The organism is Flammeovirga aprica JL-4 (genome assembly GCF_012844305.1).
GTDB lineage: Bacteria > Bacteroidota > Bacteroidia > Cytophagales > Flammeovirgaceae > Flammeovirga > Flammeovirga aprica.
The window spans coordinates 1-57671 of sequence record NZ_JABANE010000018.1; the positions used below are offsets into that span (position 1 = coordinate 1).

The window sequence follows — 57671 nt, forward strand, 5'->3', positions numbered from 1 at the left end:
GTACTCTTTTTTGCAAGTCTTCCCATTACCCTTCAACTACTTTTGTATCATAAAATACTACGTTCAACGACGCTTTGGACCACAGCTGCGAATATCAATGATTTACAATACAGCTATCATACACAGCATAACAGAAGAGTAAGAATGATCGACCTGAAAGAAATTGACTTCTCAAATATAGGAGAGGAAATTATCTATCTAGAATTGGACGAGAATAAGGAACAAGATATAGAAAAAATTAAATTATAATTCGTTACAAAAACACATCAAGAACCACGTAGGGGTAGACCTATGTGTCTACCCGCTGTACCACAACAAGAACCACAATACAAATTATTAAAGTATTGTGGTTCTTGTTTATCTATATGACCATAAAAACCATATTTATCACCGATAAAAATCAATATGCTAATTATTTTATATGTACAGATTTTTGTGTTTCTGATTGTGGTACAGCGGGCAGACACATAGGTCTGCCCCTACGTAAAATCCCATTTTATACAACATCTGTACTCTTTTTTGCAAGCCTTCCCATTACCCTTCAACTACTTTTGTATCATAAAATAATCACAAATACTTATTTATGATGATACGATATTTATTTCTCATGGCTCTTCTTTTTCCATTTTATTCATGTGTATTCAATGAGGATAGTCTAGAAATAGATTTTTTAGCGATTAAAGAAGAATTGGAATTAACGCCACAGCAAGAAAAAGCGTTTCAAGTGGTTGTTAAAGAATATATTATTAAAAGGAGAAAGCTGATTTATAAAAGTGATTTAAAGGCAGATTCTGGAAATAGGCTACTGTTGAGTAAAGTGAAAAATTCATATAAAGATCAAGAAAAAGACCTCTATTTTATGATGGATGAACGCCAACAGCAAATCACACATCAATTTATAAAAAAGCATATGCCTGGACAATTCCATTATGCTGATGACATAAGGGAAGAACTATCTAAAACACTTTCTCTTGATTCCTATCAAAAAAGGCAATATAGATTAATTAATGCTACTTATGATAAAATTTATTCTAATATGAATACTTCAGATTATGATTATAGACAGCATGTTACTGCTCACTGGAATCAGTTGTATATCGCTCGTAAAAATGCAATACAAAGGGTCTTTTCTGAAGAACAGTTCAAACAATATGAAGAGATAGTACAACGAGTAAATTATGAGCGTTCATGATATATGCCGCTTTACATTAATTTATATACCCTTGTTGGGGTACCAAAACCTTTGAGTTTTACTTCACCAAGGTCTTCAATTGAATCAGATTCCCTTTTCTCTAAAGCTTCATAGATACTTTTAGAAATAAGGAACTGACTATTGAAATCTTTATTAAGGGATTCAATTCTAGCGGCAATAATTACATTTTTACCCGTGAGGGAATACGCTTTTCTTTCTTCGTTACCAATATTTCCAGCTACGATATTTCCAGCATGTAATCCAATACCAATTTTAATAGGGGGAATCTTTTCTTCTTCAATCAATGTATTAATGCATTCTAAAATACCATAACCCGCTTTAATAGCATTTTTCTCATGGTTTTTATATTTAATAGGAGCACCGAAAACGGCCATCAATCCATCTCCTAAAAGTTGTAATACAACCCCGTGTTTTTCACTAATAATCTTAATCAAAGCTCCAAAAACAATATTTTGGAATTTGGCAACTTCAGAGGGTTTTCTAGAGTCAGCAAATACAGTGAAATCACGAATATCTAAAAACATAATGGAAACATGGAACTGAGTGGTTTTAATTTCTTCATCATTTTCCATGATATGTTTGGCGACTTTATGCGAAATCTGCTGACCAAACAAAGATTTAATTTTACTCAATAAGTTCTCCGTTACCTTTTGCTCTTCTAACAATTCATACTCTAATTTCTTAGTTGTTTTTGCATAAAAATTAATTAAAAGAGAAATAATTAAGATCGTACTCACAGCATTGGTCATATAGGAGAAGTGTTGCATTTCCTCCGATAAAGGGTATATTCCTTCTTGAAAAAGGTAAGAAATCGAAACATAGACAACACATATAAGGGCCAAAAATCCAAATTGCAGGAAACGATGCCAATTGGGGTTAAAGAAACTAAGCCCTGCCAAATAAATTAACCAAAAATGGGCTCCAAAACCCCAGCCAATAAAATAAGTACAAGCTATCTGATGAAATAGCAACTCAATACATGCAAGTGAAAAAGCACTGTTTTCGCAGGCAGATGAATTTAAATACAGCGCCAAACCAAAAACAGGTACACTAAAGAAAATATTGAAGTAAACCAATTCTGGAATATCTAAATACCAAAACAAAAATAATGCGTTGATGTGCCCAAAGAAACCTAGCAAATAAGCTCCTTGGGTAATCTGACGAAACTTTTTGAGCTCTGATTTTGATTGAATATTCTTATTTTCCATTAAAAACGAAATAGTAAAAGAGGGTTATTGATGTTTGTTATTAAATATACAAATGATTTACGAGAAAGAGTTGTAAGAGGTACTAAACCACAGGTTTTAAAAGGAAAGGAATTAAAAAACAAGAATATAAAGATTTTTTAAGAACTGAATTTTGAAAACATTTCAATTCAATGATAACTTAGAGTTCAATAACCATTTTAATTATTTAACATGAACAATAAAGTCGCATCGGCTCTCTTACTAACGAGTGTTGTTGCTGTTACTGCTTGTCAACAGCAAATGGATTATAACTATCCGCAAACTAAAAAACAAGTCGTAGAAGATGAGTATTTCGGTACAAAAGTAGAAGATCCTTATCGCTGGCTTGAGGATGACAAATCGGAAGAAACTGCAAACTGGGTGAGTGCTGAAAATGAGGCAACACAAGCTTTCTTATCAAAAATTCCATTTAAAAAAGGGATACAAGAACGTCTGACTGAACTTTGGAATTATGAGAAAATCACCGCACCGAGAAAGCATGGTGACTGGTTGTATTTTTATAAAAATGATGGACTTCAAAATCAATATGTTCTTTATAGAAAAAAAGCTGGTGTAGCAATGGAAGAAGTATTTTTAGATCCCAATACTTTTTCTGAAGATGGGACCACTTCATTATCTTCCATACAGTTTACTCATGATGGAAAGTTGGCAGCCTATGCTACGTCTACGGGAGGATCAGATTGGAGAGATATTTATGTGATCGATACTGAAACAAAAAAGATTGTTGAAGAACCTGTTAAGAATGCGAAGTTTACCAATATTGCATGGAAAAAAAGTGAAGGGTTTTATTACAGTAAATATGATCAACCTAAAGATGGATCGCAACTATCGGGTATGACACAACATCATAAGTTGATGTTTCATCAATTAGGTACTGCTCAAGATAAAGATCAGCTTATTTTTGGTGGGGAAAAAACACCAAGAAGATATGTTGGCGCTTATGTTACAGATGATGAAAAGTACCTAGTAATTTCTGCTGCTGTGAATACCTCTGGTAATGAACTTTATATCCAAGATCTTTCACAAAAGAAGGCTGCAATTGTTACATTAGTTGATAATTTTGATAATAACCACAATATCATTTATTCTGATGCTGAAAACTTCTGGATTAAAACAAATTACAATGCTCCTAACGGTAGAGTAGTCATCACTCCAGTAACTTCACCTGAAAGATCTAATTGGAAAGATCTTATTCCTGAAACTGAGAATGTAATGTCTGTAACTACTTGTGGAAAAAGGATCTTCACTGAATATATGAAAGATGCAATCTCTCAGGTGTATCAATATGACTTACAAGGGAAGAAAGAAAGAGAAATAAAATTGCCGGGTGTAGGTACAGCTTCAGGTTTTTATGGTAAAGATGAAGACAAAACATTATTTTATTCTTTCACTTCTTATACAATGCCTTCTACTACTTTTGAGTATACAATTGAAAGTGGTGAGTCAAAAGAATATATCCGTCCAAATGTGAAGTTCAATCCGAATGATTATACTTCTGAGCAAGTTTTTTATACTTCAAAAGACGGTACAAAAGTGCCAATGATCATCACTTACAAAAAAGGTTTAGAAAAGAATGGTCAAAATCCAACGATCTTATACGGTTACGGCGGATTTAACATCAGCTTACAGCCTCGTTTTTCTATTGCTAATGTAGTTTGGTTAGAAAATGGAGGTGTTTACGCTGTTCCTAACCTTAGAGGCGGTGGAGAATACGGTGAAAAATGGCATACTGCAGGTACTAAGATGAACAAGCAGAATGTATTTGATGATTTTATTGCGGCAGCAGAATATTTAAAGAAAGAAGGATATACATCTACGGAAAAACTTGCCCTTCGCGGAGGATCAAATGGCGGTCTTCTAGTAGGTGCTACCATGACACAGCGTCCTGATTTAGCAGCAGTGGCTTTCCCTGCCGTTGGTGTATTAGATATGTTGCGTTACAATAAGTTTACTGCAGGTGCAGGATGGGCTTATGACTACGGTACAGCAGAAGATTCAAAAGAAATGTTCGAATATTTGAAAGGTTACTCCCCATACCATAATGTAAAACAGGGAGTTGCCTATCCTTCCACTTTGATCACAACAGCAGATCATGATGACCGTGTAGTTCCTGCTCATTCATTTAAGTTCGCTGCAGAATTACAAGCAAAAGATGCAGGTAAAAACCCTGTACTGATCAGAATTGCTACAAATGCAGGTCACGGTGCCGGTAAACCAACAAGTATGATCATTGAAGAGTTTGCTGACATCTTTGGTTTTGCATGGTACAATATGGATGTTACTCCAGCATTGGATCATAAAATTGATGCTAAAACCATGTAATGTTAACATTACTTCTTGAATAGGAATTCATTTCCAATAAGTACAAATTCAAAAATAAATCATAGTTAATTTTGAATTTGTACTTAAAGCCTGAAAGCTATCAGTTTTCAGGCTTTTTTTATTGCCCGAATTTTGAACCTTTTGGACAACAACTTGACCATTTTGGAAAACATAAGAATGCTGATTTCATCGATATTTGCCTCGGTTTTGGAATCAAAACTACCTTTACAGCTTAGTATTTTTGATTCAAGCTAAAACAATTAAATGAGACAGTGAGGGCCTTAGTTTCTAAGGTCTTCATTATTGTTTGAATAATATACATCTATGGTAATGATTATAAACTGGGAAATGTATTCATTTTTCAGTTTTTTTTTATCTAAAAAAATCCAAGAGAAAATTAAGTCCTTTGGGTTAATTGGTTGAGCTTACAAGCATAATTATACTGATCATTTATTCCGAATTTTGCATCAGATTTTGGAAGAAAGATAGTGATAAGTTTCATCTTTTAGTCCAAGCTAAATCAATTAAATTTATGAGAGTGATGGTCTTAGTTTCTAAGGCCTTCATTTTTATAAAAACTAAACCCTATTTATGAGAACTTTATTATTTTCATTGTTGTGCTTACTATTTAGCCAAAGTTTGATGGCACAAGAAACAAAATCACCTTTTACTTTCGGTGTGAAAGGCGGATTAAATACCACCGCTATTGCAGTAGCTGATCCTGCTGATGGAGGATTCCTCTTGGGCGGATTTGGTGGTTTTTATACTAATTACAAAATTAATGACCGTTGGGCATTACAAGCCGAAATTCAATACGGGCAACATGGTGTCTTTGGATTATTGGATATGTATGAATCCATGTATGCATCAGATCTTGATCCAGATTTAGATGATGATAAATTTTCTATTGAGATGGATGGTCGATTAAATATTAGAACAGAATATTTATCTATTCCTCTTGTTGCTCAATACGCTATGGGTAAGAAAAGAAACTGGGTGCTAGAAGGAGGATTTATTGTTGGAATCCTCACAAGGTCAAATCTTAATTATGATGGAACAGCTACCTACAGAGAATATTTAGATGGATCTGTTACTACCGAAGTAGATATCACAGAAGATATTAATGCATTAATCAGCGAAACAGAATTCAAACCTGTAGAAGTGAGTTTTACGATGGGATTGCAATACAAAGTTCCTAACTCTAATTTCCATGTTGGCGGTAGAACCATCTTAGGTTTAAGTAATATCAATGCTTCACCGATTGAAGAAAATTGGATGAGAAACTTGAATCTTCAATTAGGGGTTGGGTATACATTCTAATTCCTAAATAAACGAATCATTTCATCATCAACCCACTAAAGTCGTGGACTGATGATGAAGTTACTTAGATGTTGATTTAATTCACTACACACATATATATTTGCTTTAACGGAGGAGAAACACTGTATTTCTTCTTCGTTTTTTTATGAAAAATAAAATGTGATCCTATTGGGAGTTTAGCTGATCTTTTCGGGAGAGAAATAGGTATAGTAACAACCTACATTTGTATTGTTATTAAAAACTACTGTTGTTTTTAAAACGCATTACTCAAGTATTTATTTATGAATGTTAATAATGTAATGCTAATTAAAAAAATACGTCGATTGAATTAAACACAAAACTATCAACCTTATGTTACATCGATATTTGCTCCCTCTAGTATTGATATTTATGATATCTCCTTTAGCCTTCGGACAGCGTAGGCAAGGTTTATCACTACAAGGTGTTGTGGTAGATCAGGAGGACATTCCTATTCCTTTTTGTACTGTTGTAGTGAAGGGTTTAGATAAAGGTGGATATACTAAAGAAGATGGGAGTTTTGAAATCAAAAATATACATCAAAAAGAAGTCGAGTTAATCGTCAATCATATTGGGCATAAGACAGCCAATGTTAGTGTTCAGCTTTCTAGGAATAACCATGAAGGTATTATTATTCAATTGGAAGATGAGGGTGTGAAATTAGATGAAGTTGTAGTTTATGGAGAATCAGAAGCTACTAAAATGGAAAAAGAGGGGTATTCTTCTACTTCTATCTCAACAGAGAAATTTGAAATACAATCCGTAGAACTGAATGCCATTCTGGATCAAACCTCTGGTATTAATGTGCGAAATGAGGGAGGTTTGGGATCAAGAACACGATACAGTATCAATGGTTTAAGTGGTAATTCTGTAAGGTTTTTTATTGATGGAATACCAATGGAATACTACGGTGCTTCTTATTCTTTAAATTCCATTCCGGTTTCATTGATTGAAGAAATGCAGGTTTATAAAGGTGTTGTCCCTGTTAATTTAGGAGCAGATGCATTGGGTGGAGCTGTAAATATTAAAACCAAAAATCAAGGCCAAAACTCGCTTGGTTTTTCATATTCGTTGGGATCGTTTAATACACATCAAGTAGCATTGAATGGAAATTATAGAAATAAAAATAATGGTTTAACATTCAGAGGGTCTGTGTTTTATAATTACTCTGACAATAATTATAAAGTTTGGGGTGATGACGTTTATGTGGTAGATCCAAATACAGGACGTATCGATAGATCTATTGTAGCAGAGCGTTTTAATGACGGATTTGAATCGATGGGAACAAAGTTGGACTTTGGATTTACAGATGTAAAATGGGCAGATCAACTGATGATTAGCCTTCTGTATTCTGATATGTATAAAGAAGTTCAACATGGTGCGACAATGAATGTGCCTTTTGGTGAAAGATTTTATACACAAGGTAATGTTGTTCCAAGTATCCATTACAAGAAAAGTGATTTCCTTACTGAAGGTTTAGAGATTGATGTATTTACGTCCTTTGCTATGAACTCCAGAACTTTGGTCGATTCCACAACCAACAAATACAACTGGCATGGAGATATCTGGGCTCAAAACCCAAGTGGAGGTGAAGCAGGGACTCCTTTGCATTCAACAACGGATGAAGGAACATTAATCAACCGTTTTAATGCGAGTTACAGTATCAATGACCAAAATAGGTTTAATTTTAACGTAATTCATACTGAATATAAAAGGACAGCATTTAATAGAAAAGCACCAATAGGCCAAGACACTAGTAACAATTATACTAAGATGTCTAAAAACTTAATGGGATTGTCGTATTCGAATTCATCCTTTAATGACCGATTAAGATCCAATGTATTTGGTAAAGTATATAACTACAACGTCAATATGTTGGATCATGAGTACATTAACGGTGAATATTACCCTGTTTATCATTCAAATTCGGATAATAATTATGGATACGGCTTAGCAATAGGTTATGATATCACAAAAGATATTACGTTACAATTATCTTCTGAACAAGCGGTAAGACTACCAGAACCTGATGAGTTGTTCGGTAACTTCTCAGAGAATATCCATGCAGCCATTGACCTTAAACCTGAAGTGAGTAAGAATGTAAATCTAGGACTTCGATTTGGGGAATATTATTGGAATGAACATTCAATGACATTTTCTACAACATTATTCCATCGCTCAGTATCAAATATGATTCAGCAGAGCACTCAGGTAGTTGACGGTGTAGACATTTTTGTCAATGAAAACTTTGGTGAAATCACTTCAAAAGGGATTGATTTTCAAATTGATTACGACTATAAACGTCAGTTTGAGATCACACTGTCAGGTGCTTATAATGACACAAGGTATATGTCGCTTTATGATATCTATGGAAGGGAAAATATGTACTACGGATCTCGTTTGAAAAACGAACCTTTCCTTCAATTTAATTCCAGTGTAAGATATAGATTTAGTAGACAATGGATCAAAAAAGGGGAATTATCCATGTTTTGGAATATGCGTTATGTCTATGATTACTACAGACATTGGGAAAATATAGGTAGTGACAACAAGGATCTTATTCCAAGTCAGTGGATCAATGATTTAGGAGTTTCCTACAGATTACCAAACAACAAATTAGCACTGAGCCTTGATTTGAAGAATATGTTTAACACTCAGGTGTTTGACAACTTTGCTATCCAGCAACCAGGAAGAGGGGTTTATTTCAAAGTAAACTACTCGATATTTTAGAAACAACATCAACAGCCCATGATTTCAATCATGGGAGCTAAGAATAGAAAAATAGATACTAAAATTATAAATCATTAATTCATGTTTAAAATTAATACAACTAAAAGGTTAGCCATCGGAGCAATGGCAGTGTTAAGTACGTTTGCTTCTTGCTCGAAAGATGATCATCCTTATGAAGGCGATAGACCAATTGATAAAGATATTTTTCATGTAGCGGCAGATGTAACTGATCCAGACGAAAATGTTTCTGTTTTTATGCAACCCACTTCCAATATAACAGATACTACTTTGACGTTTATCAATAATGGTTATGAAATGGATGGTGAGCGTTCAGCTAGAGTATTAACCGCAGGTGGTAGAATCTATAATTTGAATTATGGAACTGGTCAAATTTATGAATTGGAACATAATGGAACTTCAAGTTATAATAAAGTGAGTGAGATTGATATCAGTCATTTGGTAGGTACTCACCCAAGGTATGCCGAAGTGAGTGATAATATGCTTTTGGCACATAATGTTGTTGAAACGTTTAATGAGGAGAATACGGAAGTTACTGTCACCTTACAAATTGTAAAGATCAGCATCCCAGGTTTGAACTTTAATGCAACTACAGATTTTGTAGAACATGACTTGGGAACTTATAAAATAGGTGATGCTTACATCAATAGAGTAGATGCTCCAGTAATCATGGGAAATAAACTCTTTTACGGAGCACAATACCGTTTGTTAGGACAACCTAACAATGGTGAACCTAGTACTGAACGTCCATCTGAAATGGCAACTTTAGTAGTAGATTACCCTAGTTTAGATGGTTTTAAAATCGTCACATCTGATGTATCAAGAGGAGATACTTACGGTTTTAGAGGGAAATCAATGTATGTTCATAATAATCATGTCTATCAGGTAAACATGACTACTGAAGGTTCGGACGCAGTTGTTGTGAGATTGAATAGAGAAGGAGAATATGATCAGGATTACGTCTTCAATATTGCCAATCAATTAGGAAGAACTGTTGGAACGGTTAACTGGCATCATGTAGGTAATGGTAAAGGCTACCTCGCAATTGATGATATCAGTATTGACCACAACAATTCTTATGATATAGCCTATATCGATGTAGAAAAACAAGATGTAGAAATACTATATGATGTACCAAAATCTGATATGTGGTTCTATCAATCAGGAGCTGTTCATGAAGGTAAATTCTACATGGCAGTCAGCCCAATCGGTTCAGATGCCTACATTTGGGAATTTAAAGGAAATCAAGCTCAAAAAGGAGCAAAACTAGACGGAGGAAACATTTACGTCCAAGGAATTTATAAATAAAAATGCTTCAAAAACTTGTGGTTTGTGCACCATAGTTAAAACTATGGGCAGGTGATATTGGACTCCACCAACACTAAAGTGTTGCTTTCGTTTGTAACCTTCAAGACTTCAGTCTTGATTAGGTTAAAGTATCACAAGCCCATGACTTCAGTCATGGTGCACGTCACAAAGACATTATAATTAACAATTCAAAAATCAATCAAAATGAAAAAGATACTTATTATACTTGCTACGATCACAGTACTATTCTCATGTACAGAAGAGAAAACTAAAAAGTCTGGAATGGACTTCGAAAAATTAAAATTAGAATTAAACCTAACCGTAGAACAGACTTTGAAATATGATGAAATTATTAAATATTTTGAAGAAGATAGATCATCCTTATTAAAGGATTTAGAAGCTACAGGGAATAATTCTAAGAAAGAGAAAAATAAGCTTTTGCAAATCTCTTATCAATACCAAGAGCACGTTTTAGAAAATATCTTGAATGAAGAGCAAAAAGTAATAGCTCACGAATTTATCAAAAGATATATGCCGGGCGTAGTCGATTATTCTGATGAATTGAAAGCAGAAGTGATCGAAACATTAGCGTTAGATTCAGGACAGGTAGAACAATATTTAGCAATCAATAATGCATTTGTCAAAGCTTTTCACGATGCACACGATAAGTTCCATGGAAACAGACAAACAGCCTCAATGTATTGGAATCAATTTAATGACTCTAGAAAATCTGCCCTAAAGAAATTATTTTCGGAGGAACAATACGCTCAATATATTGAACTGACAATGAAGGAAAGTTATAGAGGTCAATTCTCATCAAAATAATGAAACTCTCTAAATCTCTACTTCGAAAAAAGAGAAAAAACGAATCACTGTTAAAGTACTTTATGTCCTTGTCACATTTGTGGCTTGGACTACTTTCCAGTGTCGTTTTGATCGTAGTCTGCTTAACAGGTGCAGTGTTTGCATTCAAAAGTCAAATCACTGAATTATTGAATTATGATGTTGTTTTTAATAAAGATCGAAATGCAAGAGAATGGGTGAGTCCTGATGATATCAATAATAATTTCATAAGTAAAGGACTTGAAATTATTTCAATAAACTATCCTGCTGATTTTAAAAGAAATATTTTAGTTTCGTATCAAAATTCATCTCTTAATCAAAAAGGGAGTGTTTACATCCATCCATCAAATGGAGAGGTTGTAGGAAAACAATATGTATCTACAGCTTCTTTTTTTCAAACAGTAAAAGCCTTACATAAAAACCTCTTGTTAGGTGAAGTTGGAAAACACATCGTTGGGGTTTCTGTTCTCATTTTTGTTTTTTTATTATTGTCGGGAATCATTTTGTGGTTTCCAAAAAATAAGAAACAACTAAAGAATAGTTTGAAGGTAAAGTGGTCAGCAAAATTACCAAGAATCATTTATGACCTTCATAAGGTAATTGGGTTCTATTTTCTTTTCCCTTTAGTGTTTATTTCAATTACAGGTTTGTATGTTGCTTATCCATGGATGAAGAGTGTAGTTTTGGTTTCACTAGGGGGACAACCTGTATTGAATGAATCCAATAAGGAAGAGGTGCAAGAAGAACTCTCAAACAAATTTGCATCCTTCTTGGAGGAATCATTAAACATTCAACAAGAGGAAGTTGTAAAAACTGTATCAATAGATCAAGTGCTTAAAGATGTAAATCAGCGATTACCCTACAAGGGAAGCAGATCTATCGCATTAGCTATCAATGATAAAACAGAAATTGAGGTTACTAAAATCAATCAAGAGGGATGGATTAATATTATCGCTCCAGACAAAATCACTTATAACCAAAATGGAGAATTTAAAAAGGCTGTTTTGTTCTCTGATTTGACATTGGCCGATCAATTTAAAGCCGTCTCACTTCCATTGCATACCGGTAAGATATTGGGTCTTCCAGGTGTTATTTTCTATTTCATTGTGACTTTGATAGGGTGTTCCTTACCAATCACAGGAATTTTGATTTGGGTTAGAAAGCTATAAATACTATTATCATGAGCTATTTACAAAATAATTATATACGGATTTTTACTATTCTTTTTTTTCTGGGAATTGTAAATATTGATTTGGATCAAAGGAATGAGGAACTAATAACAAAAAGTTCTCTTGAAGAAATTGATTCCATAAATAATAACAATTGGTCTACTATAAAAAAGACCTCAAAAAGCTATAAAAAACAGAAGTTTAGTTTAATGGCTATGAAATAATAAGAAGTATCCCCATAACCTATGAATTCTTTCATGGTTTATGGGGATTTGTTATTTAGAAGGTAAGATCTCTTTAGGATTCACCCCTTTGATTTTCTTAAACATCTGCGAAAATTTTGAAGGCGTTTCATATCCCAAATCCAAACTGATTTCTAAAATAGAAGAGTCACCACTTTTCAATCTTCGCATAGCTTCGTCCATTTTCACCTGTAGGTGGTATTGGTAAACCGAAGTATTGAAAAGGGTTTTAAAATCCCTTTTGAGCTTAGAAACACTCATACCAAATTCTTGAGCGAGGTCATTTAGAACAATTTTTTCACTTAGTTGATTGACTAGTTTCTTTCTAATTTCCAGCAAACGTTGATAATCAATAATATGCAATCCATTCAAGTCATCTTCCTGATTTAAATGAATGACAGAATCAAAAAGTTTACTTAAAATTTCTATTCCTTTTGCCAATATCAGTGGTGTCGGTTTTGTTGCAGATTCTTTGATAATGAACATTTCATCCAACAAAATAATGAGTTCAGCAGGAAGAGCAGTATGATAGGCAATACCTGTATCTTCAGGGAAAAGTTTATTGATTTCATCCAGATATTCAGGCATAATTTCATGAATTACTTTTTTAGAAACACGAAATCCAACTGTTTGAATTCTTGTATTGGCAGGTGCAAAATTATTAATCTCAAATAATCCATTGTGCATCAATACTCTTTTATTGCTATCTGCTTTCAAAGACTCTTCCTTATCTTCGAAGAAATGATTGATCTCTCCGTTTTTAATCAGATTGATGTGTAATAACTCGGGGTCTTCATCAGTAGTTCTTGAGGTAGTAAAGTGGAGATCTGATAAAAAGTCAATCAAAAGAATCTCAAACTTCTCCCAATACATATAGATATCAAATTCAATCTTTGACTTACCTTTCTTATATCTGTATTGATGATTATCGAGGAATTCACCACCAAATTCTTGAAGTAGATTGTCTACTAAATTGATGGTCATACCTTCTTTAAAGTTGAGATTAAATGTATCCATATTATTATTATTTTGAATAATCAAATTTAGGCAATTACGATAGATTGTTCCTTAAAAATGGATACTAATTTTAGAACAAAAGTTAAACTACTTATGGAGCTTAATACATTATTATAACGTGATCTTTTTGGGAGTTATACTGGTCTTTTTGGAAGAGAATAAGGGATATGCAGCTACTACATTTGTAATATCAACATTGGTAATAAGGAAAAGATAACAGGTTATTTTTTACTCATAAAAAATGTTGAAAACTAATTATCAAATACAAATAGATTATGAAAAAATTATTGACACTTGTACTAGCTGCCGGTACTTTCTTGTCTTGTACAGCACAAGAACCTAAACAAGAGGAAGTAAGAGAATACTCTCCATATATCGGAGATTTTGATCCGGGGCCACTTCCAGAAAATTATGACAAACCACTTTTTGGTGATACTCACTTCCATACTTCTTGGTCAACTGACGCAGGAATGTTAGGAATTAATGTAGGGCCTGATGTTGCTTACAGAGCGGCTAGAGGAGAAGAAGTTACCTCTCAATCAGGTTATAAATTTAAATTAATTCGTCCACTTGATTTCGTTTTACTTTCAGATCATTCAGAGAACCTAGGTCTTGCAGATTTTATCCGTAACGAAGATCCACTTCTTAAAAAGAGTGAGACAGGTAGACGTTGGATTGAAATGGTGAAAAACGGCCAAGGTTACGATGTTTATTTAGAGTGGGCACGTAATATCAATACAGACCAAATTAACGTTCCAGAAATGGTAGAAAATATTTGGGCTAAAGTAGTTGATAATGCTGAAAAATATAACGAGCCTGGTGTATTTACAACATTCATTGGTTATGAATTCACATCTGCTCCAAACTCAAATAACTTACACAGAAACTTAATCTTTAGAGATAACGCTAAAGAAGCACTTCAGTACTTCCCTTATTCTGCATTCAATTCAGGTAACCCTGAGGATATGTGGGAATTCTTAGCGAAGTATGAAGAAACAACAGGTGGTCGTGTATTGGCCATTCCTCACAACCCGAACTTCTCAAACGGACTAATGTTCGATGATAAGACATATGAAGGTGATGAGTTAACAAAAGAGTGGATCGAAACTAGAAGCCGTTTTGAGACAATCGTAGAGGTATCTCAACTAAAAGGTGATTCTGAAGCACACCCTAATCTTTCTCCAGACGATCAGTTTGCTGATTTCGTAACAATGTCTAGAGGTAACATGATGGGTTCTGTAGAGAAAACAGACGAAATGCTTTACAAAGAATACGCTCGTTACGCATACTTAGAAGGTCTTAAGATTGAGCGTAAGCATGGTTTGAACCCTTACAAATTTGGTATGATTGGTTCAACTGATGCCCACGGTGGTATTTCTTCTCAAAGAAATGAGAATGCTTTTGGTAAAGGTTCATTTATGGAGCCAAACCCTGATCGTGCGGATGGTATCATGGTAAAAGGTTATAAAGAAGAACTTTCTATCTTCCGTGGAGAAAGTGGAGCTGGCGGTCTTTGTGCAGTTTGGGCAAAAGAAAACAACCGTGAGTCGATCTTTGATGCAATGGAGCGTAAAGAAGTTTATGCTACTTCTGGTACTCGTATGTCGGTTCGTGTATTCGGTGGATTTGATTTCTCTAACAACGATCTTGATAACCTAGTTGATAACGGTTACGCTAAAGGTGTACCAATGGGTGGCGATTTAGATGCAAATAATGGTCAAAAGCCAGGTTTCATGATCAGAGCTCAAAAAGACCCTGACGGTGCAAACTTAGACCGTGTTCAAGTAATTAAAGGTTGGATCGATGCTGATGGTAATACTTTCGAAAAAGTATTTGATGCAGCTGTATCAGATAACCGTAAGATCAACAAAGCAGGTGTTTGTGAGACAAATGTTGGATCGACAATCGATTATGATAAGGCTACTTACACAAATGATATTGGAGCTGAAGAATTAGTGACTTACTGGGAAGATCCTGAGTTCGACGCTTCACAAAATGCATTCTACTACGTTCGTGTTTTAGAAATCCCAACTCCACGTTGGACACTTTATGACAAAGTATTCTTCGGTTCTGAAGTAGGAGAGGGTATTAAGTTAGAAACACAAGAAAGAGCTTATGCTTCACCGATTTGGTATAACGCTAAGTAATCACTTCTAAATACAAGAACTCTTCAAGGGATTGGTCTATTAAGGATCAGTCCCTTTTTGTTTAAGTGTATACTAAGGCAGTAGCTGAAGAAATTCGGTTGCTGTTTTATTTGATTACTGCTACATCAGTAGGACTTAAGCCCTTCACTTTTTTAAACATCCTAGAAAAAGTAGCCAAGTTTTTATATCCCAAATCATAGGCAATTTCACTGACACTATATTTTCCAGATTGCAACCTTTTATAGGCCTCATCCATTTTTGCATTCATAAAATACTGATAGACGGAAGTATTGAATAAAATTTTGAAATCTCTTTTTAGTTTGGATACGCTTATTCCGAATTCAGTTGCTAGCTCTTCCAAAACCACTTTCTGCTCAAAATTAGAAAGCAGTTTTTCTTTAATTTCAATCAGACGATTATAGTCTTCAATATGTAAACCATATAATTCGTCACTTCCCTTTGATACTTGAATGGATTGGATGACAAAAGTAAAAATTTCTAACCCTTTCGCCATCACTAATGGATTTTTCCAATCCTTTAAAGTCATAGAATGGAATATTTCATCCATCAACATTTCCACCTCATTATTCTTTTTGAGGTGATATCTCATTGGGGTGTTGCTTGGAAAAAGCTCTTCCAACAAAGCATCGGAATGAGGGAGTAACTGTGAAAAAGTTCCTCTTTTTATTTTTATACCCACAGCACTGTATTGATAAGAAGGCAAGTGGGCTTCAATAGGAAATAGACCATTAGAAATAAAAATATCTTTAGATTCTTGAGGTCCCAATACTTCAGAATCATCTTCAAATTGATGATGGATAACACCAGATTTAAAGATTCCAATATGTAAATGATCAGTGTTGGCTTCTAATTCTCTTTCTACAACAGTTGATTGTTTCATATACACATCACCAATCACTAATTGAAAACCAGGGATAAATTCATACAACAGCCAATCTATTTTTCCTTTAGAGTTATCCAGGATATAATGATTTCCCTTCAAAGTTCCTCCTAGGTGCTCTAAAAATGAATCAATATAATTTCTGATATCACCCTCTTTTACCTTAAAGCGTATTTCTTTTTCCTTATTATACATATCAACCTATTTTCTTTCAATTTAGAGCTTTTGTGTAAACTCTTAAAGCTTTCGTGTAAAACATTTCCCTCTCAAAACTACTACTTTTGTACTATGGATAATGAGCAAACGGTTAGGTTATTATTATAACCTTAGATATAAATTTAGTAGTTTAAGTTATAAAAAAATCCACTTCAAGATTTGAAGTGGATTTTTTGTTGTTTAATAGAATTGTAATCTACTAAAAATCAAAGGTTTCAGGATCTGGCCCCACACGTTTGCCTTCGTTCATCTCTGCAATTTGATCCATATCTTCTTTTGATAATTCAAAATCAAAAATCTGATAATTTGCTTCAATTCTTGATGGAGTAACTGACTTTGGCAATGCATTCACACCTCTTTGTAAGTGCCATCTCAACATCACTTGAGCAGTAGATTTATTGTACTTTTCACCAATTGCAGTCAGCGTTTCATCTTGGAATAAAGCTGCCTGCATCAATGGTCCCCAAGCCTGTACTTGAATTCCTCTTTCTTTACAGTAAGCAATTAAGTCCGCTTGCTGTAATTTAGGATGAATTTCAATTTGGTTGATGGCAGGTACAACTCCAGACTCCTCTAAATCTTTTAGGTGATGAGGGTTGAAGTTAGAAACACCAATGGATTTGATTAAACCTGATTTTTGTAATTCAATTAATTGATCCCATGCTTTCACATAACCTTTTGCAGGCCAGTGGATCAAATATAAATCGATATAATCTAACTGTAGTTTATTCAAACTTAATTTTAATGCTTCTTCAGCATTCTCATTTCTAATATCCTCATTCCAAAGCTTAGTTGTGATAAACAATTCTTCTCTTGGAATACCAGATTCTTTGATCGCTTGACCCACACCTTCCTCATTTTCATAAATCATAGCGGTGTCAATGTGACGATAACCTGCTTTTAAAGCGGCCAATACAGCTTGTTTTACTTCTTCGTCTTTTGATAAATAGGTACCAAAACCAAGGCTAGGGATTTTATTCCCGTCATTTAGGTTCATCATTTTCACTTAAATTTTTATTTATGGTCTCTTGTTAAAAATCGTATCATTTCTATTGTATGATAAGTAGATTTCCCTATGCTTCCTTTTAATTCAGAAGTGATCGGCTGATCATCTTTTGAAGCATAAAAATATTCTCCTCCATATTTACGGTCAGCAAATGTATTAAAGAAATATTGTTCAAACAAATGTCTTTCGTCATCATATTTACCTTCATACAGCGATAGGGCAATAATAGCTTCAGCGTGTTGCCACCAAGTCTTTCTGTCATCTAGTACTTTAGAAGTATTAGGATTAAATTCAGAATAAAAACCGTTTTGTATTTTTCCGTGATGGAAAATATTTTTCTGTAGGGTGATATCTATAATTTCCTGACCTAATCTCTCATAATTCTCTTTCTGTTCTACAGATAAAAAAGGAAATTTTGAGGCTCTTAATAATAAAGCTGATAGTTGAAAATTATGGCCAACAGTTACACTAAAGTTCATCGAACCATCTTCTTTAACTTTAGGAGTCCAATCATCGTTTAATTGTACATTTACCCATTCCGTCTTAGAATTCCATCCATATCGATAAAGTAGATCAAGATTTTCTTTAATTTGATTCTCATAGAAGGCCCTGTTTTCTTGATCGGCCTCCCAAAGGTTAATCATATATGCTGTAAGTGGGTACATGAGTGATTGTAATGATTTTGAACCTGAAACCGGCCCAGACTCAATGTTATATTCACCCCATAAACCACCTGCTTCTTTATCTCTGAACCTTGTTATAAAACCTTTGTGCAATTGATGTAAAATTGGTAGTGTTTCAAGGTCGTGCGTTTGACGGTAAAGCTCAGAAAGTCCACACAAACCATAAGCTTGTTGCCAAACATCAAGCTTATTTTGCCCGCCGGCTTTTTGGTTTTCGACAAAGGAATGAGAATAATACCCAGCCTTTGAGTTACCTATTAAATGTTTCTTCTGAAAAGTAGCTACTGCTTTTGCTTTATTTAAATAAGAAGGATTATACCTTGAGGCAAACGAAAGTCCATAGATCAAACGGCTTGATGCTACAGTGTACACTTTGTCGGAAATAACTTTTCCTTCATTATCAATTTCTGAATAGTAAGTTTCTAGTTCATTGCTCCAAGCATTTTTCTCAAAAAAGTCAATCAATTGTTTTGTTTCATTCCTATAGAAGTCCTTATCGGATACTTTATTATCAGGCTTTGAACATCTAAAAAATAGGAGGGAAGTAAGTAAGATAGTACAGTATTTAATTTTCATATTTCAATTTATATTTATTTATTCTCAAAGTTAAGACGAGTTCTATTAATCACAAAACCCATCAAAAACCCATAGTCAAATTTTGGGCTTTTGATGGATTATTTAGTAGACCGAAATTATTTTACCAATTCAGTCATAGTTTGTTGAAGATGTTTGAATTCTAAATTATTCTTAGAGATTTTTTCATTCACTCTACTTGAAATGAGTACCTCCATTTTTTGATTTGGCAATAAGTCGAAATAATTATTAGTCAAATCCACATTATCTTGATTAACTTCTATAAATAAATTCTTCACCAGTTTGTCTGTTGAAACTGTCACTAATAAATCATTCCCTTTTTCTTCGAAAGTATATTCTAACTGTGGTTGAGGTAGTTTCAACTCTTTTTGCATCACAAAGTAATGATAGTCAGTGTCAATTAAAACACCTCCATTTTTAAGAGTAGTTACAACTAAAATCCCATTTTTGTCTTTTTCCTTCAACGCTTCCCTCAACGTAGTGGTAAATACTTCTGTGGTATTATTTTCTTTAATCTCTTCTACTGTTTTAGAAAAATCAAAAAGCTCATTCCCTTTAAAATCGATCAACTTTACCGTCAAATCTGATACCGACTGAACTGCTACATCTGAAGCAATCTTTACCGAAAGGTTTTTCTCATCATGATTTACGATTAATGAAGTATTCTTATTCACTTCTTTTGCAAAATATTGCAATGCTTTCCATTCACCATAATAGTCCATTGAAGACCATGAAGCTACCGGCCAGCAATCATTCAGTTGCCAATACAACGACCCCATGCAGTAAGGCATTTTTTCGCGGTGTGCCTGAATAGCAGCATAAATACTTTCTGCCTGAAGCAACTGTCCTACATAAAGGAAATCCTCAAAATCAGCAGGTACCTGATATTGATCCTCCATATATTTTTTGATTCTCAAATTCCCAATACCGCTTCTTTGATGAGAGGCCATCACTTCCGACTCAATATCATAGTCTTCAGGAATAGTATATTTCTTTACTGATTTGAATTCAGGGAAAGATTGGAAACCGTATTCACTCATAAAACGTCCAATGTACTTCCTGAAATCTGAGAAAGGATGTTCACCGTGCCAAACACCCCAATAGTGCATATCTCCTGAACGATGCTCGTAATGTGCAACTTCACCATCACCGCCAGTAGGAGAGGAACGCCAGTAAAACTGATTGTCTGTATAATCTTTCACTACATCAGGCAATATTTCATGAAATACTTTCTCATAGTCACCCCAAATCTCAGCTCTTTGTGCAACAGTATATTGTTGTTTCCAGCCCCAGCCCATTTTTTCTTCACCAGGCGCCCAAGCCATCTCCATTTCATTATTGCCACACCAAATAGCAATACTTGCATGGTTTCTTAATCGCTTTACATTATCTACAGCTTCTTGCTTTACATTTTCTAAAAATGCTTTATCGCCCGGATACATTGAGCAGGCAAACATGAAGTCTTGCCAAACAAGAATACCCTTTTCATCACATAGATCATAGAAAATGTCATTCTCATAAATACCACCTCCCCAAACTCTCAGCATATTCATATTAGCATCAAGAGTGGATTGGATCATATGATGATAGGTAGAGTCTGAAACTCTTGGCAAGAATAAGTCATTAGGAATATAGTTGGCACCTTTAACAAATACAGGTCTGCCATTCACTTCAAAATAAAAACTTTTACCTTTACCATCTTCATCAGGCTTTTGTACTATTTTGATGTCCCTTAAACCGATTCTTTCCTGATGTACATCAAGCAGGTTTTGACCGTTGTAAAGTTCAACTTCTAATTGATATAAATAAGGTTCACCAAGATTGGCAGTCCACCATAATTTTGGATTGTTAATGGTAAAATGCTGTTGAACACTTTTGATTGACGTTTCGACTTCTCTTTGATCAACTACTTTTCCATCCAACTTAGCCACCAATCTTAATGGCTGATTTGAAGATTGATCAAGTTCAGTTACAAGTGTGACTTCAGCTTTGTCCTGATTTGTATTTTGCTGTACTAAAACATTATCGATTTTGTTGTTGTCCCACATTTGTAATGTAACCTCTCTCCAAATACCTGAAGTTACTAATCTTGGGCCCCAATCCCAGCCATAATGATATCCCGCTTTACGCGTAAAAATAGAAACCTGTTTGTCTCCTAACTCACCAATTTCCGATTGATCATTAATAGCAGGTAGTGCATACCCATGTTTATCCAATGCTTTTAGCCCTTCTTGAATAGGAGATTCTAACACCACTTTCAGTGTATTCTCACCTTCTACCAAGTAGGATTTAATATCAAAATCCCATTCTCTAAACATATTATCTGTACGGCCCACTTTCTGATTATTAAGATAAATACTTCCATAGGTATCTATTCCATCAAAGTGAAGCTGAATATGCTGGTGTTTTAATGTAGAAGCATCGATCTTAAAACTAGTTTTATAAACCCAGTCTTCCTTATCTACCCATTGCACACTTCTTTCATTCATACGGTAATAAGGATCATCAATCTTACCGTTAAGCATAAGGTCTGTATGTACGGTGCCCGGAACTTCGGCTTTCATCCATTCAGCTTCTGTGACTTGTTTGAACTGCCAATTTTCCGCTAATGTGATCGTTTGTTTATTCATTTTTTGATTTTGATTTACTTTGTGACAAGAGGTCAAAAAAATTAAGCTAATACTTAATATACTTGTGAGTAGTTGTAGTTGATAGTATTTGTACATCGGCATATTTATTACATTAAAAAGTTAGAATTGTATCTCTCACAAATTTATTATTATAGAGTACTAGGAATGGGTAATTTTTATTTTTATTAGAGGTATATCAAAAAGAAAAGGTAAAAAATAGACATCTTAAATAGGTAAATTTTTATCATTTCTGATAAATATGACACTGTAGAGAAATTCAGAAATAGTACTACTTGAAAAGTAAGAAGAAAAAAAGACTTCCAAATAAACTCATTTGAAAGTCTTAAATTTGAAGTTGGTAACTTCTTATTATTCAGTTTTGTAATTATTATAAGCCTTTCCATTAGGGAAAGAAACAAGTTCCAGTTGCATACCCCAAGGCGATAAAAAATAAACCCAAGTTTCACCGGCACTAGGTCCTTCAGTCATAATAGTAGGTTCACCTTGAACTTCCAATCCTTGATCCTTAAGATACTGTACAGCCAAGTCCATATCTTCTACATAAAAAGCCAAATGCCTTCCACCCCAATCACAATTTTTGGGCATTTTTTGCTCTTGCTCACCTTCTGGTGAAACATATTCGAAGATCTCAATATTAGAGCCATTGCCACATTGTACAATTGCGATATCAGGGATTTTTGTTCTAGGATGCAAGCCAAGATGCTTTTTCATCCAATCATCATCTGATGCAAAAGGGCCTATTTTATAGCTCACTTCTGCACCAATCACATTAACAAAAAAATCTACTGCCTCCTTCAAATTCGGTACAGTAAATCCAAAATGATCGATTCCTTTTTTTCCTGGTATTCCTTTACTTTCCATATCTCATTACCAAAAATATTATACTAATTACTTGGATAAACCCCTTATTTCAAATCTATAAAAAATGAAGTAAGATAAAATCTCAAGCCTAAGTAATTCATATTTAGTTTCTAAACAACTCACAGGAAGGGACTTAAAGTAGATCTTTCTCTTCTGAATTTCTGTTTTTTGTGTTTTTTTGAATAAAAATAAAGTAAATGCATACTTTTATTACATATACAAAAGCAATAAAAATTTGTACTAAACTAATAGAATTTAAGTATTTAACCTTTCTAATAACAAATTTTACATCAATTTCTCAATTCAGTTTACATAAGTAATTTCTCTTCGCTGAATTATTATTCCTAAAGGAGGGGTTAAAAGGTGTGTTCGATAACATTTGAAAATAAACCTAATATGAAGACCCAATATCTAAAATACTTACTACCGCTGTTTATCTTTTGGTCATGTACTACGACCATCGATGAAGACGCTCCCGCAATATCGAGCGATCAAGACCAAACATCCAATTCCACTTTAGCTGATGTGACTGTACCAGAAGGTTTTGATTATTCCACAGACAGAGACTTACACATCAAAGTCACTTCGCCAAACTATCCACGTAAAAGTATGCTGAGACTTTATTATATAGATAATAAAGACCAGAAAGTGGAGATCCAAAATGCTGTTTCAACTGATCAAGGTGCTTTTGAAACCCATGTTACAGTACCTTCTTATGTTGAAAAACTTTACATGACAAAAAATGCCGTTGGGCTTATCTGGGAACAGGAAGTAAATGTTATCTCTAACTTTTTAAGTTTTACATTTGACGAAAACGCTACCTTAATTGATGCTTTTGCTTACGATCAATTTTCATCTAACGGAAGAACTAAGAATTCATGTGAAGATTATTTAGTAGCCATCAATGGTAAAGGAAAAGCCTTCACAATACATCAAGAAAACGATTATACGATTACTGAATATCCAGACATTTATGAGAAGAGTTATGCGATGGCATATGATCAGGAAAATGATGTGATGTACTATGATGTAAAAGGAAATTTATACAGTCATACTTTGTCCACAGGGGTTTCTGTTTTAATCGATACTATGAGAACTACAGATAATAACCTTAATAATGGTTATCCAAGAATGACAATGAAAGACGGTAAGTTATACATCGGAACAAAAGGAGCCTATGCCATTCTTGATCCTTCTACTGGAGCTGTTCTAAAAAATATCTCGGTTCAAAATCTTCCAGACAATAAAAACGCTGGCGGTGATTTGGTTTTCGATTCAAATGGTGAACTTTATCAAGCATGTAGCGGAGGTTTGTATCACTTAGCCATGAATGCTGATACTACAGTATACACTGCAACAAGAATCAGTGCCGACAACTTTCCATATTATTTGACAGGTGTGGCCATTGACCGTTTTGACAACATTTATGTATCAACGAATGGTAAAAATTCTAAGATCATCAGAATGGATAAAAAAGATGGATCATATGCGATTGTAAAGAGATATGACCGCAATATTAATGACCTTGCTGCCTTTATCTGTTCGGAAGATGACTTCGTGAATGATGATGCTGACGGTGACGGTATCAGCGATGGTTTTGATGAATATCCTAATGATTCTACGATGGCATTTAATAACTACTATCCGGGTAGAAATGGTTTCGGTACATATGCTTTTGAAGATTTATATCCGAATGAAGGAGATTATGATTTCAATGATGTAATCGTTCATTACAGACATAACTACATTACAAACGCAAGAAATGAGGTTGTGAAAATGGAATCGAAATACATCGCTAAAAGTGTGAAGGCCGCTTTCAATTCTGGTTTCGGTATTGCCCTGCCATTCCACATCGACTCTTTAGCTTCAGTGACAGGTTCTATTCTTAATACAAACCTAGTCTCGCTGAATGCCAAAGGAACAGAGACCGGTGTAAGTGATGAACATCCTGTGGTAATTGTGTTTGATAATCAAAATTCAATTGTTACAAATAATGGCGACATCAAGTACAGTGATGTGATCAGTATGGAAATGAGTTTCACGGCACCAATCTCAGTACAAACACTAGGTTTTGCAGATTTCAATCCATTTATCTTCGCCAATGTCAGAGATAGAGAAATCCACTTACCAGGAGGTGAACCAACCATCAAGTTCAATACCGCTTACAGAACAGCGGGTGACGATGCAGGAGATTTCAAAACAACTTCTGGACACCCTTGGGGATTGAGTATTACACATAAATTCCATCCTCCAAAGGAGAACATCGACATCACAAGAGCTTACAATAATTTTGTAAGGTTTGTGACCTCCAACGGTCTTTCTTTCAGAAATTGGTATACCGATGATGAAGGGAATAGAAATACAGATAAAATGTATTTAGACCTTGAAGCCGTAGAAGATTAGATTTCAAGTTTCATAAAGTGTAATGGAAAGGCCATCATAATTTGATGGTCTTTTTTCATAAGTACTAAGCCAAAAATAAATGATAATTAATTCTTAGTTATTTTTTGTGAGTACAACGCTCAAAAACGTATAAATAGTGCTTCTATTTAAAGTTTTTGCAAGGCAGTAATCGAAAAAAATAATATGAATTAGTATTATATAATTTTGTCTTAGTGCTTATCTACTTCAATCCAATCATCAAAGGGTAAAATATAGTTTAAATATTTTTGGCTTGGTATCAAGTAAAAAAGGAAAAAGTATATCTTTGAGTTACTTAATAAGTAAAACTAATAAAATGCTTAAGAACTTCATTCTAACTATAATGAGAAACAAACTATTGTATATCCTTTTCTTTTTTTCTATTTCTTCGATTGTAAAAGGACAGGTCCCTTACTTAATCAATGAAGTAGATGTTGATTTTAAAGATGGTACAATCAACGCCTATCACTCAGAAGCAAGAGATATAATTATTCCTCCTTTTTTAAATGGAGAAAAAGTTGTTGCGATTGCCCCTAGAGTTTTTCAATTAAAAAAGCTGTCCGGTGTTAGCCTACCTAAAGGACTGAAAAGAATAGAGGAAAATGCCTTCTTTTTTAATGAATTAAAAAAGTTAGAACTCCCTGAAGGCTTAGAATACATTGGACCTTTTGCATTCTCATCTAATGATATTGAAAGTGTCAGCTTCCCCTCTGGCCTTGAACGAATTGAAAAGAATGCCTTCTATTCTAATGAATTAAAAAAGTTAGAACTCCCTGAAAGTATGAAATATATTGGAAGAGAGGCATTTTCAAAAAATGCACTAAAAGCTGTTACTCTTCCTGATGAGGTCCATTTTATTGGAGAAGAGGCATTCTATAAAAATATTATTTCAACTCTTCATTTGCCATCAAAATTAATTTATTTAGGCCCTGGGGCTTTTAAAAATAACAATCTTCAACATCTCCTTCTTCCAAAACAGCTTAAATATATTGGAGCTTTTGCATTTGAAGAGAATATGATAAATGAGATTCAACTACCCTCTGGCTTACAATATATAGGGAAGTATGCGTTTAATGAAAATGCGTTAGAAAAAATTGAATTACCTGAATCTCTTCTCTTTTTAGGGGAATATGCCTTTTCTTCCGAACATTTTTTCACTATTGAACTACCAACTGTTGGTCTAAAAGGACAATGGTATGAGGTCTCTGATGACAAGGTGAACAAATTTTCTTCTAATGAGGGTGCATGTGATGTTAATAGTTTTTTTTACTATTCCGTTGAAAAATACAAAGCTTTAGATAATGATTTTGTTTTTAATAATGGGATCATTGATAAATATGTCGGCCCAAGATCAGGAAGTATTATTATCCCCTCAAAAATCAATAATGAAAAAGTTATAGCTATTGGAGCTGAAGCCTTTAAAGGCTTATCCTTAGATAAGGTTATCTTTCCAAAAGAGTTGAAAACGATCAGTGAAAGTGCATTTGAAGGAAATTTACTAGTTAGTATTGAATTTCCTAAAAGTTTAGTGTCTATAGGTAAAAGTGCGTTTAAAGATAATGAGATAACAGATATAAGTTTCCCAGAAACACTTACTTCAATTGGTAAATCGGCTTTTGAAAAAAATAATATAACTGAACTTCACTTACCTGATCATCTTACAAGCATTGGAAAGTCAGCTTTTGCTAGAAATAAACTTAAAACTGTTCATTTTCCTAAACATCTCACCACAATTCCAGAAGATACTTTTTCCTTTAATAAGCTAGTTGAAATACGCTTGCCTCCAAATCTTCTAGCGATAAGTGATTATGCTTTTTTCAATAACAAATTAGAAAGGATCAAATTTCCCAATACGCTAAGAAAAATTGGAAAAAGTGCTTTTCAGTTAAATAACTTTGAAAGTGTAAAATTACCCCAGAACGTAGTTTATATAGGCCCATTAGCGTTCTCTCAGAATGCGCTTAAAAGCTATAAATTACCTTCTCCTGAATATGATGGAATGTGGAAAAACTGCAATAATCCAGATGAAGTAGAACCCTTAAATATTGCCGAATACTATTACCATGTAGAAAGCTACATCACTAAAAATGAAGACTATTCAGTTAAGGAGGGGGAAATAATAAAGTATTTTGGCCCAGGAGGAGATATTATCATACCGGAGTATATACAAAATCAATACATCAACTCAATTGGTGCGTCAGCATTTCAATACTGCAATTTGTACAATGTAATTTTACCACAGAGAGTTACCTCCATTGGTAATCAAGCTTTTGAACAAAATTATCTTGAAAAGATTGTTTTACATGAGGGGATAACTGATATAGGGGACTCTGCCTTTTATGATAATAATTTAAAGAATTTATCGATTCCTAAAGGCATAAAAACAATAAGGAAAAATTGCTTTGATTACAATCAATTGGAAAGTGTACAACTTCCAACAGGTATTAAAAATATTGGATATGGAGCTTTTCAAAGTAATGTAATTGAAAAGTTGAATCTGCCTGAAGGTATAGAAAATATTGCTGCAGATGCTTTTAATGATAATTCCTTAGAGCGTTTAAAATTACCTCAAAGTTTGAAATCAATAGGGCGTGATGCTTTTAACTATAATATACTAAGGACAGTAGAAATGTCTTCACACCTCCAATTTATAGGTATAAGGGCTTTTTTCAGTAATAAATTAGACAAAATAAATCTACCAAATAACCTTCAATTTATGGGCTTTGATGCTTTCAGTCAGAATAGGATTTACAATTTAATTCTACCAACCCCGAGTCCTATAGAAGGTGTTGTTTATGATCATTGGTACGATGAGAGACAAGACAGAATATGTGAATATGGGGAAGATGTTTGGGAAAAAGGGACTTATAAGCTTGTTCTTAAAGAAGATAACCGTATACTAATTAGTGTCTTATTCACGAATGGGAAAGGAAATTTAAAAGTATCGGGTGATTATAAAAAGAGTTATACAAACCTTACACATATCAACTTTTTTGTACAAAAAGGTTCTTCTATTATGCTTCAAACCAATAAAAGTACAGGAGGTGCATCAAAAACGCTGAATTATAATGATATAAAAGAAAATAAACAGATGATTGTTGATTTTGATGCTTATCAATAGTCTATGTAGAAGATAAGATGTATAAAAAACGAGCCTCGTTTATTGATCAATAAGCGAGGCTCTCTGTTAAAAAAAGAAATAAAAGTTATTCCTCTTTCTGTAACATTGCCGGAAATGTTCTGAACATTAATTTGAAATCCATAATTGTATTTCTAGTACCAGCATATCTATTATCCAATTTCATCCTCTTTTCACTGTTCATAAAAGGATCAATCGATTTCTGAATTTGCCATAACCCAGTGATGCCTGCTGGAGTATTAAAACGTTCAACAGTACCATCTGTAGTCAATTTTTCAGCTTCATAGAGTGGGAGAGGTCTATTGCCTACAACGGACATTTGCCCTAACAGAACGTTGACTAACTGAGGTAACTCATCCAAACTTGTCTTTCTAATGATAGCACCTACTTTTGTAATTCGTGGGTCATTCTCTATTTTAAAAAAAGTAGATTGATTTTTTTTAGCCTTAAATACTTTTTCGCTGATGGTAAACCCATCGTCTCCAGTAATCATGGTATTACAAGGTTCTATATCTTCAATATTTTCCGATTTGGAATAGCTATTTTTTACAAATAATCCTTGTACCAATTGATCCGCATTAACTTTCATCGACCGGAATTTTAAAAAGGGGATAACGTTATAATCTCTACCAATTCTTTTGGAGACATAAAAAACAGGCCCTGGATTTTCGATATAAATAGCTATGGCTATGATCAAATAAATAGGGAGCAGACAGAGCATCATGACCAAAGAAAAAGCAATATCAAATCCTCTTTTTCCAATAAGGCTTTTGTTGGCGTAAATGTGATGCAGAGTCTCTGTGAGGGTTCTTTTACCCTGTTTCTTCTCTATTTTATGATGAGGATTAAATCTCCTGTAGCGGTCAAGTATATTCTTGATTCTGATATGCAACTCACCGGGATTAAAAGGTTTGGCAACAAAATCATCAACGCCAAGGTTGAGTACTTCTATCTTCTTTGCAGAAGCGTCTTCCCCTGAAAGGGTTATGATGGGTAAAGTAGCAAATTGAGGGTTATTTTTGAGAGTTTTCATAAAAGAGATACCCGATTCTTTGTTCAGATTGATATCACTGATCACCAATTCTACAGTGTTTTTTTCTAAAAAAGAAAGGGCTTCTGCAATAGTACTTTTACAATGAACTGTATACTCTTTTGATAGTAGGTTACGCACAAATTTCTGCATGAATTTATCATCATCTAATAACAGTATTTCGTTAAACATAATTAGGTTTTTGAGTAAATAAATTGTCATTAATCAGCTACTCGTTTCAACATTCACCTTCTTAAAAAAGTTCTATTTTTACATTATTTTTCTTCCGATAGGCCTGTGTATTTCAGTACTTCATTTTTATTATAGTATTTTTCATGAAATAACTTGCACTAAAATATTAATAATGCAGCTAACGTTCAATTAAAGTGTTATATTCTTATAAATTACACTTTTATAAAAATGAGAAAATCCATTTTAGTGGTTGATGATGATCTATTTATCAGAGACATTGCATCTCATGTTTTAGGCGTAGATAACAATGTATTATTGGCCCATGACATGATAAATGCGCGAAATATACTGCATAATGAGCATATTGACCTTATTCTTTTAGATATAAAATTAGAAAAGGAAACAAGCGAAAGTTTATTTAAGATTATTCATCACAAAAAAGAAAAAGAGATTCCAGTAATTGTTTTTTCAAGTAATCAAGATCCGGGAATCAAAGATAATTACATCGATATGGGAATAGCAGACTATATTCAGAAACCCTTTAATTTGAATGATCTTGAGGTAAGAATCAAAGATGTTCTTATTATGGACAGTCCTCCTAAAATGCAAAAAAAGAAAAAGGCATCGCATTTTAAAAATTGGTTTTTGCGTTTAATCAAGATAAAAAGGTACAATAAGGACGAAGTTTGTTAATAATGTGAATAAATAATAAATATTAGTGAACTTAAGATGATGAAGTGATGTTTTAGAAGTGATAAAACAATCATAAGACCCAGATAAAAGAATTATGAAGTTTCCAATCCTAATTATTGAAGACGATCAGTTTATGCGTGACCTAACAATCAACGCTTTAAAAGATAAATATGAAGTCTATGCTGCACAAACACTTGAGGAAGCTAAAAAGGTCCTTAAAAATAAAATTATAAAGTTAGTACTGACAGACTTAAATCTAGATCAAGAAAACACCTTTGATTTTATCCTGAACTTGAGATCATCAAAGCATTATTCAGATATTCCAATCGTGGTCTATTCTGGACAATTTGATCTCACTCAAAAAGGGCATTTACTCAATAAAGGGGTAGCAGGTTTTATCGAAAAACCATTATCTCTCAATGAATTGCAAATCAGAATTGACAACTCTATCGCTCATTATTCTAAAGTAAGTAGAATAAAAATGAACGAAAGAAAAGCAACTCCTGTTGTAGAAGAAGAGAAAACGAGCACAATAGGAGAGAAAGTCAATATCATCAGAAAAAGTTTTTACAATACACTTTTCACATAAAATTTACACTCTATAAAGATTTTACAATAACCCAATTACTATTTATTTAAATCAGAATGAGCCTTATGTATTTTACATAGGCTCTTTTTTTGTTTCAAACATGCTCTTAAAAATTTGGAGCTACTTATTTGGTTTCTTTCTCATCGCGTACTGTTGTAAAAACAAACCTTGGATTTATCAGTTAGGTAAGAAATTTATTGCACAGACTTTCTTGTAAATAAACTCTGTGTATCTTTGCTTTTATTTTTGAAATAAAACGAAGAATTTAATCTCTAAACTATCAACGAATAGAATTATGTCATCAGTATTATCGCTAGTAGGAAATACTCCTTTGGTGAAGCTTGAAAAGCTGAATCCCAACCCTAACGTTACAATTTATGCAAAATTGGAAGGTCAGAATCCCGGTGGAAGTGTAAAGGACAGAGCGGCTTTTAATATGATCAATGAAGCTATTAAAAGTGGTCAGTTGAAAAAAGGTATGAAATTAATTGAAGCGACAAGTGGTAATACGGGAATTGCTTTAGCGATGATGTCATCTTTATTTGGAGTAGAAATAGAATTGGTGATGCCTGACAGTGCAACGATTGAAAGAGTAAAATCTATGAAAGCTTATGGTGCAAAAGTAACGCTTACACCTGCAGCAATTTCTATGGAAGGAGCTAGAGATTATGCTTTGAGCAAAGTGGAAGAAGGAGGGCATTTGATGTTGAATCAATTTGACAACCCCAACAACTACTTGGCACATTATAAAACAACAGGGCCAGAGATTTGGAGAGATACAAATCATGAAGTGACGCACTTTGTTTCTGCAATGGGAACGACAGGTACTATTATGGGAACTTCAAAGTTTTTAAAAGAACAATCTTCAGACATTACTATTGTCGGTACTCAACCTGCTGAAGGTGCTCGAATTCCTGGTATCAGAAGGTGGCCACAAGAATATTTACCAAAAATATTTGACGCTTCAAGAGTAGATGAAACCATTGATGTAAGCCAGGAAAATGCTACTGACATGACTAGAAAATTAGCACTAGAAGAAGGCATTTTTGCGGGAATGAGTAGTGGGGGTTCAGCTTATGCGGCTATAGAAACAGCAAAAAAAATTGATAAAGGCGTGATTGTCTTTATTGTTTGTGATAGAGGAGACAAATATTTATCAAGCGATCTATTTTAATTATATATATAAACCTATGAGAACAATTGTATTATCATTCCTATTAGGATTATTCCTAATGAGCTGTGGTGGAGAGCAAAAATCACAACAGCAACAAGAAACAGCAAAAGAAGAAGAAAAGTTAGAAGCTGTTGTCTATGATGCGGAGAAGGCAAAAGCGCCTCAAGCGTATATGAAATTATCGGAATGTCTAATAGCGAGTAATCCTACAGCAGCACAAACTTATGCTAAAAGATTAAAAGCAGTGATGCCTGCTGAAGGTGCTGAAGAAGTAAATAAATCAATCGATGCAATCATCAATTCTGCAGATTTAGCTGCTCAGAGAAAAAGTTTTGAAGCTGTAACGGCTTATTTTCTTGAAGTAGCAAAGAAAGGTGATGCAGGAATGGACATTTACTTAGTACACTGCCCAATGGCATTCAACAACACTGGTGCGGATTGGTTGAGTGCTACAAAAGAAGTGGTTAACCCTTACTTCGGAGACGAGATGTTACACTGTGGTAGAGTGATGGAAACAATCAAAGGGAAATAAAAGTCTCATTTTCTGAATGTTAAAAAAGTCATATTCTAATTTATTGGAATATGACTTTTTTATTATAACTTAGTCATGCAATTAAGGAGTAATACTCCTATTTTTTTGAATGACTATTTTTATTTATGCGACTCTTTGCTACGCTTATATTACTCTTCAGTTTTTCTTTTGCTTTCAGTGAAAATAAAATTTTAATTGATGCTACTTCTAAAGAAATCAACACTGTATCGGAACATGTTGAAATCTTCTTAGATTCAAGTAATGCGATACCTTTTGAGAAAATATTAAATACCAATGTTTTTGTGCCTAATGAGCAACAAATTATCAATGTAGGTTTTAATGAAGCTTCTTTATGGCTTAAGCTCTCCCTTAGCAATATTGATTTACAAGAAGACAAAGATTTTATTCTTGAAGTGGGAAATAGCAGTCTTGATGTTATAGAAGTTTATGAGGTAGAAGGAGGTCAAATTATTAACTATCAACTACTTGGAGATCAAGTTCCTTTTTTAGAGCGTGCTATTCAATTCAGAAACTGCTTATATCCTTTTCGTATAGAGGCTGACTCTGAAAAGTATCTTTATTTGAAGATTCAAACGAACGGCGCACTGCAAGTACCACTTACAATAGCCACGCCCACAACATTCTTTATTAATCATCTTAAAACAGAAACAGCATACGGTATTTACATCGGTATAATGTTGGTAATGGTTTTGTATAACATCCTTATTTTCTTATCACTCAAAGACCTTAATTACCTCTATTATGCCTTTCCAATATTAGCCAATTCCACTTTCTTTTTATCATTAAGCGGACATCATTTTCAGTATTTATTTCCAAATTCACCCTCTGTAGCTAATAATATTACAGTCATTTCTATAGGTGCTTGGATATTGACTTCTTCCTTTTATGCTAAATCATCTTTGCAGTCCAAAAAGTATTCTAAAGTTGCAGACATCGCACTGATTACAACTATGGTGCTTGGAGGAATCGGAGTCCTTCTGCCTTTTGTCACTAGCTATGCCTTTGCAGTAAGAATAAACAGTAAATTCACTTTAGTCAATTCATTAGTGATGTTTGTTGCTGGTCTATTGATCTGGTATAAAGGCAATAAATCAGCACGTTTCTTCATCCTAGCTTGGACTGCTTATCTAGTAGGTACATTTATTTTTGCACTCATGAAGTTCAATTTTATTGAACAGAATGCATTTACTAAAAATGTACTGGCTTATGGTGGTGTTATAGAAGTTCTCTTTTTGTCATTGGCATTAAGTGATAAGTATAAATTGTATAAAAGAGAGAAGGAAGTTGCACAGAAAGAATTGCTTGAACAACAATTACAAGCGAATGCTGTCCTTGAAGAAAAAGTAAATGAAAGAACAGCAGAATTAAAGGAAAAACAGGTTGAACTAGAACAAAATGCTGCTACTCTTCAAGAAGCTTTTGAGCAGATCAATAATAAAAATGTAGAGCTGGAACAACAGAACGAGGAAATTGTGACACAGCGTGATATGGTAGAGAAACAGAAAATTCACCTTATCGAATCCAGTGATAAAATACAGGCTAGTATTAATTACGCCAAAAGAATTCAAGCCACAATGCTTCCTTCACTTTCTCAATTGAAAGATTTATTTCCTGATTCCTTCTTGCTGTTCAGACCAAAAGATATAGTTTCCGGAGATTTTTATTGGTGTGCAAAAGTTGGGAATAAGAAAATATTGGCAGCTGTGGATTGTACAGGACATGGTGTTCCTGGAGCGTTTATGTCATTGGTAGGTTATCATCTATTGCAAGACATCGTAGTGAAAACAAAAATTACTTCTCCCGAAATCATATTACAAGCCCTGCATCTTCAAATTATTAAAAGCCTTCATCAGGAGAATTATCAATTGAAAGATGGTATGGATATGAGCTTGTTTGTTTATGATGAGAAGACAAAGATATTTGAATTTGCCGGGGCACATAACCCATTAGTATACAGTCAGGGAGGTGAATTTGTACTGATAAAAGGAGATAGAAACTCTATTGGCTCAACTAGACCTAAGGTTTCTTTTACAAATCATAAAGTGATGATCGACAAAGAGACTACACTTTATTTATATTCAGATGGTTTTCAAGATCAGTTTGGTGGTCCAAAAGATAGAAAGTTCGGTTCAAAAAATTTCAGAGCTGTACTGCAAGAAAATAGTGCTTTGGAGCTTGGGTTACAAAAAAGTATCTTGGAAAGCGCATTGGATAATTGGATGATGGCTGATGAGAATCATCACAAGCAAACTGACGATATTTTAGTTATTGGTGTTAAATTAGGGCAGGAATAACTATAATTTTTTGATATATGGATCATCAATATCCCCAAAGGATTGTTTGTCTGACGGATGAAGTGACTGAGTGGCTTTATTTGTTGGGAGCACAAGACAGAATAGTGGGAATTTCAGCTTTTGCCGATCGCCCTGCTGAAGCCAAAAAAGAGAAACCAATGGTTTGCGGTTTTACAGGAGCAAACTTCAAAAAGATATTAGCCACTGAACCTGATTTGGTGATTGGGTTTTCTGACCTGCAAGCTGATATTGCTTCTAGACTGATAAAAGAAGGTATCCCAACATTGATTACAAATCAGCGTTCTATCACCGAAATCATCAATACACTAATGATGATTGCAAGAATGATTGGGGCAGAGGAGAAAGGGAAGGAGTTGATCGAAAAAATGTACGCAAATATTGAAGAGGCAAAGCAATTTTCTAAGACCCTAGAGTTGAAACCTAAAATTTATTTTGAAGAATGGGACGACCCAATTATTACGGGTATTCAGTGGGTTTCTGAAATCATTACCCTTTGCGGTGGTGAAGATGTATTTATAGAGCATGCCAAAGAACAAGGGGCTCAAGGAAGAGTTTTAGCAAGTTTTGGTCCTGTGGTGAAGAAAAACCCTGATATTGGATTATTCTGCTGGTGTGGTAAAAAGTTTGATAAAGAAGCTGTTTTGAATCGTACTGATATTCAATCCGTGAATTTTTATAAAAACAATGAAATACACGAGGTAGACCCAATTTTTATGTTGCAACCTGGACCTGCCACTATTATGGAAGGAATTCCTTATTTAATGAATATTATTAGGAATTGGAGTCTTAAAAACTAATATATAATAGGTAAATTTGTAGGAGTACTTAAGTACAAATTCAAAATTATTTCGTACTATTTGATAGATTTATTTTGATATGATCACTCAAGGAAAGCGTTTGAATAAAAAGATTATTAAAACGTTTTTCTGAAATAAATTTCACTAAAAATAATGATGAAATAGTTCTAATTTTATGAAGTACAAAGGAAAAAACGAAAATTATATATGAGCACTTTCCCACAGCAAGATCCATCTATCTTAAACGATAAAGACCCTGAATTATTAAGAATACACTCTATTGAAACATTTGGTACGCACGACGGTCCCGGTATCCGATTTATTGTCTTTGTTCAAGGGTGCCAATTCAGATGTCTGTACTGCCACAACCCTGATACATTTGATGTAAAAGGAGGAAAGCATATACAATTGGATGAAATTGAGAAAAGAGTCTTAAGACAGCGTCCTTACTTTGGTGATGAAGGTGGAATCACTATTTCAGGTGGAGAACCTTTATTGCATCGAAAAAAACTAATTACACTTTTCAAAAGACTAAAAGAACAGGGTATTCACACTTGCTTGGATTCCAACGGACGTTTGGTGAATAAGGAAGTAGAAGAACTTTTGGAGTATACTGATTTGTTGATGCTAGATGTAAAACACATTAATGACGATTGGCACCACAAATTGACTACGGTTTCCAATTCGGCTACATTAAAACTAGCTGAAATGAGAGAAAAACAAGGAAAGCCAATGTGGATCCGTTATGTTCTTGTACCAGGTTGGTCAGATCAAGAAGAGTATCTTCATGAATTAGGTCAATTTTTCAAAGACTATAAAACCATTGAGAAAATTGAAATTCAGCCTTATCATAAATTAGGAGTTCACAAATGGGAAGCTATGGGCTTGAAATATGATTTAGAAGGCGTTAATCCTCCAACAGCTGAGGAAATAGAAAAAGCAAAGAATATCTTTGCTCAATACTTTAAAGAAGTGCACGTCAACTAGAAATTAGCTGACTGAATCAATATATTTAGATACAATGGCTTTGATGGATGTTAATCCGATGGCTGTTGTATCTATTTTTTTTGGGGAGAGAAATACAATACTGCTTACGTCATCATTCGCTTGAAGTGGAGTGAAGTCCTCAATTTCTGCTTTGAAAACCATATCTAAAGTATAGTAATCGATCTCTTTGTAAGTATAAGTATTTGGAAAACTACAAAAATACTCCAACGATGTAATATCAAGATTTAATTCCTCTTTGATTTCCCTTGTCGCTGCATTTTCTACGGTTTCATTGATATCCACAAATCCACCCGGCAGATCATAAGTACCTTTAAAAGGATCGAACTTCCTTACCGTCAACAATAATTCCCCTTTAGCATTGGTAATCAACACAGCAACTGCCGCTGAAGCATTGATATAAAAGTCAAAACCACATTCAGAACAAACAAAATGCTTTGTATCAAACTTAATAGCTGTACTCTGGCATTTCGGACAAGATTTAAAATGCTCTTTTATGTGCATTACATTACTAATTTTAAGGTTCTTAGAATGGCAATACCAATAGTGATCCCCAAGAATAAAAAGGCAAAGGCTACCCAACCTGGACTTGCAAGGATTGTAAAGAGTATTTGAGTATTTTCTCTTTCCATTGCAATTTGATTCTCCGCCTCTTGAAGGTTAGGAAGTTCTACATCAGTCAAATGATTGGAAAGCTGTTCCAAGATTCCATTTTTTATTGCTCCTTCCAGGCCGTATATGATAATACTTTTATCATATTGACGGGCCATAGTGATGTATTTACAAGTTTCATCCCAATTTAAAACCCTTTTATTTTCTTCATTGCTTAAAGGTTTGGTTGCATTTGCAGAACCCAATAGTAATGTTGAAAAACCTGATTGATATTCTTTCAGCTGTGCTAATGTTAGGGATGAATTAGGTTCGTAGGAATTAAAAATAGAAAGTACTTCCTGATCGTTCAATATATTGAAAGTACCAGTAATTTGCTTCCAAGTTTCTACATTTACCTCACGGCTATCCACCTGATAAGGAGAAATTACACTTACCAATTTTAAGTTCTCAGCTTTTGATAACGCTCTTAGTCTTGCATAATTTAAATCACCATGCTCTTGAACAGACCCACTGATCAATCTTTTCAAAATCACTTTACTCACTGATAATGGACCATTGTCAATAATCCTAGCATCCGTACTATAAGGAGCAAGGCTCAATGTAAGTGATTTCCATGGTAATTGATTGGAAAGGGTCCAAGCTCTAAACTTTTCATATCGTTTCAGTACTGCCGTTCCATTGTGAGCATTAGGCCAATAGTGTTCTCCTTTTGACAATAATAACCAAGCATGACAATCAATACCATTATCTTGAAAGATCTTCAAAGCCTCAACTCTTTCATCGGAGAAATCTGTCAAGCCTATATAAATATCAGCTCCTAGCTCTTTTAATTTGTGGATATTGGTAGAATCTTTAGCCAACTCCAATAGTTTAAACCCTTGAATTTCGGTCATAAAATCAATTTGTATTGATTTTTCTGCAGAAGCGAAATTAAAGAACAGACTAAAAAAATAAAGTAGGACTGTAAGTTTGATTTTTTGCATAAGGGATCTAAAAAAAATTCAACATCAACTTACTAATGTTTTCACTAATGATCAAGGTAATTTTCGAATAGTTACATCCAATACCTGTGCTTGACTATTTTTACCTAGCTTATAATTTTTCCAGAAGAAAGGACGCATAGCCAATGCCAATGCATAAAAAGCGGCGCCTTGAATGAAATGTTGTCTTTGATCATATTGTGCATTTCCAACCACAGGATGTACTGCACTAGAAACCATAAAACCAGTACCAATTAATACAAATCCGCCAAACAAAACTCTTGGGTAGGTTCTTGCAAATTTAATGGTCTCTACTTCTGACAAAGGAATTTCTGTACCTGATTTATAAAGTATAAATGAAGAATCTTTCAATGCATAAAGTTCATCCTTATAAACGGCTTTCTCGCCTTTCATTTTAAAGATGATTTGATCCCCTTCATATATTTTTTTACGGTGACGCCCATAATTGTCTATTGCCAGAAACTTTTGAGCAAAAAGTGGGGCAGTCACTAAGAATAAGAAAAATAGAAGTATTGTCTTTTTCATGATTTGTTATTTAGGTTTATTCGAACATCAACCATCTTACACCATATGAGATTCCAAACCCTGGACCCATATAACCCGGCGCAGCCCAATAGCCACTCGCTTGATTGACAAGGTTAAAAATATCAGCAACTCTTAGAAAAGCCATCGCTCTTCTCATCTTGAAGTTTACAAATAGATCTACATTTATATATCCTTCTGTTTTGTAATCGTTTTGCAAATGATACTGCTGAGTGACGGGATTATAGGCCATGCCATAAAAAGAAGAAATATACCTTGTGTCAAATCCTGTATATAAACTGACCATGCCATCACGGAATTCTTTGAAATAAGAAATCTCATATGTTGCAAAAATCTCAGGAGTTGGCATCACATTTTGATGTGTATTTTGAGTATAAACCACTTCGGCTATTTGCTGTAAAACGCCTAATCTTAGTTTGAATCGCGTACCGTATCTTGAATAAGTGATGGCTTCATCATGTTGCTGTGGTCTAGCAAATCTATCGTAATAAATATAATTGTTGATATTATTTATTTCTCCAAAAACTTCCACATTACCTCTTTCTCCCAAAGGAAGCTGAGGAGCAATATAAATTTGTTGTTTGGCAATAGGGTCTTTCTTCTCATTCCATGACATAAATACAGTCGTAAAATGTTGAGCCATCATAGGTGCCAACGTCTGTTCTAAGGTAAAACTGCCCTTCAAATATTTGGCGTCCACTTTAGCACTAATGTTATAAGCATTCGCTTTCAACATTTCAAACTCTGCATGTCCAGTTACTGCACCTAATTTTTTCGGCAATAAAAACTCTACATCACCACCTACAAAAAGTTGGTTATCTACAGGAACTGGCAAGTAATCTTCTGCAGTTCGCTGTTGATATTTATAATATCGGTAACGTAGAAAACCAGACCAGAACGTAGGCCCCAGTCTACTTTTTACACCGAGTTTATTGTCAATATATTCTTGCTTCAAACTGACATACGGTTGATCTCCATATTCGTAGTCAGTTACAATTGGCAGGTTTGCATCAGGATCACTCAAAACAGAATCCGGTAGTAAACGAAGGTTAGCTACTGTATAATCATTGTAGAGATCATAATAGTCCTTGTTTTGTGAAAGAGTTCCGGTAGTATTACTGTATTGATACCTGTAATGATCTCGAGAGAACTCATGAAATACCTGAAGTTTAGCAGTATCTACTAAAGCATATTGATGATAAAGATGATAATTGTAATTCCATTTAAAAGAAGAAGCTCCTTCAAAAAAGTAATTGGTCAATTGTCCTCTGCCAAATCGGAAGAGATCTTCAAGGGAAGTGTCTTCGTTGACCAATTCAGGTACTTTCAAACCTCCAGTTTCAGTTCCTTCATGAAAATACTGATAGTAACTTGCTAGAAGTTTATACTTATTATTCTCACTTTCATATCTTGTATTCAAGCCAAAGCCTGTATGTTGTTGTGCATTGTAAGAATTACTCACCTTATCCCTACCAATAATATAGGGTTCGCTATAACGCTGGAATAACATTCCCACTGACCAGTAGGGGTTAATGTTGTTGGATATTTTACCACCTACTTTACCTCTGTTATCCTGTCCAACTACACCATTGAAATCCGTCACAGGAACATAAGAATTATAATATTCCCAATCACTAATATCTTGAGCATAAAGATCAAAACCTGTTATACCAACTGTCTGATTAAGGTTGTTGGTTGGCCCTTCCCAGTAACTTCTTAAAGGAGAACCGTTATTGCCTAAAGTCTGATATCTGTAGCCATTTTGCCCGTGAACATCATATCTGTGCAGGTGCAGGTAAGAAGAGTCCATAATATGCTCTTCAAAGTGGATTTTATACCAATCATCCTGCTTAATATACCAAGTAGTCTGAGGACCCTTCAGCCAAGAACTGTCTTGCTCCAATACCACACCTTCCTTATTAGGTTCTTGTTTGGCATTTTCTTCTTTTTCTTCCTCTTGTGCTAAAGCGTAATTAGAAATACTAAGAAAAGATAATATTATAAATAAAAGTTTTTTCAAGATAGATTTAGATCGTAGATAAAATAATCGTGTTACTTTTCTAAGTTCATCAAAGTTAAATCTAATTCGGGATTTACGATAATGTTTCATTAAAAAAGATAAAATAGACTATGAAAAATGATTATTTCAACCATTCATACATATCATAATGCTCTTTGGTCATTCCCATGGCTCTATATGTTTTTTGGGCTCTATCATTATTCTTTTCAACATAAAGTCTTAGTCCCATTAATTCATCAGATGATTCAACTTCATTTTTTACAAATTCATACATGGCCTTAAAGATCCCTTTACGCCTATATTCTTCAATCACAAATAAGGAATGAATCCAAATTACATTCCCGCATCGCCAATCAGACCACTCATATAAGTTAAGCATAGAAGCAATACATTGGCCATTGTCTTCTACTATGACATACCTTCCGAGGTTTTGGTTGTCAAAGATGTGCTGAACTCCTTTTTTTACTGTCTCAAAATTCAGTTCTAAATCTTCTGTTTCCATGGCCATTTTCACTTGAAAACGGGCAATGGTATCAATCAAACTTCTATCTTCAGCGATCTTAATAGTATAATCAGACATTGTTTTTTATTTCTTTTTGTTGTCGAATTCCATGCCCGTACTTATGGGCATAGGCATAGGTGAATTCCGCTCCGTAAAACATCACTTGAACTGAATAAAACGTCCAAGCCATTACAATAATAATCGGTGAACCTGCTCCCCATGTGGAGGCCGTAACCATATGTGCCAGATAATAACGTATACCGTATTGCCCTAACTGAAATAGAATGGTAGTCACCAATCCACCTACAAATGCATCTTTTAACTTGATGTTCACATCTGGAATAAACTTGAAGATTCCAGAGAAAAGTGTGAACGACATGATCATGGTAGATAAAAAACGTATGATGGATATAAGTTGTATCGCCGCCAATGGCAACCATTCTTTTAAATAAGAAGAGGCAAAACTAATTAATGTATCAATGGCAATTAGTATCAGAAAGATCATCCCTAAACCTAATACCATACAGAAAGCAATCAAGCGATCCATGACTAACTCTTTGATTTTGGCGTGGCTCTGAGGTACTTTCCAGAATTTATTCAAAGCGATTTTGAGGGTATGAAAAGAAAGGGTAGAGGTGAAAATAAGGGTGCCTATACTGATCAATGTTGAGATTGTATTGTCTATTTTCAAGGCAGTAAGGCTATTGATCATAGACTCTAAATGCCGTGCTACTACATCACCGGCAATCATCTCCAATTCCTCAATCATATCTTCCTTGAGCTGATTTTCATCAAAAAATAAACTCAATCCAGAAAACATCAAGTTAAGTGCTGCAGGTAAAGAGATAATGGTATAATAGGCCAAAGAAGCTCCATAGATATAGGCGTGATCTAAATTGAACTCTTCCCAAGCTTCACTAATCAGGTCAAAGATTTCACTTATTTTCCTCCATAAGAAGCTTTTTCGTATTATGTTAATGTATTTTTTGATACCCTATAATTTAAAAAGTGAAAAATTCTAGTTTCAATTTATTTGATTGAAAATGTTTTTTTTCCAATAAAAAGTATTTAAATCAACGTAAAAATACAATTCTTGATTAAATTAGCATATAAGTTAATGTATTTTTATAGTAGAGCTTGTTCTAATCCCCTTTTTTGGAGATAAATGCATAATTGCATAGCTTTCATACATGCATTTTTTGTTACTTGAAAAGCGGTATTTTCAACAACTTTACCTTAGCCTTGTCTGCTTTTTTTGACTCAAACGGGAAAATTTACTCTTATGAATAATATTCTTATTACCCTTGTTATTTTTTTACTTTGTACCGGGAATTTATTTTCTCAAGAAAAAGACACTCATCTGGTGATTGATGCCAAGGGACACTCTTCTCTTGTAAGAAAAGTCTCTTTTACCTCAAACAATCAAAAAGTCATCTCTGTATCAGAAGACAAAACAGTAAGAGTATGGGATTTAAAATCCAATGCTTTGATTAAAACCTATTGGGGAGAACATACAGAAGGAAAAGAGGGAAGGTATAATGCTTTGGCGTTATCTCCTGACAACTCAATAGCGGCAGTGGGTGGTTTTTTACAGAATAATGAAATTAGAATTATTGATCTTCGAAGCGGACAACAAATTGCCTCACTTTTAGGGCATGAAAATGTAATTTCAGATTTAAAATTTTCTTCAAATGGTCAGTGGCTAGCCTCTTCAAGTGCTGATAAAACTGTGAAAATATGGTATATGCCTGAACTCACGGAAAATGGATTTAAAGATAAGCCTTTCGAAAAACTTACCATAAGCGATCACTCTGATGTGGTTTATAATATTGATTTTTCAGAAGATGGCACAAGACTCGTTACTTGTTCTTTTGATGGAAGTGTGAAACTGTATTCAATGGCAGTAGCAATGAGCAGTGCAAATCTTGCTAAAGTTTGGGAAACAAATTCGAAGTTCACCAATGTGGATATCTCAAGTGATAATCAATATGTAGTAGGTGGGCAGACCAATGGAAAAGTGATTGTATGGAATACTAATGGTACTGAAGTCGCTACTCTTACGGATACAAAAGGATTTATCAGCAGTTTGAATTTTTCTGATGACGGAGAGAAACTGATGGTAACGGATGCCAAAGGAAATGTATTTTTCTACAGTACTGATGTTTGGCTAAAAAGAGATGCTTTTAATGTGAAAGACGGTGTGATTACATCGGCCTCTTTTGCTCATAAATCTTCTGACTATGCCGTGATTGCAACAAGTTCTGAAGGAGTAATCAAAGTATGGGATCTGAAAAATAAAAAGGCCATCCGTGAATTTAGAGGAGGAGGGATTTCCAATAAAAGAATAGGCAGAAGTGATCAACTTAATTTCTCACTTTCTGTAAATCCTAAAATAAAACAGCCTTATAATAAAACGTTTGATTTTGAAAGCTTGACACTCGGTTTACAAAAGCCCAAGCAGACTGCTTTTAAAATGCCGGAAATTCAGCAGAATGGATTGATGTTGAAAAAAATGGGAGCATATACGTTGCAGTGTGGCACAGCAAAAATTGAGAATGACAAGAACAGAGATAAAGGGATTAATGCTTACTGCTTTACACCAAATGATGATATAGTAGTGGCAAGTGGCGGTTCTTTGAAACTTTATAATAAATCAGGTGCTCTGATCAGAGCATTTGAAGGTCACAGTGGTTCTGTAATTACGGCCAATGTTTCTAATGATGGAAAATACTTGATTTCGTCAAGTGCTGATCAAACTACAAAACTTTGGAACCTGCAAACAGGCGAACTTTTAGCTTCACTTTTTATTAGTGCTACCAACGATTGGGTATGCTGGTCTCCACAAGGGTATTATCATGCATCTGCAGGTGGTGAGCAATATATTGGGTGGTTGAAAAATAATGGAATCGGTCATCTTGCCACTTACTATCCGGTAAGTTTTGCGGGACAAGAATTCCATAAAAAAGATATTTTGATCAAGATCATTAAACTCGGTTCTTATGAAGCGGCTAAGAAAGAAATGATGTTCACTACAGTGGCACTTGATAACGTGGTAGCACAACAGCCAAAGATCAAATGGATTTCACCAACTTTCTCTAATAATGTACATGAAATCGGTAAACACGCAAAAGTAGAAGCAAAGGTAGAAAGTTTATCAGAACTGAATTCCTTAAAAATATTGGTAGATGGCAGACCAACGGTCGTTTCATTAGATAATGCAAAACAAGAAGGAGGAAAATTTATCTACACTATCAATAAAGATATTAAAGTGGAAAAAGATGAAGTGAACTTCCAGATTTTTGCAGCTAATACAAAGACCAAAGTGACTTCAGAACCTAGAAAAGTAGTTTCAAAAGGACCTACAAGAGAGAACTCTTTGGATATGGGCTTTGATTTGGAAGCAATGTTTAATTCTTCTGAAAACAAAGCTTCTCTAAAAACAAATATCTATTTATTAGCAATCGGAGTTTCAAAATATCAAAATTCAGAATTAGACTTGACTTTTGCAGATAATGATGCTGATGCCATCGCGGAGATTTATACAAAACAAAGCAACGGAAGCGTATTTAATGAAGTCAACATCAAAAAGCTGACAAATACTGACGCCAACAAGGCCAATATTGTAGAGGGCTTTAAATGGCTTTCAGAAAATGCTACTTCAAAAGATCTGGCGATTGTTTTCATTGCCTCGCATGGATTAAACTATGAAGATAATTTCTATATTATTCCTCATGATGTAAAACTAGATGACGTAAAAAACACAGCCGTAAGCTGGTCAGATTGTTCTAATGTCATGTCATCATTGCCCTCTCAAGTACTTATGTATGTAGATGCTTGTAATAGCGGTCAGTTAGGAAAAGATATTTCAAGATCCGACAATACGGAAAGCATCCGTCAATTATCTTCTGATGAAAATGGTGTAGTTATCATGTCAGGTTCTACTGGAGATGAAAGTTCATTAGAATCACCTGAGTGGCAGCATGGAGCATTTACTGCTGCTCTTATTGATGGACTAGGAGAGGGTAAGGCGGATTATTCAAGAGATAATATCATTTCTCTCAGAGAATTAGATTTGTTTATTGCCATGAAAGTAGATGAACTAACAGAAGGAAAGCAACATCCTACTACTCAAAAACCAAGTACAATCAGTTCTATGACCATTGGTGTAACAAGCGGAGAAGGGAATTAAAAACTTTCTTAAATCATAGATCAAAAATAGCAACCTACTAAAATGGGTTGCTATTTTTTTTACACAGTAAAAATTAGCAAACAAATGTAAATACAATAAAAGACTAATTTATCTTTTATTATATTTGTTCTATACAAAAACAAAATAGGACAAGATGAATACTACACACATACATGAAGTTATTTTCCTAGTGCAGGACAATGACGGAGTTTTTACAGAAGAAGGTTTAAATAATGCTATTGCTGAGAAAATGGGAGAGGATGTGCATTTTGTCGCATGTTCAGGAATTCCATTTCCAAAAGAAGAAGCATTAGCTTTTTTAATTGAAAGAGATAAAGTGCTAGTCAACAATGAGGGAAAAGTAGAGGTGCATCCCACAATGAAAATGTGTGACTCACATACCAGATAGTGTTTAATTTAAAAAAGGGATTGATATCCCTTTTTTTTATGTTTTATTATTTAAGAAGAAGGTACTGGATATTGAGGATGAAGAATCGGTGAAACTATTAGAAATAACTTAAAGTTCACCTAACTCTTTGAGCTGTTGGTATGCAAACTCATTATTATCATTTTTATAAGCTTTTTGATATAAAGTAATGGCTTTCTGTTTATTTTTTCTTACTCCGTCCCCATTTTCATACATATAACCTAGATTAAATTGAGCAGTAGAATTACCTTGTTCTGCTGATAATCTATACCATTTTACCGCTTCTGCATAATCTTGAGGAACACCATTTCCTTCATCATACATATATCCTAAATTATTTTGAGCAGTAGAATTACCTTGTTCTGCTGATAATCTATACCATTTTACTGCTTCTGAATAATCTTGAGGAACACCATTTCCTTCATAATACATATATCCTAAACTATTTTGAGCAGTAGAATTTCCTTGTTCTGCTGATAATCTATACCACTTGAAGGCTTCTACATAATCTTGAGGAACACCATTTCCTTCATCATACATATATCCTAAATTATTTTGAGCAGTAGAATTTCCTTGTTCTGCAGATAGTCTATACCATTTTAAAGCTTCTGCATAATTTTGAGTGACACCCTCTCCATTTTTATACATATAACCTAGATTAAATTGAGCAGAAGAATCACCTTGTTCTGCTGATAATCTATACCACTTGAAGGCTTCTACATAATCTTGAGGAACACCCTCTCCATTTTCATACAAATACCCTAAATTAAATTGAGCAGTAGAATTTCCTTGTTCTGCTGATAATCTATACCATTTTAATGCTTCTGTATAATCTTGGATTATGCCCTCAGCATGTTGGTACATATACCCTAATCTATTTTGAGCAGAAGAATTTCCTTGCTCTGCCGATAATTTAAACCATTTTAATGCTTTTGTATAATCTTGAGAAACACCCTGTCCATTTTTATACATATATCCTAAATTATATTGAGCAGAAGAATTTCCTTGCTCTGCCGATAATTTGTACCACTTTAATGCTGTAGTATAATCTTGAGTGACACCATTACCTTCATAATACATATATCCTATATTATATTGAGCTGCTGAATCACCTTGTTTTGCCGATAATTTGTACCACTTTAATGCTGTAGTATAATCTTGAGTGACACCATTACCTTCATCATACATATATCCTATATTATTTTGAGCGGCAGAGTTCCCTTGTTCCGCTGATAATTTATACCATTTTAAGGCTTCTGTATAATCTTGAGGAACACCTTTACCATTTCTGTACATATAACCTAACTTTAATTGCCCATCATCGTACCCTTGCTCAGCTGATAATCTATACCATTTTAAAGCTTCTGCATAATCTTGAGTAACTCCATCACCTTTTCTATACATATCACCTAAAAGAGATTGTGCTTCTTTATCTCCTGCAATTGCTTTTTTCTCAATTTTTTCAAAATCAGTTAGGATATGCATTATTCCTCCCATAAAAAATACACTACCTGTATCATCCAAACCAAAATGTCCATAAACAGGCTCGTTGTTGGTTTTGCCTGCGATATAATGATGTACTTGAGATAGAGTTAAAGGAGTTGTATTCCCTTGTATATTTTGCTTTAAAATTTCTAGAAATGAATAACAAAAAGAAGAATGATCACCTTCCTTCACATCAGAAATAACATCTTGTAGTCCTGATGTTAAATAAACCCTAGAGGATTTATCCAATTGTTCTTGTATATAATTGTCTATATTTTGTTCTTCTTCCTGTTTTGTACTTCGTGGAGCAAAAAAAGAAATAAAATCATCATTAAATTTTCCTCCAAAACCAACATCCAATACCAGTCCCACATCCTTTGCTGGAAAGGCATCTAAAACCCTTTTCAAACTTTTATACCCTATGTAAGAATCATAAGGAATATCATTTTCTCTAGAATCTTTAAATACTATAAAGCCATCTTTTTTATATTCGGAATCATAATCTCCATGCCCAGTAATATAAATCAGCAGTTGGTCTTCCTTTTTGATAAATCCTTGATAAGCAAGCAGTTTATTCTCAAACTCCCGCTTTGTAGGGGAGAGTAAAAGCGTAACCTCAAATTGATATTCTGCTGATAATATTTCAGCTACAGAATTAGCATCGTTTTCAGCATTTTTAAGAGTAGGCCATTTTGGTGAATCATACTGTTTTCCACCCACAATCAAGGCATAATGCTTCCCATTTTCTTGTGCAAGAAGAGAGTAGGTGAGGATGATAATTAAATGAAGAGAAATTACTATAGTTTTCATTGCTTAAGTAAAATTTGAAACACGAATATAATAATATTAATGTAATATGAAAATAACATTAGTAACTCAAATTATTTACTTCTGTCATTTCAATCAAATTGAGAAAATCATACGTTCATTACACAACTGAAGATCATATAGTTCTTTAGGTAAAATTACTAGTAGAGGGGAATTATCTTAAACATCTATTTAACATAATGTTTATTATATTCTATAGTGAAAGCATACTCTATTAAATAGATCTCTGATTTGCATTAATGATACATTATTTCTAAACTTTGTATTCTAAATAAATCTATTCTGAAAAGAGCAAACTGTAAAATACTTCAATCTTTGAAAATGAAATTTTTTAATATTCTGTTCCTGTTCAACTTACTTTCCTTAGTAACATTGGCTTATGAACCTGACTCGTTAAATTTAAATGCTGATACCACTGAGTTCAAAACTTCCAATGCTTTTCTTATAAATGAAAGTAATTACGAGACATTTAATAATTCATTTATCACAGGTAATGCTACTGGGGTTATTAGAAATCAGAATAATCCTCAATTGATGATGGATGGAATTCCTATAAATCCGTACTTCACCAATAATACACATTATAATGAGTTTCTTGGGCCTATGCATTTATTAGCTTATGATATTCAAAGTCTAGAGATGAACACATTGGAAAACAACAACCAAATTGTTTCTGGAAATTTCAATAATGCAATTAATTTTAATACTTACGATATTCAACTTGGGGAGAATGCTCCAAAATTTGAAGTGAACAATCTTACTTCCCTGGAATATCAAAATAGTGACACTTTGGGTTATTCAACTGTTTTCAATTTCAAAGCAGAAAAAAGCTATGATAAATTTGGTTATAGGCTTTCATTAAACAATGGATACCAAGATGATTATATTGTTGAAAATGGTTTACAAAGATTTGGAGGAAACATTAAATTAAAACACCAATTATCTGAGAGGATATTGCTTAATGGATTTATCGATTATACAAATCTAAAAGGATTGAACAGAACAGAAGAAAAAAGTGCAATGCTTTCTAAGAGACTCCTCTCCTATTTGGGGACTGATATTTCCGTCACAGATGCCTTATCTTTAAAAAGTAAATACAGTATAAATCATGTGACAGACAATGCTTTTAGAAGTATAACACAAAGTGAACTTTACTCCTATGAAGGAAGAATTTTTGATTCATTTTCCTCTCAAAATGATTACGGGTATAAATCCTCATTTTTTGATATAGGTCTTCAATTCAATAAAATCAATCCCAAAAACAACTTATTTCATTGGTCAGCTGGGTTTAGTCAGAATAAAACGAAGTACTCGATGAATACTCAAGAGAAAAGGTATTTATATGGTAGTGATAATGTTGTAAGACAGTCTTCAAAATTAAACCCTGAAGAAAAGGAAAACACTTTCTACGCAAAAGTGAAAATCCAAAGAAACTTCTACTCTATCAGCTATTTAATAAATCATACAAATTATAACTACGACTTAAGTTTCATATCTGAAAATAATAAATCATTTACAAATCAATTGCTTTCCTTAAAACTAGACCTCATTAAAAACAAACAACATAAGGTGGTTAATACTTTGGGTATAGAAGCGACTTATGGTAAACTAGCTAATTATTATTTTACGCCTTATATCAATTCTCAAAATTTCGATGATAGGATTATTGAAAACATTAATGATAATATTGAATTCAATTTATTAAGTTCTTTTTTAGGTAATACACTTCATCTAAGGGCCTCATATTATCAAAAAATATATGATGATTATCAAGGCACCATAAGTTATTATGTACCCAATGGCAGCTCTTTTTCTAAATCGATAATAGTAAATGATAACCTAGGAAAAATGAAACAGAGTGGTTATGAACTTATTGCTAATGCCAAAATTTTGAAGAACGCTGCTACGGATTGGAGCATGGGTTTTACATATTCAAATAATGTTATAGAGCTACAAACCAATCAAGATTTGTATCCTATTGTAATGGATGCTACAGTACAAAATAATCTATTCACGATCACTAATAGCTTTAGACTTAACAACCTCCAATTCTTTATTGAATTTGAAGGGAAAAATGGTGCAGATATACACCTCTATAAAAATAATATATCAGGTGCTTTACCTTACGCGCATGGAGAAGATAAAATTGTGACTGGGGTAAATAACTGGGCTGTACCTTCTGTAGAAACAATAGAGGAAATCTATAATTATATTCCTGAGACTAATTATTTTATCCTGAAAAATATAGGTGTAAACTACAAGATCAATAGTCATAAAAGTAATAATCAATACACAATTGGGCTTCAATACAATAGAATGAGAAGGTTTCATTACTATGTAAAAAACGCCGAACTCTATAGTGAACATTTTCAAAAACCTTCTTTTTTTGATACGGTAAGTTTGTCACTAAAAGCTCAGTTTTAAACGACGAATTAAGAAGGTAAAGTAAATGGTTTCCAATATGGCCCTAAGGTCTAAGAGCATGTTTGGAATATATACTTTAGAAGTACTGTAATAAATGTTTTCTACATTCATTTTACAAAAAATAATTTTGTCATAGCACATAATCATTGTAACTTGAATAGTTATTGAGCTGGAGTGTATAAAAATCGACTTATAAATAATGCTTACACTTTAATATCTACATTTTTTTTAATTATGAGCAAACAATCACTATCTCTGACACAAAAGTATGATTTGTACAGAAACAGGAATAAAGAAAAAGATGGAATAGAAAAGATTACCATAATAGGTAGAAAAGATTTTTCAGAGGAAGACATGTGGGAAGCCATTAAAGAATATCCTAACCTGAAAGAAATTAAGATTGAAGAATTTCATTCCATCAGCATCGTTCCTCTTATTTCAGAATTCAAAAAACTTGAAAGTATAAGGTTAGATGATATTCATACTTTAAATATTGATTACTCCCTTTTCAAATCATTGGATCATTTTAATGAATTAATATTTTACAATATTAAAAACTATCAGTACAAGAATGAAGATTGTATTTCAAACTTGAAAAGTTTGGAAGTAATGCGATGTAATTTTCTTCCTTTCAGTAAATCTTCAGCAGTATGGGGAAATCTTGAGAAACTAGACATTTGTAGATGTGAATTGGAATTTACTGAGATGTTGCCCTCTGTAAAAAACATAAAAGAGATTCGTCTTGTCAATCTAAAAAATTATGAACACCTAAGACACTTAGAAATACTCGAACATCTAAAAGTATTAAGTCTTGACACTGATGAAACAATCCCATTCCCTTCATTGAAAAAGTTCAAGCATTTAGAAAAGGTAAAAGTATTACAACTTGATAGAAATAGCCTAGATGAAATTTTCCAATCCAAAACACTTAAAACATTAGAAGTAAGTAATTCATCCCTTTCTGAATTTCCTACAGATATTGGGTTTCACCCGACTATAGAATCTGTAAAATTTAATTTTACCCCTTTTGATAATTATGACTACCTGAAAGCATTCCCTGAAATCACTTCTCTCCGTTTTAATGTCCGTGATGGAATTGAGGAAAAGAAAGGTGCACTTACAAATGAGTTATTGGCATCACTTAGAGCAGTGAAAAAATTAGAATTCAATGCTAGTTTGATTGCTCAAGACAGTATTATTCCTTCTCTTATTATACCCAACAATATTGAGGAACTGACAATTCATCCCGATTATCGACTAAAGGAAATTAATTTGATTTTTGAAGAAAATGCTGAATTAACTTCTTTCCAATTTTCAGGTTACAAGGAAGGTTTTAAAGCTGATTTTAGCCCATGCTACAAATTAGAAACAGTTAATATATTAGGCAGTAATATCACTAAGGAAACATTAGAAAGTTTGCCTGCTCAAATTAAGAATCTAATGCTTAAAAGAAGAGGTGATTCTGGTGAGGAATTTTCCATCAAACAAGTAACAGGGTTAGAGACCTTAAAAGTAGAGTCATCCGCTAAGTTAATTTTTGATTTTAAGAGTAATAAATCGTTGCGAGAAGTGAATATTGAAGTGGGAGAAGTTGATTGCACGTTTATGAAAGTAAATCAACTTGAAAGCTTTTCTATGAAAGTTCGGAATGGAAATTATTCTAGTACTATAGATAAAGCCTTCTTTCAATCTCCTCGCCTTAAAAAAGTTATTTTAGATTATACTTTTGGCGAGTTTAATGGCTTCACGTCTCAATTAGTTTTTGATGAATCAGAAGCAATTGCACCTTTAGAAGAAATCGAACTGAACATTGATAAAGGGTTTAAATTAGAAGGAGCTTTTGAAAAGCTGAGAAGTATCAGATTAAAATGTCATGAATCTGTAGATACTTATCCTCTTTTCTTGACAAAAGTTGACGTACTGAAAAGTATATCTATTGAAAATGGAAAACCATACAGTGAAGTCACAAGTCAAATTACCGAGATACCAACGCTTGACAATACTTTATACACTAACCTTGAAACCTATAGCATTTGTGGGAAAAGTCTAAAAGTGCCTTCAGCTTTTTTCCAATTACCTTCCATTGAGAGACTAAGCTTTTCTGCCACAGATCTAGTGGAGTTTGAAGAAATTACAACCACATCTACAGTCAGGTCTTTATCTTCCCACTCTGATAAAATCATTATCAATGGCGGGTTTGAACATTTAGAGAAAGTAATTTCATGTAATTTTTCTAAAAAAATAGTTGATGAGGAAAGTAATCAACTCAATATTTCAGGGTTAGGTCAGTTGGTCTACTTCCCTGCTTCTTCACATAGTGATTTACATCATCATAAGGATAAAATTGTTCCATTTATAGAACAAGTCAAAGCTTTAGCAACGAATTACAAAGTAAAAGAGGAATTATTTAATGCCGGATACATTGCATTGAAAAACAGTAAATGTAAAGGAATTATCTCATTAGAGGCTTGTATAAGTGCATTGTTTATAAAAGGTACTTTGTTGAAGGCTAGTTTAATTGACAGTTTAGCTTATCATTCACAAAAGGGAGAAGCCTCTCTTAATAAAGATAGTCAGTTGGTATTGATGGGGAAATTTGATTTTCCACAGAAAGAAATCATTGAAGCTTTCAAAAAAATAGGCATCTCAGCTGGAGCAAAAATTAATGAAAAAACGACTCATATTGCCCTTGGTAAAAATGTAAAGACAAAAATGAAGGGGTTTGACTTAACAAAAACTTTCGATTACCAAATCATCAATGCCACCAAAGCGCATGAAGTAGTACTAGGGCAACAGGATCAATACTTAGTGGAAGATGAGAAAAATGATGGTGTGCTCACAGAAAGCATTCAAGAATTGTTAGCTACTGGAACGGATGAGAATTTATTACTGGTGATCTCTTTAATTGAAAATGGAGGTGTTCCAGCATCTTTACAGGATGATCTTGTCTATAGGTTAAAGGTTTCTAATAATACAAGTATCAAGAAAAACTTGAAAAAAGTACTGTTGACTGCTTTGCCTGATAAATATCAAGTGATCATCAATGATAGACAAAGTTTATCTACGATTCATAAACTGACGGAATCAAAAACTAGCTTTCTCTTCCACGACTTAGTCAGAAAGTGGGGTGAAGACTTCACATTATATGCAGCTTTCCGATTTTTCAAAGAACACCAAAGAGGTTATTTTTTCCTTCTAACCTATACAAAACCCTATGACGAGAGACGAAAACCAATCATGGAGCACTTTGTTTATAGTAATAAGGTACACTGGCAACAGGTAAAAGTGAAGACGGACCGTCATTTCGAATTCCCTCAGGACCTTCCTTATTTTACTAAGGTGACTAGGCTGGAAGCTAAAAATTGTTACTTCAAAGATGGAACGACTGAGATGATGAAAGAAGTAAAAGATGTTGAATACCTTGATCTATCAAATAGTTCACTTAAATCTTTTGAGTTTGATCCAACACCTGTAAAGTCTTTAAAGCAAATTGATTTAAGTGAAAATTATCTTGAAGAATTTCCTAAAGATCTGATGAAAGTGACTACGCTGGAAAAGGTCAATTTAAAGAAAAATAGTTTCAGTGAAATTCCTGATGAGGTGAAAAAAGCTTTACCAAATTGTAAAATAATGATATAAATATTTGAAAAAATAGAAGAACGTAATCAATTTATGTTCTTCTATTCTACTTTTACTTTTGAAATAACTATTGTATTCAAAATTTAAGAAATGACTACAACATTAGAAGAAGTTTCGAAAACCAGTATTCAGCTTATCTTAAAAGAGCCTTTTTACGGTCACTTTTTTACAGGGCTTTTAAAAGAAGTAACGGGTAAAGTAGATACGGCCGCGGTGACAATACAAAGCTACAATGCTTTTAAGTTGATGGTCAATGAAGAATTCTGGCGAAGTTTAACAGACAAAGAACACCGATATGGATTAATCAAACATGAGATACTTCATATCGTTCTGAAGCATTTGCATAAGTATAAAGATTACGAACATAAATACCTTTATAATATTGCCGCCGATTTGGTGGTCAATCAATATATAGAAAAGCATCAATTACCAGAAGGAGGAATTACTTTGGAGCGTTTTTCTGATTTGGAGAAAGAACATAATTTTAAACTTCAGAAAGACCAAGATGTAGGGTACTATTACCACATTCTCAAAAAATTACTAAGTAAGCAAACTTCTGGAAAGAATAATACAGAAGAAAGTAATGATAACACATCTTCAGATCCTAATTCTCAATTGACAATCAATGATCTACTCGATGATAATAACAGCGAGCTAAAAAGACATCAATTGTGGAAAGCGATGGAAGAGTTGTCTGAAGGAGAAACCAAAATTCTTGATATCAATATCAATGAATTACTCAAGCAAACGGCACAGCGATTAATTAGTAAAGGGAAAACCAATTGGTGGGCAAGTTTGCCTGCAGGTCTTTCAGAATATTTAAAAGAACTCTTTAAATCGTTTGAACCTTCTGTAGACTGGCGACGTATTTTAAGGCTTTTTACTTCTTCAAGCTCTAAGACTTTTCTTAAAAATACACTGAAAAGACCTTCAAAACGCTACGGTACAACTCCTGGCATCAAAATAAAAAGAAAAAATAAACTATTGGTAGCAATTGATACTTCAGGGAGTGTTTCGAATGAGGAATTAAATATTTTCTTCGGTGAAATATACCATATCTGGAAACAGGGAGCTGAAATTCATGTGGTAGAATGTGATGTGAGAATCCACAAAAAATACCGCTACAATGGAATTCCTCCTGAAATTATCCACGGAAGAGGCGGTACAGCTTTTGAAGCTCCTATTGAATACGCAAACACAGAACTTCAACCCGATTGTATTGTCTACTTCACAGACGGTTATGCTTCTCCCCCTTCGGTTCAATCAAGATTTCCTTTGCTCTGGATGATAACACAAAGTGGCATTAGTGAAAATGATAATATTTGGAAGGAATTGAAGGGTCGAAAAGTGAGGATGAAAAACTAAGGAATTTAGAATGAAGAATTAAGGATGAAGAATGCAGGTGGTCCGTGATGTGGGTCTTGAAGGTTTATTATGGAACATATAAATGTATTGTAAAGACCTTCTACAAAAATGCAATTCTTCACTCTTCATTCACTATTATTCGATTTAAAACACAAAAAAATAAATATACAAAATGAGCACACAATCAAACCACAATTACACTTTTTACGGTACGCAAACGAAAGCACAAGAAGTTTATTCATTTGTCAATCACTTATTAGAATCCAATAAAGTTGCAGAAGAGAAAGGGAAAAAGCAGACGCCTATTTGCATCTGGGGACGTCATGGTATTGGTAAAACTGAAATTGTAGAACAGATTGCGAAAGAAAACGGTTATCAATGGTCTTATATTGCCCCTGCACAGTTTGAAGAAATGGGTGACTTGGTTGGGATGCCGACTGTTGAAGATGGAGTAACTACTTTTAAATCTCCGGAATGGGTGCCGACAGAAGAAGGTCCTGGTATTTTACTGATTGATGATGTCAATAGAGCAGATGACAGAATTTTGAGAGGTATTATGCAATTGCTTCAAAATTATGAACTGGTCAGCTGGAAACTTCCTAAAGGATGGCAAATTGTATTGACAGCGAACCCAGATGGCGGTGACTATTCGGTTACGCCAATGGATGATGCAATGCTGACTCGTATGATGCACGTTACACTGAAATTTGATTATAAAGACTGGGCATTATGGGCGGAGAAAAATGGAGTGGACGAACGTGGTATTAACTTTGTCCTCACCTACCCTGAAATTGTAAGCGGTGATCGTACTACTCCTAGAACCTTAGTACAGTTTTTTGATTCCATTGCTTCCATAAAAGACCTTACAGAAAACTTGGGACTTGTGCAGATGCTCGCTGATTCTTGTCTGGATGAAACTGCCGGCAATTCATTTATTGCGTTTGTGAATCAAAACCTAGAGAAACTGATTTCTTCAGAGGATATTTTGAATGCTAAAAAATTCAAGGAAGGTGTAGAAACAAAGATTGCAGATGTGGTACTCAAGGAAACTTTAAGAGTGGATATCATTGCCACAATTTGTACTCGTATGGTCAACTATTTGGAGATTAACACTAAAAAACTCACAAATGCACAATTGGATAGCTTAAAGCAATTTATCAAACTAGAATTCTTACCGAATGATATCCGATTAACGATGCTTCAAGACTTAATGACGTCAAAAAATGGGTCTGTGAAAATGGTTATGGCTGATGTGGAAATTGGTAAAATGTTACTTCAAAAAATGTAAGAATTATGTCATCGTATATTTATAATTTCAATCTGAAAACAGATTTATCGGAAATTGAGCCTTTAAAGGTTAGGTCTATTCATCTTCAATGTACTCAAGACGAATTTTATGAGACGTTTGAGTATGCGTTGCAATTTAAAGAATTGAACGATCTCAATATTTACATTCAAAATCGTGAGGAAAAATCGGACAACTTCAATTTAATTCTTCCAGAAACTATTTCTAATTTCTGCACACTGAATAAATTTTCATTGTATGCCGACAATAAAATAAATGTCACTTTACCTAAGATTTTATTTGAGTTAGAGTCTATAAGCGACATTAGTGTAGATAGAGTAAATGTAACGCTCCCAAATTCACTTGATAAAATAACTTCAATAGGCTATCTGTCTCTAAGTGAAGTGGTCAATCTCCCTTCTTTTTTCGAATATTTCCCTAACCTCACCTCACTTGTACTTGGATCATCCTACACATCTAACATAAATTTACCGAGTTCGATAGGAAACTGTACGAAATTGATAAACTTAGATCTATCTTATTTTAATAATAAGACATTGCCTTTTGATATCAGTAAACTAGCTTCCCTTCAGAGACTACATATAAACTATTTTACAAACCTGACAGCACTTCCAGAATCTATTTTCAACCTTAGTAATATTAATACATTCTTTTTAAAAAATACTGCTGTATCAGAACTTCCTGAAGGAATTGGGAAAGGGTTGACTTTTAATTCTATTTATCTTAAATCTAACCCGATAAAAGAACTTCCTGCTTCTTTTTATACGATGTCTTGTAATTCTATTCACCTTGAAAACAATCAGTTTGAAGCGCTAGACTTCAGGTTATTCAACATCAGTAATCTACGATACTTAAACATAGAAGAAAAGGTAACAGAGATTAATAATGTTGATCCAAAGTGGGTTAAAGAAAATCA

The 57671-nt window shown here is 33.8% G+C and carries 40 protein-coding genes (1 of these 40 running past the window's edge); 25 read left to right on the forward strand and 15 right to left on the reverse strand.

What is annotated here, in order from left to right:
• A partial coding sequence (locus HHU12_RS08560) for a hypothetical protein (RefSeq protein ID WP_205959829.1) occupies nucleotides 1-249 on the forward strand: 249 nt, incomplete at its 5' end.
• Between the two features lie 358 nt (nucleotides 250-607).
• A complete protein-coding gene (locus HHU12_RS08565; protein WP_169656325.1) occupies nucleotides 608-1192 on the forward strand; it encodes a hypothetical protein in 585 nt (194 codons plus the stop codon).
• 11 nt (nucleotides 1193-1203) lie between these two features.
• Here the strand turns inward: HHU12_RS08565 and HHU12_RS08570 are convergent, their stop codons facing one another.
• Nucleotides 1204-2421, reverse strand: a complete 1218-nt coding sequence (locus tag HHU12_RS08570) for an adenylate/guanylate cyclase domain-containing protein (protein WP_169656326.1) — start codon at nucleotides 2419-2421, stop codon at nucleotides 1204-1206.
• A gap of 210 nt (nucleotides 2422-2631) precedes the next feature.
• Here HHU12_RS08570 and HHU12_RS08575 point away from each other — a divergent pair, with 210 nt between their 5' ends.
• The 6 genes from HHU12_RS08575 to HHU12_RS08600 all read left to right on the forward strand — a co-directional run bounded on the left by HHU12_RS08575 (nucleotide 2632) and on the right by HHU12_RS08600 (nucleotide 12188).
• Nucleotides 2632-4782: a prolyl oligopeptidase family serine peptidase gene (locus HHU12_RS08575; protein ID WP_169656327.1), complete on the forward strand. Its 2151-nt coding sequence runs from the start codon at nucleotides 2632-2634 to the stop codon at nucleotides 4780-4782.
• A gap of 591 nt (nucleotides 4783-5373) precedes the next feature.
• Nucleotides 5374-6102: an outer membrane beta-barrel protein gene (locus HHU12_RS08580; protein ID WP_169656328.1), complete on the forward strand. Its 729-nt coding sequence runs from the start codon at nucleotides 5374-5376 to the stop codon at nucleotides 6100-6102.
• Nucleotides 6103-6492: 390 nt separating this feature from the next.
• Nucleotides 6493-8850 (forward strand): TonB-dependent receptor, encoded by a 2358-nt coding sequence (locus tag HHU12_RS08585; protein WP_169656329.1) that lies wholly within the window; start codon nucleotides 6493-6495, stop codon nucleotides 8848-8850.
• A gap of 81 nt (nucleotides 8851-8931) precedes the next feature.
• Nucleotides 8932-10176, forward strand: coding sequence for a hypothetical protein (locus tag HHU12_RS08590; protein WP_169656330.1), 1245 nt, complete (start codon nucleotides 8932-8934; stop codon nucleotides 10174-10176).
• 204 nt (nucleotides 10177-10380) lie between these two features.
• Complete coding sequence (locus HHU12_RS08595; protein WP_169656331.1) at nucleotides 10381-11001, forward strand: hypothetical protein; 621 nt, start codon at nucleotides 10381-10383, stop codon at nucleotides 10999-11001.
• Nucleotides 11001-12188 (forward strand): PepSY-associated TM helix domain-containing protein, encoded by a 1188-nt coding sequence (locus HHU12_RS08600; protein ID WP_205959830.1) that lies wholly within the window; start codon nucleotides 11001-11003, stop codon nucleotides 12186-12188. The genes HHU12_RS08595 and HHU12_RS08600 overlap by 1 nt, the downstream gene beginning before the upstream one ends.
• A 275-nt stretch (nucleotides 12189-12463) precedes the next feature.
• Here HHU12_RS08600 and HHU12_RS08605 read toward each other — a convergent pair whose 3' ends face one another.
• Nucleotides 12464-13447, reverse strand: a complete 984-nt coding sequence (locus HHU12_RS08605) for a helix-turn-helix domain-containing protein (protein ID WP_169656333.1) — start codon at nucleotides 13445-13447, stop codon at nucleotides 12464-12466.
• Between the two features lie 275 nt (nucleotides 13448-13722).
• Between HHU12_RS08605 and HHU12_RS08610 the strand changes: the two genes are divergently transcribed.
• Entirely contained in the window at nucleotides 13723-15594 is a 1872-nt protein-coding gene (locus HHU12_RS08610) for a DUF3604 domain-containing protein (RefSeq protein ID WP_169656334.1), read from the forward strand.
• 106 nt (nucleotides 15595-15700) lie between these two features.
• Here the strand turns inward: HHU12_RS08610 and HHU12_RS08615 are convergent, their stop codons facing one another.
• From HHU12_RS08615 to HHU12_RS08635, 5 genes are all read right to left on the reverse strand, one after another.
• Nucleotides 15701-16690 carry a helix-turn-helix domain-containing protein gene (locus HHU12_RS08615; protein WP_169656335.1) on the reverse strand — a complete coding sequence of 330 codons (990 nt, stop codon included), beginning with the start codon at nucleotides 16688-16690 and terminating at the stop codon, nucleotides 15701-15703.
• A 220-nt stretch (nucleotides 16691-16910) separates the two neighbouring features.
• Nucleotides 16911-17711, reverse strand: a complete 801-nt coding sequence (locus HHU12_RS08620; protein ID WP_169656336.1) for an aldo/keto reductase — start codon at nucleotides 17709-17711, stop codon at nucleotides 16911-16913.
• 14 nt (nucleotides 17712-17725) lie between these two features.
• Nucleotides 17726-18976, reverse strand: a complete 1251-nt coding sequence (locus HHU12_RS08625; protein WP_169656337.1) for an AGE family epimerase/isomerase — start codon at nucleotides 18974-18976, stop codon at nucleotides 17726-17728.
• A 116-nt stretch (nucleotides 18977-19092) separates the two neighbouring features.
• Nucleotides 19093-21624 (reverse strand): beta-mannosidase, encoded by a 2532-nt coding sequence (locus HHU12_RS08630; RefSeq protein ID WP_169656338.1) that lies wholly within the window; start codon nucleotides 21622-21624, stop codon nucleotides 19093-19095.
• Between the two features lie 369 nt (nucleotides 21625-21993).
• Entirely contained in the window at nucleotides 21994-22506 is a 513-nt protein-coding gene (locus tag HHU12_RS08635) for a VOC family protein (protein ID WP_169656339.1), read from the reverse strand.
• Between the two features lie 396 nt (nucleotides 22507-22902).
• Between HHU12_RS08635 and HHU12_RS08640 the strand changes: the two genes are divergently transcribed.
• Together HHU12_RS08640 and HHU12_RS08645 are read left to right on the forward strand one after the other, a co-directional pair.
• Nucleotides 22903-24909 (forward strand): LruC domain-containing protein, encoded by a 2007-nt coding sequence (locus tag HHU12_RS08640; protein WP_169656340.1) that lies wholly within the window; start codon nucleotides 22903-22905, stop codon nucleotides 24907-24909.
• 271 nt (nucleotides 24910-25180) lie between these two features.
• The gene (locus tag HHU12_RS08645; RefSeq protein WP_169656341.1) at nucleotides 25181-28048 is read left to right on the forward strand and encodes a leucine-rich repeat domain-containing protein; all 2868 of its coding nucleotides are present in this window, start codon (nucleotides 25181-25183) and stop codon (nucleotides 28046-28048) included.
• An 85-nt stretch (nucleotides 28049-28133) separates the two neighbouring features.
• On the opposite strand, the gene HHU12_RS35290 is transcribed toward HHU12_RS08645, so the two are convergent.
• Complete coding sequence (locus HHU12_RS35290) at nucleotides 28134-29288, reverse strand: sugar transferase (protein WP_169656342.1); 1155 nt, start codon at nucleotides 29286-29288, stop codon at nucleotides 28134-28136.
• Between the two features lie 228 nt (nucleotides 29289-29516).
• Between HHU12_RS35290 and HHU12_RS08655 the strand changes: the two genes are divergently transcribed.
• The 7 genes from HHU12_RS08655 to pflA all read left to right on the forward strand — a co-directional run bounded on the left by HHU12_RS08655 (nucleotide 29517) and on the right by pflA (nucleotide 36396).
• Entirely contained in the window at nucleotides 29517-29981 is a 465-nt protein-coding gene (locus tag HHU12_RS08655; RefSeq protein ID WP_169656343.1) for a response regulator, read from the forward strand.
• A 94-nt stretch (nucleotides 29982-30075) separates the two neighbouring features.
• Entirely contained in the window at nucleotides 30076-30570 is a 495-nt protein-coding gene (locus tag HHU12_RS08660; RefSeq protein WP_169656344.1) for a response regulator, read from the forward strand.
• Nucleotides 30571-30865: 295 nt separating this feature from the next.
• Nucleotides 30866-31744 (forward strand): cysteine synthase CysM, encoded by an 879-nt coding sequence (gene cysM, locus HHU12_RS08665; RefSeq protein WP_169656345.1) that lies wholly within the window; start codon nucleotides 30866-30868, stop codon nucleotides 31742-31744.
• Nucleotides 31745-31760: 16 nt separating this feature from the next.
• On the forward strand, nucleotides 31761-32276 hold the full coding sequence (locus HHU12_RS08670; protein WP_169656346.1) for a DUF3347 domain-containing protein: 516 nt from the start codon (nucleotides 31761-31763) through the stop codon (nucleotides 32274-32276).
• Between the two features lie 125 nt (nucleotides 32277-32401).
• On the forward strand, nucleotides 32402-34591 hold the full coding sequence (locus HHU12_RS08675) for a 7TM diverse intracellular signaling domain-containing protein (RefSeq protein WP_169656347.1): 2190 nt from the start codon (nucleotides 32402-32404) through the stop codon (nucleotides 34589-34591).
• Between the two features lie 17 nt (nucleotides 34592-34608).
• A complete protein-coding gene (locus HHU12_RS08680; RefSeq protein WP_169656348.1) occupies nucleotides 34609-35409 on the forward strand; it encodes an ABC transporter substrate-binding protein in 801 nt (266 codons plus the stop codon).
• A 207-nt stretch (nucleotides 35410-35616) separates the two neighbouring features.
• The gene (gene pflA / locus HHU12_RS08685) at nucleotides 35617-36396 is read left to right on the forward strand and encodes a pyruvate formate-lyase-activating protein (RefSeq protein ID WP_169656349.1); all 780 of its coding nucleotides are present in this window, start codon (nucleotides 35617-35619) and stop codon (nucleotides 36394-36396) included.
• A 3-nt stretch (nucleotides 36397-36399) separates the two neighbouring features.
• On the opposite strand, the gene HHU12_RS08690 is transcribed toward pflA, so the two are convergent.
• The 6 genes from HHU12_RS08690 to HHU12_RS08715 all read right to left on the reverse strand — a co-directional run bounded on the left by HHU12_RS08690 (nucleotide 36400) and on the right by HHU12_RS08715 (nucleotide 42083).
• On the reverse strand, nucleotides 36400-36918 hold the full coding sequence (locus HHU12_RS08690; RefSeq protein ID WP_169656350.1) for an NUDIX hydrolase: 519 nt from the start codon (nucleotides 36916-36918) through the stop codon (nucleotides 36400-36402).
• Nucleotides 36918-37919, reverse strand: coding sequence for a hypothetical protein (locus HHU12_RS08695; RefSeq protein ID WP_169656351.1), 1002 nt, complete (start codon nucleotides 37917-37919; stop codon nucleotides 36918-36920). Before HHU12_RS08695 ends, HHU12_RS08690 begins: the two co-directional genes overlap by 1 nt.
• Nucleotides 37920-38060: 141 nt before the next feature.
• Complete coding sequence (locus tag HHU12_RS08700; RefSeq protein WP_169656352.1) at nucleotides 38061-38552, reverse strand: hypothetical protein; 492 nt, start codon at nucleotides 38550-38552, stop codon at nucleotides 38061-38063.
• 16 nt (nucleotides 38553-38568) lie between these two features.
• Entirely contained in the window at nucleotides 38569-40590 is a 2022-nt protein-coding gene (locus tag HHU12_RS08705; RefSeq protein WP_169656353.1) for a putative porin, read from the reverse strand.
• 121 nt (nucleotides 40591-40711) lie between these two features.
• A complete protein-coding gene (locus tag HHU12_RS08710) occupies nucleotides 40712-41170 on the reverse strand; it encodes a GNAT family N-acetyltransferase (protein WP_169656354.1) in 459 nt (152 codons plus the stop codon).
• A complete protein-coding gene (locus tag HHU12_RS08715) occupies nucleotides 41163-42083 on the reverse strand; it encodes a YihY/virulence factor BrkB family protein (RefSeq protein WP_169656392.1) in 921 nt (306 codons plus the stop codon). The genes HHU12_RS08710 and HHU12_RS08715 overlap by 8 nt, the downstream gene beginning before the upstream one ends.
• Before the next feature lie 291 nt (nucleotides 42084-42374).
• Here HHU12_RS08715 and HHU12_RS08720 point away from each other — a divergent pair, with 291 nt between their 5' ends.
• Both HHU12_RS08720 and HHU12_RS08725 read left to right on the forward strand, forming a co-directional pair.
• Nucleotides 42375-45281 (forward strand): caspase family protein, encoded by a 2907-nt coding sequence (locus tag HHU12_RS08720; protein ID WP_169656355.1) that lies wholly within the window; start codon nucleotides 42375-42377, stop codon nucleotides 45279-45281.
• A 154-nt stretch (nucleotides 45282-45435) separates the two neighbouring features.
• Nucleotides 45436-45690 carry a DUF2492 family protein gene (locus HHU12_RS08725; RefSeq protein ID WP_169656356.1) on the forward strand — a complete coding sequence of 85 codons (255 nt, stop codon included), beginning with the start codon at nucleotides 45436-45438 and terminating at the stop codon, nucleotides 45688-45690.
• A 108-nt stretch (nucleotides 45691-45798) separates the two neighbouring features.
• Here the strand turns inward: HHU12_RS08725 and HHU12_RS08730 are convergent, their stop codons facing one another.
• Nucleotides 45799-48003 (reverse strand): caspase family protein, encoded by a 2205-nt coding sequence (locus HHU12_RS08730; protein WP_169656357.1) that lies wholly within the window; start codon nucleotides 48001-48003, stop codon nucleotides 45799-45801.
• 339 nt (nucleotides 48004-48342) lie between these two features.
• Here HHU12_RS08730 and HHU12_RS08735 point away from each other — a divergent pair, with 339 nt between their 5' ends.
• From HHU12_RS08735 to HHU12_RS08755, 5 genes are all read left to right on the forward strand, one after another.
• Nucleotides 48343-50445 carry a TonB-dependent receptor gene (locus HHU12_RS08735; protein WP_169656358.1) on the forward strand — a complete coding sequence of 701 codons (2103 nt, stop codon included), beginning with the start codon at nucleotides 48343-48345 and terminating at the stop codon, nucleotides 50443-50445.
• A gap of 234 nt (nucleotides 50446-50679) precedes the next feature.
• The gene (locus HHU12_RS08740) at nucleotides 50680-54084 is read left to right on the forward strand and encodes a leucine-rich repeat domain-containing protein (RefSeq protein ID WP_169656359.1); all 3405 of its coding nucleotides are present in this window, start codon (nucleotides 50680-50682) and stop codon (nucleotides 54082-54084) included.
• A gap of 90 nt (nucleotides 54085-54174) precedes the next feature.
• Nucleotides 54175-55449 (forward strand): vWA domain-containing protein, encoded by a 1275-nt coding sequence (locus HHU12_RS08745; RefSeq protein ID WP_169656360.1) that lies wholly within the window; start codon nucleotides 54175-54177, stop codon nucleotides 55447-55449.
• A 172-nt stretch (nucleotides 55450-55621) separates the two neighbouring features.
• Entirely contained in the window at nucleotides 55622-56737 is a 1116-nt protein-coding gene (locus HHU12_RS08750; RefSeq protein ID WP_169656361.1) for an AAA family ATPase, read from the forward strand.
• A 5-nt stretch (nucleotides 56738-56742) separates the two neighbouring features.
• Nucleotides 56743-57671, forward strand: partial view of a leucine-rich repeat domain-containing protein gene (locus tag HHU12_RS08755; RefSeq protein ID WP_169656362.1) — the 5' portion only. Its footprint extends 1588 nt past the window's final position; 929 of the gene's 2517 nt are visible here — the first part of the coding sequence; it begins with the start codon at nucleotides 56743-56745; its stop codon lies beyond the right edge, outside the window.

Bases quoted from the DNA above. Each gene is read 5' to 3' on its own strand.
- HHU12_RS08565 (WP_169656325.1), top strand. From the start codon at position 608: ATGGCTCTTCTTTTTCCATTTTATTCATGTGTATTCAATGAGGATAGT.
- HHU12_RS08570 (WP_169656326.1), bottom strand. From the start codon at position 2,421: ATGGAAAATAAGAATATTCAATCAAAATCAGAGCTCAAAAAGTTTCGT.
- HHU12_RS08575 (WP_169656327.1), top strand. From the start codon at position 2,632: ATGAACAATAAAGTCGCATCGGCTCTCTTACTAACGAGTGTTGTTGCT.
- HHU12_RS08580 (WP_169656328.1), top strand. From the start codon at position 5,374: ATGAGAACTTTATTATTTTCATTGTTGTGCTTACTATTTAGCCAAAGT.
- HHU12_RS08585 (WP_169656329.1), top strand. From the start codon at position 6,493: ATGATATCTCCTTTAGCCTTCGGACAGCGTAGGCAAGGTTTATCACTA.
- HHU12_RS08590 (WP_169656330.1), top strand. From the start codon at position 8,932: ATGTTTAAAATTAATACAACTAAAAGGTTAGCCATCGGAGCAATGGCA.
- HHU12_RS08595 (WP_169656331.1), top strand. From the start codon at position 10,381: ATGAAAAAGATACTTATTATACTTGCTACGATCACAGTACTATTCTCA.
- HHU12_RS08600 (WP_205959830.1), top strand. From the start codon at position 11,001: ATGAAACTCTCTAAATCTCTACTTCGAAAAAAGAGAAAAAACGAATCA.
- HHU12_RS08605 (WP_169656333.1), bottom strand. From the start codon at position 13,447: ATGGATACATTTAATCTCAACTTTAAAGAAGGTATGACCATCAATTTA.
- HHU12_RS08610 (WP_169656334.1), top strand. From the start codon at position 13,723: ATGAAAAAATTATTGACACTTGTACTAGCTGCCGGTACTTTCTTGTCT.
- HHU12_RS08615 (WP_169656335.1), bottom strand. From the start codon at position 16,690: ATGTATAATAAGGAAAAAGAAATACGCTTTAAGGTAAAAGAGGGTGAT.
- HHU12_RS08620 (WP_169656336.1), bottom strand. From the start codon at position 17,711: ATGATGAACCTAAATGACGGGAATAAAATCCCTAGCCTTGGTTTTGGT.
- HHU12_RS08625 (WP_169656337.1), bottom strand. From the start codon at position 18,976: ATGAAAATTAAATACTGTACTATCTTACTTACTTCCCTCCTATTTTTT.
- HHU12_RS08630 (WP_169656338.1), bottom strand. From the start codon at position 21,624: ATGAATAAACAAACGATCACATTAGCGGAAAATTGGCAGTTCAAACAA.
- HHU12_RS08635 (WP_169656339.1), bottom strand. From the start codon at position 22,506: ATGGAAAGTAAAGGAATACCAGGAAAAAAAGGAATCGATCATTTTGGA.
- HHU12_RS08640 (WP_169656340.1), top strand. From the start codon at position 22,903: ATGAAGACCCAATATCTAAAATACTTACTACCGCTGTTTATCTTTTGG.
- HHU12_RS35290 (WP_169656342.1), bottom strand. From the start codon at position 29,288: ATGTTTAACGAAATACTGTTATTAGATGATGATAAATTCATGCAGAAA.
- HHU12_RS08655 (WP_169656343.1), top strand. From the start codon at position 29,517: ATGAGAAAATCCATTTTAGTGGTTGATGATGATCTATTTATCAGAGAC.
- HHU12_RS08660 (WP_169656344.1), top strand. From the start codon at position 30,076: ATGAAGTTTCCAATCCTAATTATTGAAGACGATCAGTTTATGCGTGAC.
- cysM (WP_169656345.1), top strand. From the start codon at position 30,866: ATGTCATCAGTATTATCGCTAGTAGGAAATACTCCTTTGGTGAAGCTT.
- HHU12_RS08670 (WP_169656346.1), top strand. From the start codon at position 31,761: ATGAGAACAATTGTATTATCATTCCTATTAGGATTATTCCTAATGAGC.
- HHU12_RS08675 (WP_169656347.1), top strand. From the start codon at position 32,402: ATGCGACTCTTTGCTACGCTTATATTACTCTTCAGTTTTTCTTTTGCT.
- HHU12_RS08680 (WP_169656348.1), top strand. From the start codon at position 34,609: ATGGATCATCAATATCCCCAAAGGATTGTTTGTCTGACGGATGAAGTG.
- pflA (WP_169656349.1), top strand. From the start codon at position 35,617: ATGAGCACTTTCCCACAGCAAGATCCATCTATCTTAAACGATAAAGAC.
- HHU12_RS08690 (WP_169656350.1), bottom strand. From the start codon at position 36,918: ATGCACATAAAAGAGCATTTTAAATCTTGTCCGAAATGCCAGAGTACA.
- HHU12_RS08695 (WP_169656351.1), bottom strand. From the start codon at position 37,919: ATGACCGAAATTCAAGGGTTTAAACTATTGGAGTTGGCTAAAGATTCT.
- HHU12_RS08700 (WP_169656352.1), bottom strand. From the start codon at position 38,552: ATGAAAAAGACAATACTTCTATTTTTCTTATTCTTAGTGACTGCCCCA.
- HHU12_RS08710 (WP_169656354.1), bottom strand. From the start codon at position 41,170: ATGTCTGATTATACTATTAAGATCGCTGAAGATAGAAGTTTGATTGAT.
- HHU12_RS08720 (WP_169656355.1), top strand. From the start codon at position 42,375: ATGAATAATATTCTTATTACCCTTGTTATTTTTTTACTTTGTACCGGG.
- HHU12_RS08725 (WP_169656356.1), top strand. From the start codon at position 45,436: ATGAATACTACACACATACATGAAGTTATTTTCCTAGTGCAGGACAAT.
- HHU12_RS08730 (WP_169656357.1), bottom strand. From the start codon at position 48,003: ATGAAAACTATAGTAATTTCTCTTCATTTAATTATCATCCTCACCTAC.
- HHU12_RS08735 (WP_169656358.1), top strand. From the start codon at position 48,343: ATGAAATTTTTTAATATTCTGTTCCTGTTCAACTTACTTTCCTTAGTA.
- HHU12_RS08740 (WP_169656359.1), top strand. From the start codon at position 50,680: ATGAGCAAACAATCACTATCTCTGACACAAAAGTATGATTTGTACAGA.
- HHU12_RS08745 (WP_169656360.1), top strand. From the start codon at position 54,175: ATGACTACAACATTAGAAGAAGTTTCGAAAACCAGTATTCAGCTTATC.
- HHU12_RS08750 (WP_169656361.1), top strand. From the start codon at position 55,622: ATGAGCACACAATCAAACCACAATTACACTTTTTACGGTACGCAAACG.